Annotated in this window: 46 protein-coding genes (1 of these 46 only partly in view); 29 read left to right on the plus strand and 17 right to left on the minus strand. The window is 70.1% G+C overall.

Annotation, left to right across the window (positions count from 1 at the left end; all coding sequences use genetic code 11):
• Nucleotides 1–296, plus strand: a 296-nt coding sequence (locus tag ALA01S_RS33915) for a hypothetical protein (RefSeq protein WP_169805867.1), incomplete at its 5' end; no start/stop codon positions are given.
• 197 nt (nucleotides 297–493) lie between these two features.
• On the opposite strand, the gene ALA01S_RS07355 is transcribed toward ALA01S_RS33915, so the two are convergent.
• From ALA01S_RS07355 to ALA01S_RS07375, 5 genes are all read right to left on the minus strand, one after another.
• Nucleotides 494–1,789, minus strand: a complete 1,296-nt coding sequence (locus ALA01S_RS07355) for a BaiN/RdsA family NAD(P)/FAD-dependent oxidoreductase (protein WP_066334332.1) — start codon at nucleotides 1,787–1,789, stop codon at nucleotides 494–496.
• A gap of 95 nt (nucleotides 1,790–1,884) precedes the next feature.
• A complete protein-coding gene (locus tag ALA01S_RS07360) occupies nucleotides 1,885–3,534 on the minus strand; it encodes an isovaleryl-CoA dehydrogenase (RefSeq protein ID WP_066334137.1) in 1,650 nt (549 codons plus the stop codon).
• 186 nt (nucleotides 3,535–3,720) lie between these two features.
• Nucleotides 3,721–7,923 (minus strand): beta strand repeat-containing protein, encoded by a 4,203-nt coding sequence (locus tag ALA01S_RS32625; RefSeq protein WP_066334140.1) that lies wholly within the window; start codon nucleotides 7,921–7,923, stop codon nucleotides 3,721–3,723.
• A 105-nt stretch (nucleotides 7,924–8,028) separates the two neighbouring features.
• A complete protein-coding gene (locus ALA01S_RS07370; RefSeq protein WP_084267303.1) occupies nucleotides 8,029–8,547 on the minus strand; it encodes a PaaI family thioesterase in 519 nt (172 codons plus the stop codon).
• Nucleotides 8,548–8,590: 43 nt separating this feature from the next.
• Nucleotides 8,591–10,240 carry a 3-(methylthio)propionyl-CoA ligase gene (locus ALA01S_RS07375; protein WP_084267304.1) on the minus strand — a complete coding sequence of 550 codons (1,650 nt, stop codon included), beginning with the start codon at nucleotides 10,238–10,240 and terminating at the stop codon, nucleotides 8,591–8,593.
• Between the two features lie 319 nt (nucleotides 10,241–10,559).
• On the opposite strand from ALA01S_RS07375, the gene msrB reads away from it, so the two are divergent.
• From msrB to ALA01S_RS07395, 4 genes are all read left to right on the plus strand, one after another.
• The gene (gene msrB, locus ALA01S_RS07380) at nucleotides 10,560–11,003 is read left to right on the plus strand and encodes a peptide-methionine (R)-S-oxide reductase MsrB (protein WP_066334142.1); all 444 of its coding nucleotides are present in this window, start codon (nucleotides 10,560–10,562) and stop codon (nucleotides 11,001–11,003) included.
• Entirely contained in the window at nucleotides 11,000–11,656 is a 657-nt protein-coding gene (locus tag ALA01S_RS07385) for a septation protein A (RefSeq protein WP_066334143.1), read from the plus strand. Before msrB ends, ALA01S_RS07385 begins: the two co-directional genes overlap by 4 nt.
• Before the next feature lies 1 nt (nucleotide 11,657).
• The gene (locus ALA01S_RS07390) at nucleotides 11,658–11,927 is read left to right on the plus strand and encodes a BolA family protein (protein ID WP_084267305.1); all 270 of its coding nucleotides are present in this window, start codon (nucleotides 11,658–11,660) and stop codon (nucleotides 11,925–11,927) included.
• 82 nt (nucleotides 11,928–12,009) lie between these two features.
• Complete coding sequence (locus tag ALA01S_RS07395; protein WP_066334148.1) at nucleotides 12,010–12,819, plus strand: peptidylprolyl isomerase; 810 nt, start codon at nucleotides 12,010–12,012, stop codon at nucleotides 12,817–12,819.
• A gap of 66 nt (nucleotides 12,820–12,885) precedes the next feature.
• Here ALA01S_RS07395 and ALA01S_RS07400 read toward each other — a convergent pair whose 3' ends face one another.
• Nucleotides 12,886–13,557, minus strand: a complete 672-nt coding sequence (locus ALA01S_RS07400; RefSeq protein ID WP_066334152.1) for an ABC transporter ATP-binding protein — start codon at nucleotides 13,555–13,557, stop codon at nucleotides 12,886–12,888.
• Nucleotides 13,558–13,561: 4 nt separating this feature from the next.
• On the opposite strand from ALA01S_RS07400, the gene ALA01S_RS07405 reads away from it, so the two are divergent.
• Nucleotides 13,562–14,248 (plus strand): arylesterase, encoded by a 687-nt coding sequence (locus ALA01S_RS07405; RefSeq protein WP_066334342.1) that lies wholly within the window; start codon nucleotides 13,562–13,564, stop codon nucleotides 14,246–14,248.
• 75 nt (nucleotides 14,249–14,323) lie between these two features.
• Here ALA01S_RS07405 and ALA01S_RS07410 read toward each other — a convergent pair whose 3' ends face one another.
• The 4 genes from ALA01S_RS07410 to ligA form a co-directional block, all read right to left on the minus strand.
• Nucleotides 14,324–16,999 (minus strand): DUF6600 domain-containing protein, encoded by a 2,676-nt coding sequence (locus ALA01S_RS07410; protein ID WP_066334155.1) that lies wholly within the window; start codon nucleotides 16,997–16,999, stop codon nucleotides 14,324–14,326.
• Nucleotides 17,000–17,238: 239 nt separating this feature from the next.
• Complete coding sequence (locus tag ALA01S_RS35435; RefSeq protein ID WP_373862979.1) at nucleotides 17,239–17,361, minus strand: GNAT family N-acetyltransferase; 123 nt, start codon at nucleotides 17,359–17,361, stop codon at nucleotides 17,239–17,241.
• Between the two features lie 33 nt (nucleotides 17,362–17,394).
• A complete protein-coding gene (def, locus tag ALA01S_RS07415; RefSeq protein ID WP_066334158.1) occupies nucleotides 17,395–17,928 on the minus strand; it encodes a peptide deformylase in 534 nt (177 codons plus the stop codon).
• A gap of 5 nt (nucleotides 17,929–17,933) precedes the next feature.
• Entirely contained in the window at nucleotides 17,934–20,231 is a 2,298-nt protein-coding gene (gene ligA, locus ALA01S_RS07420; protein WP_084267306.1) for an NAD-dependent DNA ligase LigA, read from the minus strand.
• A 152-nt stretch (nucleotides 20,232–20,383) separates the two neighbouring features.
• Between ligA and ALA01S_RS35310 the strand changes: the two genes are divergently transcribed.
• Nucleotides 20,384–22,051, plus strand: coding sequence for a M28 family peptidase (locus ALA01S_RS35310; protein WP_084267307.1), 1,668 nt, complete (start codon nucleotides 20,384–20,386; stop codon nucleotides 22,049–22,051).
• Nucleotides 22,052–22,148: 97 nt separating this feature from the next.
• Here the strand turns inward: ALA01S_RS35310 and ALA01S_RS07430 are convergent, their stop codons facing one another.
• Entirely contained in the window at nucleotides 22,149–23,363 is a 1,215-nt protein-coding gene (locus ALA01S_RS07430; RefSeq protein ID WP_066334164.1) for a cell division protein ZipA C-terminal FtsZ-binding domain-containing protein, read from the minus strand.
• 45 nt (nucleotides 23,364–23,408) lie between these two features.
• Entirely contained in the window at nucleotides 23,409–26,924 is a 3,516-nt protein-coding gene (gene smc, locus ALA01S_RS07435; RefSeq protein WP_066334168.1) for a chromosome segregation protein SMC, read from the minus strand.
• Nucleotides 26,925–27,232: 308 nt separating this feature from the next.
• On the opposite strand from smc, the gene queF reads away from it, so the two are divergent.
• The 11 genes from queF (at nucleotide 27,233) to bcsZ (ending at nucleotide 38,229) form a co-directional block, all read left to right on the plus strand.
• A complete protein-coding gene (queF, locus tag ALA01S_RS07440) occupies nucleotides 27,233–27,661 on the plus strand; it encodes a preQ(1) synthase (protein WP_066334346.1) in 429 nt (142 codons plus the stop codon).
• The gene (locus tag ALA01S_RS07445) at nucleotides 27,661–28,137 is read left to right on the plus strand and encodes an SET domain-containing protein (RefSeq protein WP_066334171.1); all 477 of its coding nucleotides are present in this window, start codon (nucleotides 27,661–27,663) and stop codon (nucleotides 28,135–28,137) included. Before queF ends, ALA01S_RS07445 begins: the two co-directional genes overlap by 1 nt.
• Before the next feature lie 186 nt (nucleotides 28,138–28,323).
• The gene (dapC, locus tag ALA01S_RS07450; RefSeq protein WP_066334347.1) at nucleotides 28,324–29,547 is read left to right on the plus strand and encodes a succinyldiaminopimelate transaminase; all 1,224 of its coding nucleotides are present in this window, start codon (nucleotides 28,324–28,326) and stop codon (nucleotides 29,545–29,547) included.
• Between the two features lie 18 nt (nucleotides 29,548–29,565).
• A complete protein-coding gene (gene dapD / locus ALA01S_RS07455) occupies nucleotides 29,566–30,390 on the plus strand; it encodes a 2,3,4,5-tetrahydropyridine-2,6-dicarboxylate N-succinyltransferase (protein WP_066334176.1) in 825 nt (274 codons plus the stop codon).
• Between the two features lie 312 nt (nucleotides 30,391–30,702).
• On the plus strand, nucleotides 30,703–31,872 hold the full coding sequence (gene dapE, locus ALA01S_RS07460; RefSeq protein ID WP_066334179.1) for a succinyl-diaminopimelate desuccinylase: 1,170 nt from the start codon (nucleotides 30,703–30,705) through the stop codon (nucleotides 31,870–31,872).
• Nucleotides 31,873–32,151: 279 nt separating this feature from the next.
• Complete coding sequence (gene prmB, locus ALA01S_RS07465) at nucleotides 32,152–33,063, plus strand: 50S ribosomal protein L3 N(5)-glutamine methyltransferase (RefSeq protein ID WP_066334181.1); 912 nt, start codon at nucleotides 32,152–32,154, stop codon at nucleotides 33,061–33,063.
• Nucleotides 33,060–35,015, plus strand: coding sequence for an ABC-F family ATP-binding cassette domain-containing protein (locus ALA01S_RS07470; protein WP_066334183.1), 1,956 nt, complete (start codon nucleotides 33,060–33,062; stop codon nucleotides 35,013–35,015). The genes prmB and ALA01S_RS07470 overlap by 4 nt, the downstream gene beginning before the upstream one ends.
• A gap of 213 nt (nucleotides 35,016–35,228) precedes the next feature.
• Nucleotides 35,229–35,435, plus strand: coding sequence for a YgaP-like transmembrane domain (locus ALA01S_RS07475; RefSeq protein ID WP_066334185.1), 207 nt, complete (start codon nucleotides 35,229–35,231; stop codon nucleotides 35,433–35,435).
• A 2-nt stretch (nucleotides 35,436–35,437) separates the two neighbouring features.
• On the plus strand, nucleotides 35,438–35,953 hold the full coding sequence (locus tag ALA01S_RS07480) for an RNA polymerase sigma factor (RefSeq protein ID WP_066334192.1): 516 nt from the start codon (nucleotides 35,438–35,440) through the stop codon (nucleotides 35,951–35,953).
• A gap of 275 nt (nucleotides 35,954–36,228) precedes the next feature.
• The gene (gene aqpZ, locus ALA01S_RS07485) at nucleotides 36,229–36,963 is read left to right on the plus strand and encodes an aquaporin Z (RefSeq protein ID WP_066334195.1); all 735 of its coding nucleotides are present in this window, start codon (nucleotides 36,229–36,231) and stop codon (nucleotides 36,961–36,963) included.
• A gap of 84 nt (nucleotides 36,964–37,047) precedes the next feature.
• Nucleotides 37,048–38,229, plus strand: coding sequence for a cellulose synthase complex periplasmic endoglucanase BcsZ (gene bcsZ, locus ALA01S_RS07490; RefSeq protein ID WP_169805869.1), 1,182 nt, complete (start codon nucleotides 37,048–37,050; stop codon nucleotides 38,227–38,229).
• Nucleotides 38,230–38,275: 46 nt separating this feature from the next.
• Here bcsZ and bcsS read toward each other — a convergent pair whose 3' ends face one another.
• From bcsS to ALA01S_RS07510, 4 genes are all read right to left on the minus strand, one after another.
• Nucleotides 38,276–39,022 (minus strand): cellulose biosynthesis protein BcsS, encoded by a 747-nt coding sequence (bcsS, locus tag ALA01S_RS07495; RefSeq protein ID WP_084267308.1) that lies wholly within the window; start codon nucleotides 39,020–39,022, stop codon nucleotides 38,276–38,278.
• Nucleotides 39,023–39,049: 27 nt separating this feature from the next.
• The gene (locus ALA01S_RS07500; RefSeq protein WP_169805870.1) at nucleotides 39,050–41,380 is read right to left on the minus strand and encodes a cellulose biosynthesis cyclic di-GMP-binding regulatory protein BcsB; all 2,331 of its coding nucleotides are present in this window, start codon (nucleotides 41,378–41,380) and stop codon (nucleotides 39,050–39,052) included.
• Entirely contained in the window at nucleotides 41,370–43,664 is a 2,295-nt protein-coding gene (gene bcsA / locus ALA01S_RS07505; RefSeq protein ID WP_084267310.1) for a UDP-forming cellulose synthase catalytic subunit, read from the minus strand. Before bcsA ends, ALA01S_RS07500 begins: the two co-directional genes overlap by 11 nt.
• 95 nt (nucleotides 43,665–43,759) lie before the next feature.
• Nucleotides 43,760–45,598, minus strand: coding sequence for a RecQ family ATP-dependent DNA helicase (locus tag ALA01S_RS07510; protein WP_066334223.1), 1,839 nt, complete (start codon nucleotides 45,596–45,598; stop codon nucleotides 43,760–43,762).
• 144 nt (nucleotides 45,599–45,742) lie between these two features.
• Here ALA01S_RS07510 and ALA01S_RS07515 point away from each other — a divergent pair, with 144 nt between their 5' ends.
• From ALA01S_RS07515 to ALA01S_RS07530, 5 genes are read left to right on the plus strand one after another with little or no spacing between them, the layout of a single operon-like run.
• The gene (locus tag ALA01S_RS07515) at nucleotides 45,743–46,177 is read left to right on the plus strand and encodes an organic hydroperoxide resistance protein (protein WP_066334349.1); all 435 of its coding nucleotides are present in this window, start codon (nucleotides 45,743–45,745) and stop codon (nucleotides 46,175–46,177) included.
• A gap of 19 nt (nucleotides 46,178–46,196) precedes the next feature.
• Nucleotides 46,197–46,340 (plus strand): hypothetical protein, encoded by a 144-nt coding sequence (locus ALA01S_RS33920; protein WP_169805871.1) that lies wholly within the window; start codon nucleotides 46,197–46,199, stop codon nucleotides 46,338–46,340.
• Nucleotides 46,341–46,353: 13 nt separating this feature from the next.
• Nucleotides 46,354–48,366: a TonB-dependent receptor plug domain-containing protein gene (locus ALA01S_RS07520; protein WP_066334231.1), complete on the plus strand. Its 2,013-nt coding sequence runs from the start codon at nucleotides 46,354–46,356 to the stop codon at nucleotides 48,364–48,366.
• Nucleotides 48,363–49,295: an ABC transporter substrate-binding protein gene (locus ALA01S_RS07525; protein ID WP_066334237.1), complete on the plus strand. Its 933-nt coding sequence runs from the start codon at nucleotides 48,363–48,365 to the stop codon at nucleotides 49,293–49,295. Before ALA01S_RS07520 ends, ALA01S_RS07525 begins: the two co-directional genes overlap by 4 nt.
• Nucleotides 49,288–51,456 (plus strand): putative bifunctional diguanylate cyclase/phosphodiesterase, encoded by a 2,169-nt coding sequence (locus ALA01S_RS07530; protein WP_066334239.1) that lies wholly within the window; start codon nucleotides 49,288–49,290, stop codon nucleotides 51,454–51,456. Before ALA01S_RS07525 ends, ALA01S_RS07530 begins: the two co-directional genes overlap by 8 nt.
• On the opposite strand, the gene ALA01S_RS07535 is transcribed toward ALA01S_RS07530, so the two are convergent.
• Nucleotides 51,453–52,418: an asparaginase gene (locus ALA01S_RS07535; protein ID WP_066334245.1), complete on the minus strand. Its 966-nt coding sequence runs from the start codon at nucleotides 52,416–52,418 to the stop codon at nucleotides 51,453–51,455. The two genes, ALA01S_RS07530 and ALA01S_RS07535, sit on opposite strands and share 4 nt — an antisense overlap.
• 104 nt (nucleotides 52,419–52,522) lie before the next feature.
• Between ALA01S_RS07535 and lexA the strand changes: the two genes are divergently transcribed.
• The 6 genes from lexA to ALA01S_RS07565 form a co-directional block, all read left to right on the plus strand.
• Nucleotides 52,523–53,200 carry a transcriptional repressor LexA gene (gene lexA / locus ALA01S_RS07540; protein WP_066334246.1) on the plus strand — a complete coding sequence of 226 codons (678 nt, stop codon included), beginning with the start codon at nucleotides 52,523–52,525 and terminating at the stop codon, nucleotides 53,198–53,200.
• Nucleotides 53,201–53,588: 388 nt separating this feature from the next.
• A complete protein-coding gene (locus ALA01S_RS07545) occupies nucleotides 53,589–53,978 on the plus strand; it encodes a hypothetical protein (RefSeq protein ID WP_066334247.1) in 390 nt (129 codons plus the stop codon).
• An 85-nt stretch (nucleotides 53,979–54,063) separates the two neighbouring features.
• Nucleotides 54,064–55,071, plus strand: coding sequence for a D-2-hydroxyacid dehydrogenase family protein (locus ALA01S_RS07550; RefSeq protein WP_066334250.1), 1,008 nt, complete (start codon nucleotides 54,064–54,066; stop codon nucleotides 55,069–55,071).
• Nucleotides 55,068–55,664: a chromate transporter gene (locus ALA01S_RS07555; protein WP_066334254.1), complete on the plus strand. Its 597-nt coding sequence runs from the start codon at nucleotides 55,068–55,070 to the stop codon at nucleotides 55,662–55,664. Before ALA01S_RS07550 ends, ALA01S_RS07555 begins: the two co-directional genes overlap by 4 nt.
• 24 nt (nucleotides 55,665–55,688) lie before the next feature.
• Nucleotides 55,689–56,243, plus strand: a complete 555-nt coding sequence (locus ALA01S_RS07560; protein ID WP_218011438.1) for a chromate transporter — start codon at nucleotides 55,689–55,691, stop codon at nucleotides 56,241–56,243.
• A 72-nt stretch (nucleotides 56,244–56,315) separates the two neighbouring features.
• Nucleotides 56,316–56,685, plus strand: partial view of a polyhydroxyalkanoate granule-associated phasin gene (locus ALA01S_RS07565; protein WP_066334259.1) — the 5' portion only. 119 nt of this gene lie beyond the right edge of the window; 370 of the gene's 489 nt are visible here — the first part of the coding sequence; the start codon lies at nucleotides 56,316–56,318; its stop codon lies beyond the right edge, outside the window.

Below are 56,685 nucleotides of genomic sequence, written 5' to 3' on the forward strand. Positions count from 1 at the left end.
GGCTCGCCTGGCTGCGCGGCCCGGCCGCGTCGCTGCTGAGCGCCCCGGCGCTGCGCCCGCAGCGGGCGCTGGCGCAGGGCCTGGCGGCCGTGGCGCTGGCCATTCCGGTGGTGCCGGCCGTGCTGACGCCGGAGCGCACCAAGGTCTCGGTGCACTACCTGATGGCCGAGCCCGCGCCCTACGAGGGCCGTACCGCCGCCTCCACCCTGGCCCTGCGCGAGAAGGCGACGACCATCGCGCCCGTGAAGCGCCGCTACTCCACGCAGCAGCCGCGGCACGTGTCGGCGACGCTGTAAGCAGCGAGCGGGAGCCGGCGGCCGACTGGGGGGACGCCGGGCTCCCGCCTTCTTCCCCGGACAGCCGCCCCTTCATCGTTCGCTCCCGTGCCCGTCAGCCCGCCAAGACATGAGGACCATCGTTCAGATTTCTGAACCATGCGGCCTGCAAAAGTCGCGTGCCGCAACCTCGGCGCGAGGCGCGGGCGGCTGGGCCTTCAGCCGGCGCGCAGCGCCTTCAGCACTCCATCCGCCGCCGCCACACCGCTGGCGAAGCAGGCGGTGAGCAGGTAGCCGCCGGTGGGGGCTTCCCAGTCCAGCATTTCGCCTGCGCACCACACGCCGGGCAGTGCGCGCAGGCCGAAAGTGGCGTCGTCCAGCGCTTCGAAGCGCACGCCCCCAGCGCTGCTGATGGCTTCCGCGATGGGCCGGGGGCGGACGAGCCTCAGCGGCAGCGCCTTGATGGCCGCGGCCAGCGCCGCGGTGCCGGCCCCCGTGTCGAACGCCGACTTGGGCAGCAGCTCGTGCAGCAGCGCCGCCTTGGCGCCGTCCAGGTGCAGCCTCGTCTTCAAATGCGTGGACAGCGAGCGCGCCCCGCGCGGGCGCGCCAGTTCCGTCGCCACGAAGTCGGCGCTGCGGTCCGGCAGCAGATCCAGCGTGGGCACGGCCTGGCCGTGCTCGTTGATCGCCTCGCGCAGCAGCGAGGAGGCGGCATAAACCAGGCTGCCCTCCACGCCCGCCTCCGTCAGGACGAACTCGCCGCGCTGCTCGAAGCGCCGGCCGCCGTGCTCGAAACGCAGCGCCACCGTCTTGAGCGGCGCACCGGCAAAGCGGCCGCGCAGGAAATCGCTCCAGCCTTCCTGCGTGGCGCCGTCCTCGGTGGCGCGTGCGACGTCGAAGCCGCAGTTGGCCGGCTGCAGCGGCGCGACGTCCACGCCGCGCCCGGCGAGCAGCGGCACCCAGGCGCCGGTGGAGCCCAGCCGCGGCCAGCTCGCGCCGCCCAGGGCCAGCACCACGGCGCGGGCACGCACGGTGGTGCCGCCTTGCGGCGTTTCGAAGCGCAGCGCGGGCGGCGGCGCGTCCGGGGCGGCGGCGTCAAAACCCACCCAGCGGTGGCGCATGTGAAACGCGACGCCCAGGCCGCGCAGCCGGTGCAGCCAGGCGCGCAGCAGCGGCGCGGCCTTCATGTCGGTCGGGAAGACACGGCCGGAGCTGCCGACGAAGGTGTCTATGCCCAGCTCCGCGGCCCAGCGGCGCAGCGCGTCGGCGTCGAAGCGGCGCAGCAGCGGCTCGACGTGCGGCCGGCGCTGGCCGTAGCGGCTGCTGAAGCGGTCGAACGGTTCGGAATGCGTGAGGTTCATGCCGCCCTTGCCGGCAAGCAGGAACTTGCGGCCCACAGAAGGCATGGCGTCAAAGACCTCGACGGGCAGCCCGGCCTGGGCCAGGCGCTCGGCCGCCATCAGGCCGGCAGGACCGGCGCCGACGACGGCGACCGGGAAAGCGGGGGTACTCATGAGGCGGCGCAGTGTGCCATGGGGGTTCACGGCGGCGCCGCGGGCGCGGGTGACGCAGCGGCGGGTTGCGGGAGGAATGCCGGTGGGCCGGCCCTTCACGGCATTGCCCGCTCCAGCAGCAGCCCCACGTCGCACCCAGGCGGCAACTGCCCAAACACGTCCGAGGCGGCATCGATGCGTGCCGCGCAGAAGGCGGCGAACACGCCCTCAGGCGCCAGGCGCCGCAGCAGCGCGGCCTGCAGCAGCAGCGCGACGTCTCGCGCCAGGCGGCGGGCCTGGGATTCGTCGCAGCGTTGCAGGCGGTCCGGCAGCGTGGCCGCCAGCGCCTCAGCGCCGCTGTGCGCGCCGCGCAGCGCGTACAGCTCGCGCGCCAGCGCCTCGGCCACGCCGACCGAGCGCAGCGCGCGCAGCAGGTCCAGCGCCATGACGTTGCCCGCACCCTCCCAAATGGAGTTCAGCGGCATCTCGCGGTAGAGGCGCGCCATGGGGCCGTGGCCGTCGTCCTCCACATAGCCGTTGCCCCCCAGGCACTCCATGGCCTCCTGGCCGAAGTAGCTGCCGCGCTTGCACACCCAGAACTTGGCAATCGGCGTGAGCAGCCGGCGCAGTTGCGCCTCGTGCTCGCCGCCGCGGCCGTGGCTGCTGGCGTCCACGGCGGCGGCCAGGCGCATCACGAGGGCGGTGGCGCCCTCCACCTCCAGCGCCAGGTCGGCCAGCACGTTGCGCATGAGGGGCTGGTCGATCAAGCGCTTGCCGAAAACGCTGCGCTGCGCGCAGTGGTGCAGCGCTAGGGCCAGGGCATGGCGCATCAGCCCGGCCGTGCCCAGGGCGCAGTCCAGCCGGGTGAGCGTGCCCATCTCCAGGATTTGGGCGATGCCGCGCCCTTCGTCTCCCACCAGCCAGCCGCAAGCGCCGTCGAACTCCACCTCGGCGCTGGCGTTGGCGTGGTTGCCCAGCTTGTCTTTCAACCGCTGTATCTGCAGGGCGTTGCGGCTGCCGTCCGGCAGCAACCGGGGGACGAAAAAGCAGGTGGGCCCGGCGGTGGTCTGCGCCAGCATCAGGTGCGCGTCGCTCATGGGCGCCGAGAAGAACCATTTGTGGCCAGTGAGGCGGTAGCACCGGCCCCAGGGCGTTTCCTGGTCAAAAGCGGCGCGGCTGGTGTTGGCGCGCAGGTCGGAGCCGCCCTGCTTTTCCGTCATGCCCATGCCCATGGTCAGCCCGGCCTTTTGCGGGCCGGGCAGCGGGCGCGGGTCGTAGGCCGGGGCCGAAAGTCCCGGGCTCCAGTCGGCATAGACAGCGGCGTTGGCGCGCAGCGCGGGCGTGGCGGCGTAGCTCATGGAGGTGGGGCACATCACGCCGGCCTCCACCCCGTTGAAGAGCAGGAAGCCGGCGGCACGCGCCACGTGGGCGCCGGGCGGGCGCGCCCAGGGCGCGGCCTGCAGGCCGTGCGCGGCGGCGCGGGCCATGAGGGCGTGGTAGGCCGCGTGAAACTCCACCTCGTCCACGCGGCGGCCGTTGCGGTCGAAGGGCCGGTGGCGCGGCGGGTGGCGATTGGCCAGGCGGGCCTGCTGCTGGACTTCCGCGTTGCCCAACTCGCAGCCCAAGACGTGCAGCGGGGCGGTGTCCTGCTCCGGCGCTAAGGCGATCAAGCAGTCACGCAGCGGGCGGTGGCCGGCAAAGAGGTCCATGCCGGCGAACTCGGTGCTCTGGTTGAAAACCTCGTGGGTGGCTGTCGGGTACGGCATGGCGGCTCCCTGAGCCGGCCGGCCGTGGGGCCGGCCGAGGGGGCCATGCTAGCCAGCCGCCCGTCGCCACACGGGCATGCCGCCCTGCCCGGCGCCCCGGCCACGCGTCACGCCGCAGACCGGTCGGTGCAGGGCACCAGCGTCAGCACCGGCGTGCTTCTCCTGTATGGCCTCCCGCCCGCCAATTCAAAACACGAAGGTGGACTGGGTAAGCGTGTGCGTTCCGAGCAATTTGATGGCAATGTCCGCGACGCCGTCGCCATTCACGTCCCCATAAACAAAAGTATTTCCGTCGCTGTTGGCGTAGCGTAATTCGCCGGCTTTTTTAGCGAATGCCTTGGTGCCTATGAAATTAAAGGAACTGTTGACCAGATCATCCAACGAATTGGCATCCACGCCAAGAAAATTTATTTTGTCGCCACCATAGGCATCCGTGGAATTGAAGTTCCGTATGGTATCCATGGCCGACAGTGCGGAATCCGAAACATTGAAATATGCAAAAAAATCTGAAAGATTATCGACACCTCCATCCAAAGTATCGGCTCCACCGCCACCGACCAAATAGTCACTTTGTTTGGCGCTGCCAGTGAGCTGATCGGCGAAATTGGAGCCGAGCACGCCTTCGATGTCGATCAGCTTGTCCTTGCCCGCGCCACCGGAAGCGGTTCCCAAAGCAAGGTTCACCACCACGGCCGCACTCGCGGTTTTGTAGTCCGCCACGTCAGCGGAATAATAATAGTAGTTGTCCGCACCGCCGCCGTTGAGCACATCGTCGCCGGCACCGCCCACCAGGGTATCGGAATGAGCGCCGCCAGTCAGCGTATCGTTGCCTGCACCGCCCTCCAACTTGAAAGTGTCATAAAAATATCCATCACTTGCGCTGGCGGTCCAGGTGATGGTGTCGTTGCCGGAGCCGCCGATGATATTTTCAACACCATTGAGGGTATCTGTGCCCTCCGTGGCTGTGACCACCACGCCAGTGCCGAGATTGACCTTGATGGCCGTCGTCAAATGAGCATAACTGACGGTATCAACACCCCCGCCGCCGCTGAGCGAGTCGTTGCCGGCGCCGCCTATGAGGGTATCGTCGCCATCATCCCCCATGAGGGTATCGTTGCCACCGTCACCATTGAGTATGTTGGCTCGGTAGTCTCCGGACACATTGTCAGCAAAAGCGGAACCAAGGAAATTTTCAATATTGCTGATGGATTCGCCATCGATATTTTGCGAACCGTAGCCGCCAAGTGTTCCCACGACACCGGTAATATGACCAGAATAGCTGACCCAGTCGATTCCAGCGCCGCCATTGAGCGTGTCATTCTCGTAGCCCGACCCGCCATTGAGGGTATCATTGCCACCGCTGCCGACAAGGTTGTTGCGTCCAGCGCCGCCGACCACGTTGAATGCGGCGTTGCCTGACAGGAAAATGTTCTCCACTTCAGGAAGATTGATGGAAACGGTGCCACTAGACACTGTCAGGTAAATCGTGTCGTTACCCCCGCCTTGTTTTTCGATAACGATGTCGCCTACCGAGTCCAGGCAGTAAACATCGTCTCCAAGCCCGCCAACCAGGCTGTCGCCGCCGCTGCCGCCGTTGAGGGTATCGTTACCGGCATCGCCGATAAGGGTATCGTTGCCCGCCCCGCCATCCAGGGAATCATTGACGGCGCTGCCCGTGACCGAGTCGGCATACTGGCTTAGCACCAGGATTTCGACACCACTGATGGTGTCGGCATTCAAGCCCGAAGTACTAATGGACAGGCGCCCAAGTATCAGGGAGCCTGAAACGGCGGCCGTGGCGGAAGAATAATCGGCGGTATCGGTTTCAGAGCCTCCACCCAGGACATTTTTGCCTGCACCGCCAATCAGCGTATCGTTGCCGCTGCCGCCATAGAGGGTATCGTCGCCCGCGCCGCCTATGAAATTGTTGGCGATGCCATAAGCGTCGGAGATATAGTCATTGTAGGCGGAACCTACCACGCCACCAAAACTGCCGCCATTGAAATGGTCTGTACCCTGACTGCCATTGGCACAAACGGCCGTTGCGTAGTTTCCATATATATAGCCGTTATTAGTTGATAAATTGACGGTCATGCCGGCCGTCGCGGCGGAATAATCAAGCGTGTCGAATCCGCCGCCGCCTTCCAGGGTGTCGTCGCCGCCATTGCCGCGGAACGTCTCGCCGGCGGAACTGCCTACGAGGTAGTCGGCGAAAGCACTGCCCCATACGACCTCGAAGCCGGAGATCAAGTCCACCTTGGTCAGGTTTTTGGCTGTGCCTTGGACCAAGTCGACCGTGACGCCGCTGGTGGCGTTGGCATAGCTGACAGTGTCCACACCCCGGCCGCCGACCAGCGTGTCATTGCCGCCCAGGCCCTGGATCACGTTATTGCCCTCATTACCTGTAATCAGGTTGGAAGCGGCATTGCCGACGCCGTTGATACTGCCGTAACCCAGCAGTGTCAGGTTTTCCACCTGCGCCAGCGCGGCGCTGTTGAGCGAATAACTCAGCGTGGTTTCAATGGTATCCACGCCCTCACCAGCCACTTCCTTTACAACCGTGCCGGCATTTTCCACATGATATAAATCATTGCCTGCGCCGCCGGCCAGCGTGTCCGTGCCGGCGCCACCGTCCAGCGTATCGTTGCCGCCGCCGCCCACGAGACTGTCGTTCGAAGCCAGCACACCCACGCTGATCTGCTGGCTGGTCGACAAATACGGGCTTGAACCCTTGAATATCAGCCGAGTTTCAATTTGATCGACAGCCGTCGTACTCAGACCTGTGAGCGCCACCGAGTATTGAAGGCCAAATGGCGTATCCTTCAACTGCGAAGGCAAAATGGTACTGGCCAAGATGCCATTTTTATACACTTCGAGCCGACTGATGTCGCCGGTATTAACCCGAGACGCCAACAGTGCCGCAGTCAGTTCCGCGGCTGATGTCACCTTCAGGTCTGAATGGTCAACCAAACCATTGTCGAGCAAGTCGAGAACATTGTTGTAAGAATATACGTCCAAATTCAAAACACGTATGTTCGCATTGATGCCAGCAGCATTGCGCAAACTTGCCACTTGCGTGTCGTAAGTGCTGGTGTAATAAGAGCTTCCGTCCGACAGGAAGAACACGAAATTATCGCCACGCGGCGAGCCGGAGAAAAACTCTATGGCCTTATCCAGGCCCGCCGCATAACTGGGGAAGTCCGCAGGTTTGAGTGCCGATGCGGCCTCCACGATGTCCGGGGTGCCATTGGCATTGACGTCATTGTTGGGCGTGCCAATGGCTGCAATGTCCGATACCGAGGAGGAAGGAATGAGGCCTATACGCACTTGGTTTCCTAATCCTGCGGCTTTCAACGCATTGACCATGGCGTTGAACGAGGCGATGGCCGCATCAAGCTTTCCGGTGCCGTTGCCCATTGAGCCTTGCATGCTGCTGGACACGTCAAGAACAAATGCGAGATTGAATTTTCCGGAAATCTGGGTCTTGTTGTTGATGAAGCCGGTAACGGTGGTGGAATTGGCCACCGATGTTTCGGGCATCGTCATGGAAAGCGTCAGAGGCACATTGGGCTGGCTGGGCGACGTGCCGCTGACGCTGGTGGTATTGGCGGCATAGCCAGTATCTCCAATCAAAATATCGTTGCCGTTGCCGCCATTCAAGGTGTCATTGCCGTTGGCGCCACGCAATGTGTCATTGCCGTCCAGGCCGCTGAGGCTGTCATTGCCGCGGCCACCGATCAGAATATTGTTCAGCTCATTGCCGTTGCCCGCGGCATTGATCACCCCGGTGAATTGAAGGTTTTCAATATTTGCCCCCAGGGTATAGGCAGCCAGGCCGGTACGCACCGTATCCGTGCCCCCGCCGGCGGATTCGATCACCTTATCTTGAAGGCTGTCCACGATATAAACATCGTTGCCGTAGCCGCCCTGCATCGAATCATTGCCGGCGCCGCCGTCCAGCGTATCGTTGCCGGCCCCGCCAAACAAGGAATCATTCCCGGTCATGCCTTCCAGCCGGTCATTGCCGGCGTCGCCGTAGAGTTTATCGCCACCCGTGCTGCCGCTGACCCAATCCGCACCGTTGCCGGCCACGGTATTGAAATCGCCGTCGGCCATGGCGTCCTGGAAACTGGCCCAGGACATGGATATATTGGTGACAGCAAATTCGGTGACCGCAGTGGCGGCGACGGTGGAATACGTCAGACTGGTAATGGTGCCCAGGGTAGGTTGCGAGCCCGCCAGCGTAAAACTGCCGCCGAGCACGATGCGCGCGCCGTTCAGATTCAGCGTCACGGCGGTGGCCGTGGCGGAAATGCTTGCGGCCGTCCAGTCGCCAAAATAAAACTGACGCGAGATGTCGAACGCCCGCGAATAACTGATCTTTGCCATTTCTGCCACTCCCTGAATTATTTTCCGCGCTCATCCGCAACGCGGAAAGGCGCCAACACGCGCTAGCGGTGTATGGTAACTTTTTGTTAGAGCGGCACTTTGATTTCAATCCGGTTCTGGTCCACGCAGCTTCTTGAGCTCGCGCCCGGCAGGCAACTGGCGCAGGTATTTGAAGGTGGCGGTGGCATGGGCGCAGCGGCGGCCCTGGGCGTCGAAGACGCTGCCTTCGCAAAAGGCCATGGTCGCCGTGCGGTGCAGCACCTGGGCGGCGGCGCGCAGCCGGCCCTGGCCGGCCCGCATGAAGCTGGTCTTCATTTCAATCGTCACCACGCCGGGAACTCCCTGGGCTTCGCGCGGGTCGGTGCCCGGCGCCACGCCGTGGCTGCGCGCGGCATGGGCCATGGCCACGTCCAGCATGGTCATGACCACGCCGCCATGGGCCACGGCAAAGGAGTTCAGGTGCGCGTGCGCCAGGTCGAGCTGGATTTCGGCCTGGCCGGCGCCGAAGGCGTGCAGCTCCAGGCCCAGCTCCTCCACGAAGGGGATGTGGATGGGGAACGGGAGCGGCGCGGTTGGCGGCGGCGCGAAAGGGTCGGTGTGGGTGTCGGTTTGGGGGTCGTCCATGGGCCGGCATTGGACATCAGCCCGCCGCCGGCCCGCGCAGGCATCAGGCCTTGCGGATCAGCCAGTCCTTGTACTTGCCGCGCAGCGTGAGCTTGCTGAGCTTGCCGGTGGCGGTATGGGGCAGCTCGCCCACGAACACCACGTCGTCCGGCGTCTGCCAGTGGGCGACGCGGCCCTTGTAGAAGCTCAGCAGCTCCTCGCGGCTGACGCCGGCGCCGGCCTTGAGCACCACCAGCAGCAGCGGGCGCTCGTCCCACACGGGGTGGGTGGCGGCAATGACGGCCGCCTCCTTCACCGCCGGGTGGGCCATGGCGATGCCCTCCAGCTCTATGGAGCTGATCCACTCGCCGCCGCTCTTGACCACGTCCTTGCTGCGGTCGGTGATCTGCATGAAGCCGTCGGCGTCCATGGTGGCGACGTCGCCCGTGGGAAACCACGCGCCCTCGCCCATCACGTCGATCAGCGGCGAGGCCTCCTCGTTCCAGTAGTGCTCGATCACCCAGGGTCCGCGCGCCACCAGGTGGCCGGCGTGCTCGCCGTCCCAGGGCAGCACCTCGTGGGCGTCGTTGACCACCTCGATGTCCACGCCGTAGATGGGCTTGCCCTGCTTTTCCAGCAGGCGGTGGCGCTCGGCCGGCGAGAGCGCGGCGTGCTTGGGCTGCAGCCGGGCCAGCGTGCCCAGCGGCGACATCTCCGTCATGCCCCAGGCGTGTATGACGTGCACGCCGTACTCCTCCAGCATGCGCATGAGCGCCGGCGCGCAGGCCGAGCCGCCGATGACGGTGCGGCGGAAGGTGGAGAACTCCAGCCCCTGGCCGCGCACGTGCTCCATCAGGCCCAGCCACAGCGTGGGCACGCCGGCGCTGAAGGTGACCTTCTCGCTTTCGAACAGCTCGTAGAGCGAGGCGCCGTCCAGCCCGCAGCCGGGCAACACGAGCTTGCAGCCCACCAGCGCCGCCAGGTAGGGCAGCCCCCAGGCGTTGACGTGGAACATCGGCACCGCCGGCAGCGCCACGTCGCTCGCGCTGCAGGCCATGGCGTCGGGCAACGCCGCCGCGTAGGCGTGCAGCACGGTGGAGCGGTGGCTGTAGAGCGCGCCCTTGGGGTTGCCGGTGGTGCCGGAGCTGTAGCAAAGGCTGGAGGCGCACTGCTCGTCGAACACGGGCCACTCGTAGCGGCCGTCCTCGGCGGCGAGCAGCTCCTCGTAGCACAGCAGGCCCGGCACGCCGGACTGCGCCGGCATGTGGGCGCGGTCGCTCATCAATATGAAGTGGCGCACGCCGGGCAGTTGCGGCGCGAGCTGCTCGACCAGGGGCAGCAGGTTGAGGTCGAAGCACAGCACGGTGTCGCCCGCGTCGTTGGCGATCCAGGCGATCTGCTGCGGGAACAGGCGCGGGTTGATGGTGTGGCACACCAGCTGCGAGCCGGAGGTGGCGTAGTAGATCTCCAGGTGCCGGTCGGTGTTCCAGGCCAGCGTCGCGACGCGGTCGCCCGCCGCGCAGCCCAGGCGCTGCAGCGCCTGCGCCAAGCGGCGCGAGCGGCGCGCGACCTCGGCCCAGGAGCTGCGGTGCATGTAGCCCTCGACGCGGCGGCTGACGATCTCGGTATCGCCCGCGTGGCGCGCGGCGTGCGTGAGCAGCGACGAGATCAGCAGCGGCATTTGCATCATGCGGCCGTACAGGGGGGTGGCCATGGCTTGTCTCCTCTTTGTGGCGCTTGGCGGCGCTGGGTGGAACCGGCTGTGAGCGCGGGTTTTGGAGCATCTTCCCGGCCCGTATCCCACCGCGTCAGGCGGTTAACCCCTGATGCCGGGTCTTGCGATGCCCCCTCACTACACTGGGGAGAAACGCCTTGATCTGGCGCAAAAATGCGCCCCGCCCTGGGGCCGTGCGGCCGCCTGGGAGACCTCCCCGCCGCGACCGCGCGCCGGGGGTGCGGGCAAATGAAAGTATCCTGCGCGCCGAGGCGGCTGCCTTCCGCTCCGGGGGCAGTTACCGAGGAGACATTTCCGTATGAAGCACAACCCGCACCCGCACGACGATCCGCGCTACCCCGTGCAGCACAGCGACGCCGAATGGCGCGACAAGCTGGACCCGATGCAATACCAGGTGGCCCGCCACGCCGCCACCGAGCGCGCCTTCACCGGCAAGTACTGGGACCACTTCGAGGACGGCATCTACCGCTGCGTGGGCTGCGGCGCGCCGCTGTTTGACGCCCGCACCAAGTTCGACGCCGGCTGCGGCTGGCCCAGCTACTTCGAGCCGCTGGAAGGCGAGATCGTCGAGCGCGTGGAGGACCGCAGCCACGGCATGGTGCGCGTGGAGGTGCGCTGCCGGCGCTGCGGCACGCACCTGGGCCACGTCTTCCCCGACGGCCCGGCGCCCACGGGCGAGCGCTTTTGCATCAACTCCGCGGCCATCGATTTCGAGCCGCGCAAGGACGGTGTCCAAGAATGAAGCTGCTGCTGGACTTCCTGCCCATCCTGCTGTTCTTCGGCACCTTCAAATACGCCGGCTCGCACTCGCAGCAGGCGGCGGACTTCGCCACCGAGCACTTCGGCTTCCTGGTCTCCGGCGGCGTGGTCGGCCCCACGGAGGCGCCGGTGCTGCTGGCCACGGTGGTGGTGATCCTGGCCACGCTGGCGCAGGTGGCGTGGATCGTGGCGCGCGGGCGCAAGGTGGACATGATGCTGTGGGTGAGCCTGGCGCTGGTGGTGGTGCTGGGCGGCGCCACCATCTGGTTCCACAGCGAGACCTTCATCAAGTGGAAGCCCAGCGTGCTGTACTGGGTGATGGGCATGAGCCTGTGGCTGTCGCAACTGCTGTTCCGCAAGAACCTGTTGCGGCTGTTGCTTGGCGAACAACTGCAGTTGCCAGATGCCGTGTGGCAGCGGCTGAACGGCGCGTGGGTGGGCTTCTTCGGAGTGATGGGGCTGCTCAACCTGTGGGTGGCCTACAGTTTCTCGACCGACGCCTGGGTCAACTTCAAGCTCTTCGGCGGCATTGGGCTGATGCTGCTGTTCACGCTGGCCCAGGGCCTTTACCTCAGCCGCTACCTGCCGGACGAGTCCACGCCCAAGGACAAGAATCCGCGCCCCGGAGCCCAGTGACATGCCCGTGACCGCCCAGGACATCCAAGCCGCGCTGCAGCAATCGCTGTCCCCGCAACGGTTGGACGTGATAGACGACAGCCACCTGCACGCCGGCCATGCCGGCGCGGGCGAAGGCAGCCATTACACGGTGCGCATCACCAGCGAACGCTTCACCGGGCTGCGCCCCGTGGCGCGACATCGCCTTGTGTATGATGCCCTCGCCTCGCTCATCCCCGCGGGCATCCATGCGCTGGCCATACAGGCGCGCAGCCCCGGCGAAGCGGACTGACTCCGACAGACCGACACCAGAAAACTCTCCCTTGCGGCAGGCCTGAGACAAGGTCGCCCGCCTCCTGAAAGGTATTCCCCCCATGAAGCTCAAGTCTTCCGCGCTGCGCGCGGCGCTGCTGTCGGCGTCGCTGGTCCTGCTCAGCCCGCTGGCCGCGCAGGCTCAGAACGTGGCCATCGTCAACGGCAAGGCAGTGCCCAAGGCCCGTGTGGAAACGCTGATGCAGCAGGCCCAGCGCAGCGGCCAGCAGGTGACGCCGGACCTGGAGCAGAAGGTCAAGGAAGAGGTTGTCCTGCGCGAAATCTTCATGCAGGAAGCCGAAAAGCGCGGCATCAACGCCACGCCGGCGTACAAGAACCAGATGGAGCTGGCCCGCCAGACGGTGCTGATCCGCGAGCTGTTCGCCGACTTCCAGAAGAAGAACCCCGTCACCGACGCCGAAGCCAAGGCCGAGTACGACAAGTTCAAGGCCCAGTCCAGCGGCACCGAGTACCACGCTCGCCACATCCTGGTCGAGAAGGAAGAGGACGCCAAGGCGGCTATCGCCCAGCTCAAGGCCGGCGCCAAGTTCGAGGACCTGGCCAAGAAGCTGTCCAAGGACCCGGGCTCGGCCGAGAACGGCGGCGACCTGGACTTCGCCAAGCCTGATGCGTACGTGCCCGAGTTCGGCCAGGCCATGGCCGCGCTGAAGAAGGGCGAGATCACCGAAACGCCGGTGAAGACACAGTTCGGCTATCACGTCATCAAGCTGGAAGACACCCGCGAAGCCGCCTTCCCCGCCTTCGACGAAGTCAAGCCGCAGATCCAGCAGCGCATCGCCCAGATGAAGCTGCAAAGCTACCAGGAAGAGCTGCGCAACAAGGCCAAGACGGACTTCAAGTTCTCGCAGTAAAGCTGCGCGGGCAACGAAGTGAGAAAAGCGCCCTGCGGGGCGCTTTTTTGTTGGGTGGCGCGGGCGTCAGCTCACGAGGCGCCCCGCCTGGATCTCCAACTGCCGCTGGCAGCGCGAGGCCACTTGCGCGTCGTGCGTGACCAGCAGCAACGTGGTGCCCACTTCCTGGTTGAGATCGAACATGAGCTTCATCACCGTCTCGCCGGTGGCGTGGTCCAGGCTGCCGGTGGGCTCGTCGGCCAGCAGCACGGCCGGGCGCAGGACGAAGGCCCGCGCCAGCGCCACGCGCTGCTGCTCGCCGCCGGAGAGCACGCGCGGGTAGTGGCCCAGGCGCTGGGCCAGGCCCACGCGCCCCAGCATGGCCTTGGCCTGCTCGCGCGCGTCGTCGCGGCCCAGCAGCTCCAGCGGCAGCATCACGTTCTCCAGCGCCGTCAGGTTGGACAGCAGCTGGAAGTTCTGGAAGACGAAGCCCAGTTGGCGCGCGCGCACGGCGGCGCGGGCGTCCTCGTCGAGGACGAACAAGTCCTCGCCCGCGAGCTTGACCGTGCCCTGCGTGGGCGTATCCAGGCCCGCGATGATGGACAGCAGCGTGCTCTTGCCCGACCCCGAGGCGCCGACGATGGCGGCCGACTCCCGTGGGGCGAGGCGGAAATCGATGTCATGGAGAATCGTCAGCTCGCCCGTGGCGTCGCTCACGCGCTTGCTCAGGTGCTGAACTTCGATGATCGGTGGGTTCATGAAGATGGATGTGGAAGACAAGCGCACAGGCGGCCGGCGCCGCTGGTTGAAGCACTGTAGCGCCTGGGCCCTGGCGCCCTGGCTCATCGCGCCGCCCTTGCCCGCGGCCGCGGCGCAGGCGGTTGCGAAGGCACCGTCCGTGATCCTGGTCGTGGGCGACAGCCTTTCGGCCGAGTATGGGCTCAAGCGCGGCAGTGGCTGGGTGGCCTTGCTGCAGGAGCGGCTGGAGCGGGAGAAAGTTCCCGCGCGGGTGGTGAACGCCAGCGTGAGCGGCGACACCACCGCGGGCGGACGCACGCGGCTGCCGGCGCTGCTCAAGCAGCATGCGCCCACGCACGTGATCCTGGAGCTGGGTGGCAACGACGCGCTGCGCGGGCAGCCGCTGTCGGCCACGCAGGCCAACCTGGGGGCCATGGCGCGAGCGGCGCGCGAGGCGGGTGCCCGCGTGGTGATCGCCGGCATGCAGTTGCCGCCCAACTACGGGCGGCGCTACGGCGAGGAGTTTTCGCGCATGTACGCCGACGTGGCCAAGGAGAGCGACGCGGCGCTGGTGCCCTTTTTCCTGCGCAACGTCGCCGACGCGGCCGACCCCACGGCCCTCTTCCAGGCCGACCGCATACACCCGCGCGAGGATGCGCAGCCGCTGATGCTGGACAACGTGTGGCCGGTGCTGAGGCCGTTGCTGAAGTAACGGGGAATGACGGCGGCGTTGGCGCAGCGCTGTCCGTCGCGGGAACGACGACGGGGTGAGCCGGCAAGCCCACCCTCACCTGTCCCTGGGCCCTCCAGCTTCCGGCCCGCCGCGCCGCTCGCCGCGTTCGCCGTGGTTGCCCGGCCCGCCGATTGGGCGGCCACCGCCGCCTTGCCCCATTGGCGCCGGAGCGCCCTGCATGGCGGGCGGCGCCACCTGCACGGGCGCAGCACGCGGCTGCACGGCCTGCGGCATGGGGGCTTCCTGGCGGGCTTGGGGCATCTGGTGCGCTTGCGGCGCTTGAGGAGCCTGCGGCATCTGCGGCGCTTGCGGCATATGCGGACGCTCCGGTGCCGGCGCCGGACGGGGCATCACCGGCTGCGCAGGCGCTTGCGGGCTGGGTGGCTGCATGGGCGCCGCAGGTTGCGGGGCGCGTGGTGCCTCGACCGGGCTGCGGGCGCCAAAGCCGTGCCGGTTGTCATCGAAGCCGGATTGGCCGCGCGGCGGCCCTTCCGGCGGTACGCGGTTGCCGGGGATGGTGGGCATGGCCGGGCGCGGGTTGTCGAAGCGCGGCACGTCGCCCTGGCCGCGCTGCTGGGGCGGGATCTGGTCGCGGCCCACGCGTGGAGGCGCGCCGGGCGCGGAGTCGCCACCGCCCTGGTAGCCGTCGGAGCGGCGCAGCGGCGGGGTGCGGTCGCCGTCGTCGTCGCGGCCACCCGGGCCGGCGCCCTGGCCGGGCCCACGCGGCGGCGGCGGGATGACGCCGGGGTGCTGCCCGCCCAATCCGCCCTGCAGGCCAGGCGAACGTCCACCCTGGCCCGGGAAATTCACCTGCCCCGGCGGCTGCGCGGCGCCCGGCGGCACGGGCGGCTGCGGCGCGCCCGGACGGGTGGACACCGTGCCCGGCGCCTGCGGCGGCGTGGCGCCCGGCTGCGTGGTCACGGTGACGGGCGGCGGCGGCACGGGGCGCTGGCCGTCCGGCCGTCCGGCCGCTTGGCCCGACTGGCCCGACTGGCCCGGCTGGCCTGGTTGGCCCAACTGGCCTTGCCCCGGCTGCCCCGGTTGGCCCTGGCCGGGCTGTCTTGGCCGGTCCGGGCGGCCGGGCTGGTCCGGCTCCTGCGGCCCGTGGGCGCCCGGCTGGCCCAACAAACCTTGGGGCGGACGGCTCTGCCCCGCCCCGTTGCCCTGCTGCGGGCCGCCGGGCTGGCCGGCGACGTCGCGCGGCGGCTGCTGCGGCTGGCCGCCCGGCGGGACGCGTCCCGCGCCCGGCTGCTGCCCACCGGGGCGCGCCACGTTGGGCGGCGGCGGAACGAAACCGGCCGCTGGCGGCACGCCGGGACGGTCGTCGCGCTGGTGGCCCGGGCGGTCGGGGCGCTCGTCGCGCTGGCCGCGATCGCCCCTGTCGCCGCGGTCACCCCTGTCACCACGGTCGTCGCCGCGGCCGGCGTGGTCATTGCGCCCCGGGGGGGGCGGCAGCACCGGTTGCTGCACGGGCAGCGCGGTGTTCCAGCGCGGCTCGACGCGGGGCACCACGCGGTCGGCGACGCGGCTGCGGTCGCGCAGCGAATCGGTGGCCACCACCGTCACGGCGCCGGGGGCGTTGCGGTTGAACCAGGGTTGGGCGCTGCCCTGGGGCGGCTGCCAGGGCGCGTGGCCGCGGTTGAGGTTCTGGATGTAGCGGGGGCTGGCGTTGAAGCGCGGCATGTAGGGGTCGCGCGGGGCCAGCGGCACCCAGCCGATGAGCGGCGGGGGTGGACGCCGGCCGGCCGTGATGCCCACGCTGATGTTGTTGCCGCCTATCCAGCCCACCAGCGCGGGCGCATAGACCGGGCGCGCCACGTAGCGGCCCGGCACCCAGCACCAGCGGTTGCCCCAGTAGGCCCAGCGGCCGTAATGGAAGGGGGCGAAGCCCCAAGGCGCGTCGTCCACCCAGCTCCAGCCCCAGGGGGCGACCCAGGCCCAGTGGCCGTAGCGGTAGGGTGCCCAGGCGGCGGACACGCCCACGGGGTACCAGACGGCGCCGTAGTCGGGGTGGGTGTCCCAGCGGCCGTAGCGGTCCAGGTCCGCCGCGCCGGTCATCTCGGTGGAGACGTAGCGGGGCGTGGCCGCAGCGGCCTCGCGCTGGTCCTGCGCGAGCACCCAGGCGCCGAAGGCGTCCTCGCCGGAGGCGGTGCTCATGTCGTAGTGGGTGCGGTCGTCCTGGCGCCAGAAGCCGTAGCGGGTGCCGGGCTGCAGTTGCAGCGCGCTGTCCTGGGACTGGAAGCGCATCTCGCCGCTCCAGGCTTGGGCGGTGGCGACGTTGTCGCGCACGTCCAGCCGGTACTGGCCGGTGCGCGTGGGCTGGAAGCGGGCGTCGTTGGCCAGCAATTCAAACTCGTTGACGCTCTCGGGCGAGCGCAGGCGCAGCGCGGCGCTGCCGCGCTCCAGGCGCAGGCTCACGCGCTGGTCGTCGAGTTGGTCGACGGCGAGCTCGGTGCCGCCGTCCAGGCGCAGCGAGGCCGAGCCGATCTGGATGTCGGCGCGGGCGTTGTTGTCGGTGGCGACGCGGTCGCCCGTGGTGATGGGCCGGTTGACGGCCACGGCCGTCCACTCTCCCTGCTCTTGGTCGTAGAGCCAGACCGTGCCCGTGGCCTGCGCCAGCCGGCCGATGCGGCCGGGCGGATCAGCCCAGGCGGTGCCCAGGGCCCCCAAGGCCAGCAGCGCCGCGGCGAGCAACAGCCGCAGGGCGTGGCGCAGTTCTCTTGTCGTCATGCCGTCTCCACTCGGCGGCCGCGCGTGGGGCGGCCTCTGCGGGTGTAACGGGGCAAGCGGGGTGCGGGCTGACGTGAGAGGGTGGTTACAAGGTAAAGAATTCCGATGTGACGGTGAATCCTGACCAACAGCCTGACCATGGGAGAAAGCAAAAATCAGCTTTCAAACAGCTACAGCAAATACAAGGAAAATTGATTTGATTAAAACCGTGTTATCAAGCATCGAAATCAGAAAATCCATCAAGCACGTTTTACGGCTCCAGAAAAAATCTGGGTCAAGCCATTTTGAAGGGATTTGGCGATGCAAGCCTCCAGCAATTGCTTGCCCAAGCTTTGGCCGCGATAGGCCGACAAAAGTCCCATGCCGGAACAGCCGCGATGGACATTTATTGGAAATCAATCTTCCTCAACCGGCACTCCAGGAAACAAAACCTCGGTAAACCCGAATTTCGCCATATCCCGAATCCGCGTCGGATAAAGCCGCCCAATCAAATGGTCGCACTCATGCTGCACCACCCGCGCATGAAACCCTTGCACTTCCCGCTCGATGACATTCCCGTCGAGATCGAAGCCGCAATAGCGGATACGCATAAACCGGGGCACCAGTCCGCGCAATCCGGGCACGGACAAGCAGCCTTCCCAGCCGTCCTCCTCCTCGTCGGACAAGGGTTCTATGACGGGATTGAGCAATACCGTCATCGGCACGGCCGGCGCGTCGGGATAGCGCTCGCTGCGCTCGAAGCCGAATATCACCATTTGCAGGTCCACGCCGATTTGCGGCGCGGCCAGCCCCACGCCGCCGGCGGACTCCATGGTGTCCAGCATGTCCTGCAGTAGGGCACGCAACTCGGCCGTGCCGAACTCGCGCACCGGCTGCGCCACGCGCAGCAGGCGCTCGTCGCCCATTTTCAAAAGTTCGCGCACGGCCATTTCAATCACTCCTCGTTGTCGGATTCGGATGCGCCCTCGCCCGCCACCAGCGCTCGCAAGCCGTCCTCGTCCAGAACCGGAATGCCCAATTCCTGCGCCTTGGCGAGCTTGGAGCCCGCCTCCTCGCCGGCCACGACGTAGGCCGTTTTCTTGGACACGGATTTGCCCGCCTTGCCGCCCGCGCCTTCGATCAGCGCCTCGGCTTGCTCGCGCGTGAGCGTGGGCAGCGTGCCGGTGACCACCACCGTCTTGCCCACCAGCGGCCCCGGCGGCGCCTCCTGGCGGCCTTCGTGCTCCTCCCAGTGCACGCCGGCGGCGCGCAACTGCTCCACCACCTCCACGTTGTGCGCCTGGTTGAAGAAGGTGCGGATGCTCTGCGCCACCACCGGCCCAACGTCGTGCACCTGCAGCAGCGCTTCCTCGCTGGCGGCAATCACCCGGTCCATGGAACCGAAGTGCGCGGCCAGGTCGCGCGCGGTGCGCTCGCCCACGTGGCGAATGCCCAGGCCGAAGATGAAGCGGCCCAGCGTCGTGCGCTTGCTCTTCTCCAGCGCGCCCAGCAGGTTCTGCGCGCTCTTGTCGGCCATGCGCTCCAGTTCCACCAGCGCGGTGAAGCCGAGCTTGTAGAGGTCGGCCAGGGTGCGCACCAGCGGCGGCTGGTCGCCTTCGCCCACGAGCTGCTCCACCAGCCGGTCGCCCAGGCCCTCGATGTCCATGGCCCGCCGCCCCGCGAAGTGCAGCACCGCCTGCTTGCGCTGCGCCGGGCAGAACAGGCCGCCGGAGCAGCGCCAGTTCACCTCGCCCTCCTCGCGCGTGATGTCGCTGCCGCAGGCCGGGCAGTGGCCGCCCAGCTTCTTGTAGAGATCGAAGGGCTCCGCGCGGCCGGGGTAGTCGTTGGGGTTGACGGCGGGCGCCCCTTCCCCGGACTCCACCGCCGTGCCTTCGGCTTGCGCGGCCGGGTCCGGCTGGCGCTCCAGCACGTCCAGCGCGGCTTCGGTCACCTCCTCGGCACTGGCGTGCGCCAGTTGCTGCGACGACAGCGAGGCCGACGGCACCACGCCCACGATCTCCGGGATCACGTCGCCCGCGCGGCGCACGATCACGCGGTCGCCCACGCGCACGTCCTTGCGGCGAATCTCGTCCTCGTTGTGCAGCGTGGCGTTGGTCACCGTGGTGCCGCCGACGAACACGGGCTCCAGCCGCGCCACGGGCGTGAGCTTTCCGGTGCGGCCCACCTGCACGTCTATGTCGCGCAGCGTCGTCACCTGCTCCTGCGCCGGGTATTTGTGGGCCACGGCCCAGCGCGGCTCGCGCGTCACGAAGCCCAGGCGCTGCTGCAGCGCCAGGTCGTTCACCTTGTAGACCACGCCGTCGATGTCGAAGGGCAGTACATCGCGCGCCGCCGCGATGCGGGCGTGGAAGGCGATCAGGCCGTCCGCGCCCTGCGCCACCTCGCGCTCGGCGTTCACCGGCAGGCCGAACTGCTCCAGCGCATCCAGCACTTCGGCCTGCGTGGCCGGCATGTCGGCCCAGCCCTCGATCTGGCCCCAGCCGTAGGCAAAGAAGCTCAAGGGGCGGCGGGCCGCGATCGCCGGGTCCAGTTGCCGCACCGCGCCGGCGGCGGCGTTGCGCGGGTTGACGAAGGTCTTTTCGCCCGCCTCGCGCTGGCGCTCGTTCAGGCGCTCGAAGGCGTCGCGCCGCATGTAGACCTCGCCGCGCACTTCCAGCACGGGGGGCGGCGTGGCGGTGGACAGGCGCAGCGGGATCTGGCCGATGGTGCGGATGTTCTGCGTGACGTCCTCGCCCGTCTCGCCGTCGCCCCGGGTGGCCGCCTGCACCAGCACGCCGTGCTCGTAGCGCAGGCTCATGGCCAGCCCATCGAATTTCAATTCGGCGACGTAGGCGACGGGCGCATCGGCCTCGGTCAGCGCCAGCTCGCGGCGCACGCGGGCGTCAAAAGCGCGCGCGCCCTCTTCCGTGGTGTCCGTCTCGGTACGGATGCTGAGCATGGGCACCTGGTGCCGCACGGGCGTGAAGCCCGGCAGCACCTGGCCCAGCACGCGCTGCGTGGGCGAGTCCGGCGTGCGCAGCTCGGGGTGCGCCTCCTCCAGCGCCTGCAGCTCCTTGAACAGCTTGTCGTACTCAGCGTCGGGAATCGTGGGCGCATCCAGCACGTAGTACTGGTGGGCGTGGTGGTGCAGCAGCTTTTGCAGCTCGGCGGCGCGGGCGGCGGGCCCAGCCGGCACGGCCAGGGCGGCGTCGGACGCTTGGGAGGCTTGGGAATTCGGGTCGAACAAAGGCATGGCCGGGAGTGTAGGCAAGCCGCCCGCGCGTTTGCGGGGTCCCCCGCGGCAAGAGGATTGCCGCCACCTCCCGGCCGCCTCCCGCCCACGAAGCACGGGGCGGCGCCGTGCCGGCACTGGCGCCGGTCCGCAGCAAACCCGAGGAGTAGTGGATGAGTTCCAGGAATTACAAGGAAGCCGCAACCCTGTCCCGGTTCCCCGCCTGGTGGAGCGTGGCCCTGGCCGCCGGCCTGTTGACGGCCTGCGGCGGCGGCAGCGACGTCACCCCCACCGACACGGCCGCCGCCGCCACCGAGCAGGCCGCCGCGGTCGCCTCCACGGCCGCCACTGCGGCCGACGATGCGGTCTTCGACGCCAGCCCCGAGGCGGCCTTGCCGTCCAAGTGCACCAGCGCCAGCCGCGTCAACGACACGATCCCCAAGCTCATGGAGTGCGTCACCTACAGCGAGGTGCGCAAGCACCAGAAGGCGCTGCAGGACATTGCCGATGCCAACGGCGGCACGCGCGCCTCCGGCACCGAGGGCTTCAACGCCTCGGCCCGCTACGCCGTGAAGGTGTTCCGCGAGGCGGGCTACGACGTGCGGCGCCAGTACTTCCAGTTCCGCACCTTCGAGGAGCTCTCGCCCACGCTGCTGAAAGTCACCGCACCCACCATGCGTGACGTGACCAACTCCGTGCTCGCCTACTCCGCCAGCGGCGACGTGACGGCGGCCGTGACGGCGCTGCCCTTCCAGCCCGCCGACGACACCCCGGGCTGCGAGGCCGCGGACTTCGCCGGCTTCCCCGCCGGCCACATCGCGCTGGTGGGCCGCGGCAACTGCACCTTCGCCGAGAAGGCCGCCAACGCGCAGGCCGCGGGCGCCGTGGGCGTGGTGATCGCCAACAACGTCGACGACGGCGAACCGCTCAACGGCACCTTGGGCGCGGACTTCCGCGGCACCATCCCCGTGACCTCCGTGACGCAGGCCGAGGGCAACCTGCTGGCCGCCGTCAGCGGGCTGCAGATGCGGCTGAAGACGGACACGCGCATGGAAGACGTCGCCACCAGCAACGTCATCGCCGAATCCAAGAAGGGCGACCCCGCCCAGGTGGTGATGGTGGGCGCGCACCTGGACTCGGTGGCCGAGGGCCCGGGCATCAACGACAACGGCTCCGGCGCGGCCGCCATCCTGGAAACGGCCAAGCAGATGGCCAAGGTGCACACGCGCAACCGCGTGCGCTTCGCGCTGTGGGGCGCCGAGGAGGCGGGCCTCGTGGGCTCGACCTACTACGTCGGCACCCTGCAGCCCTGGCAGCAGCGGCGCATCGCGCTGTACCTGAACTTCGACATGATCGCCTCGCCCAACCCGGGCTTCTTCATCTACGACGGCGACAACTCCGACAACGCCGGCGCCGGCGCCGGCCCGGCCGGGTCGGACGAGATCGAGAAGGCGTTCGAGGGCTTCTACGCGCGCCGCGGCATCGCGTTCAAGGGCACGGACTTCGACGGCCGCAGCGACTACGGCCCCTTCATCGAGGCGGGCATCCCCTCCGGCGGCCTGTTCACGGGCGCCGAGGGCATCAAGACGCCGGACGAGGCGGCGCTGTGGGGCGGCCAGGCGGGCGTGGCCTACGACCCGTGCTACCACCAGGCCTGCGACACCTTCACCAACAACAACGCCTTCGCCTTCAACGTGAACCTGCACTCCGTGGCCGCCGTGACGCTGCGCTTCGCCAAGGACGCCACGCCGCCGGGCGCGGGCCGCACCGAGGCCAACGCCCTGGGCGCCCGCGCCTCCAGCGCCGTGCTGATGCGCAAGGGCGACAAGTTCATCCGCTGATGGCGGGTTGAAAGCAAAACGCGGCCGCAAGGGGCCGCGTTTCGTGGACTGCGAAGCGGCTTTCCCGGGGACGGGGAAGCCGCTTTTCTTGATGCCCTCAGCTGAACAGCCTCCGCGCCGCCGCGGAGCCGGCCGCGAGGTCGCGGGCTTCCAGGGTGCGGTAGAGGTTTTCCAGGTCCTGCTTGATGGGCTCGAAGGCCTCGGGGCGCACGGGGCGGCCGGCTTCGTCCACCAGCGCGGCGTCCAGCTCCACGGCCAGCGTGGACATGGCCTTGAGCCAGGTGTCGAAGGGGTTGTCGGCCTCGGCCGTCTGCGGAATGTCCAGGCTCAGCGTGGCCACCTGCAGCATGGCGCCGTTGGGGTCCTCGGCCAGCGCGGCCTGCGGGTCGAACGACAGCACCAGCACCGGCGGCGCGCCCTCCTCGGCGCCCGGCATCACCAGCCGGCCCGGCACCGAGCCCGGGACGAAGCCGTGCTTCAGGCAAGCCTGCTGCAGATAGGCCACCGACCACGCCGCGGTGCGCGCGGCCACCTGCACGGCCAGTTGCGCGTCGTGCTGCATGGCGAAGTGGTCCAGCTCCTTGGCGCGGGCCACCACGTCCAGCATGTCCGGGAACTCGGCCGCCGCGCCCACGCTGTCGGCAAAGGGCTGCAGCTTCTGGACGAACTCGGAGTACTCGATCTCGTTGAGCGCCCCATGCCGGTTGGCCAGTTGCAGCCCGGCCTGCAGCTCGCGGTACTGCTGCCCCGGCGCGGGCGGCTCCCACTCGGCGGTGGCGGCGTTCAGGCCCTCGATCAGGAAGGGTTTGGTCCCCGCGCGGCGCGTGGTCGGCAAGTGGGCCTGGATGAACTCGCCGCTCAACCGCGCGTCCAGCGCCAGCGTGGCGATCACGTCGATGAGCGCGTCTATGCGCGGGCCGCGGCGCACCACCGGCGCGGGCGCGGACACGGCAGGCGCCGGTGCCGGCGCCGCCTGCGCAAGGGCCGCACCGCCGGCCGCGGGCTCCACGCCCGGGGCCACGGCTTCAGGCGCCAGGCCCACGGCGGCCGAGGCCGCCGCCACCGCCGCGTCGCCGCCCCGGCGCGCATCCACCAGCTCGGCCGACGCCACAGGCGCGGCCGTGGGCATGGGCGTGGGCACGGCCGCCATGTCGCCGCCCAGGGGCGGCTCCATGCGCGGAGCCTGCGGCGTGGCCGCGCTGGGCGGCTCGGCGCGGCGCGGCGTGTTCTTGCGTGCGTTCCACAGGCTTTGCACCACCAGCAACAGCAATATCACGCCGGCCAGGATGGACAGGGCGAGGGTCAGGCTCATCGAAGGCATCAGTGGGGTCCCTAGCGAGTTCTTGTGTCAGGCGGATCAAGCGGATTCGGCCATGCCGAGCGCCGCTTCCATGTCTACGGCAACGATGCGCGACACGCCTTGCTCCTGCATGGTCACGCCCACGAGCTGCTGCGCCATCTCCATGGCGATCTTGTTGTGGCTGATGAACAGGAACTGCGTGGCCTGGCTCATCTGCGTCACCAGCCGCGCGTAGCGCTCGGTGTTGGCATCGTCCAGCGGCGCGTCCACCTCGTCGAGCAGGCAAAACGGCGCCGGGTTGAGCAGGAAGATGGCAAACACCAGCGCAATCGCGGTGAGCGCCTTCTCCCCGCCGGAAAGCAGGTGGATGGTGCTGTTCTTCTTGCCCGGCGGCTGCGCCATGACCTGCACGCCGGCATCCAGTATCTCGGAACCCGTCATCACCAGCCGCGCCTGCCCACCGCCGAACAGGCTGGGGAACATGCGCCCAAAGCCCTCGTTGACCCGGTCGAAAGTGGTGGACAGCAGCTCGCGCGTCTCCAGGTCGATCTTGCGGATGGCGTCTTCCAGCGTGTTGATGGCGTCCAGCAGGTCGGCGTTCTGCTTGTCGAGGAAGCCCTTGCGCTCCCGCGCCTCGCCCAGCTCTTCCAGCGCGGCCAGATTCACCGCGCCCAGGCTGGTGATCTCGCGCTGTATGCGGTCGATCTCCCCTTGCAGGCCCCAGAGCTTGACCTGCCCGGCCTCTATGGAGCGTTGGATGGCGTCCAGATCCGCGTGCGCGTTGGTGAGCTGCTCCAGGTATTGCGCGCCGCCCAAGGTGGCCGCCTGCAGCTCCAGTTGCAGCCGCGTGATCTGGTCGCGCAGCGGCTGCAGGCCGCGCTCGACCAGGAGGCGGCGCTCGTCGGTCTGGCGCAGGCGCAAACTTAACTCGTCGTAGCCGCGGCGCTGCGCGGCCAGGGCCGCCTCGCGCTCGCGCCGCAGCGCCAGCGCCTGCGTCAGGCCTTCCTGCGCGGCGGCGTCGTCCAGCGCGGCCAGGTCGGCGGCCACCTGCGCGGCGGTTTGGGCGTTGTCCTGCAATTGGCGCGCGGCCGTCTCCAGCGCGCGCTGCAGCTCGCCGCGGCGGGCGGCCAGGCTGCGGGTTTCGAACTGCGCCTCCTGCGCGCGGCGCTCCAGCGCGCGCAACTGCTCGCGGGCCTGGGCGACGCGGTTTTCGGCGGCGATGGCGGCTTCCTGCGCGGCGGCTTCGTCTTCCTGGAGCTGGGCCAGTTGAAGGTCCAGCTCCTCGAACTTGGCTTCGTCCTCGGCCTGGCGGGCGGCCAGGGCTTCGAGCTGGGCATCCAGCTCCTGCACCTCATCCTGCAGTTGCGCCTTGCGGCCGGCGGCGGCCTGGGCCTGCTGGTGCAGCTTGAACCACTCCACGTGCAGCTTGTGGGCCTGCGTCTGCGCCTCCGCCGCGGCGCGGCGCAAGGTGCCGAGCTGGGCCGCGGCTTCGCCATAGGCACTCTCGGCGCGGCGCTGGACCTGCTGGGCGTCCTCCACGGCGCGCGCGGTCTCGGCCTGCGTCGCCTGCAGTTGCTCGATCTCCTGCGCGCGCTGCAGCAGCCCGGCCTGCTCGCTGTCCGGCGCATAAAAGCTCACCGCGAACTGCGAGACGGCGTGGCCCTCGCGGGTGACGATCCACTCGCCGTGCGTGAGGGACTCGCGGTTCCTGAGCGCCTCTTCCAGGTTGCCGGCGGTGTAGATGCCTTCCAGCCAGTCGCCCAAGAGCGCCTGCAGCCCCTTGTCGGTGAGGCGCAGCAGGTCCGCCAAGCGCGGCAGCGTGCGGTGCGTGCTGGGCGTCTCGCCGTCAGGCGCGTGATAGAAGGCCAGCTTGGCCGGCGGGGCGTCGCGCTCGAAGGCACGCACCGTGTCCAGCCGGCCCACGGGCAGCGCCGACAGGCGCTCGCGCAGGGCGGATTCCAGCGCCGTTTCCCAGCCGGGCTCGATGTGGAGCTGCTTCCACAGGCCCTGCAGCCCTTCCAGGCCGTGCTTGGCCAGCCAAGGCTTGAGCTTTCCTTCCGTCTGCACCTTTTCCTGCAGCGCGCGCAGCGCCTGCAGCCGGGCCGCCACCTGCGCCTGGCGGGCGTTGGCGGCGTTGACGGCTTCCTGCGCCTCGCGGCGGGCGGTGTCGAGCTGCGGCACCTCCTCGCTCAGCACGTGCAGTTGCTCCTCGGCCTGGGCCTGGGCGGCGGCGGCGTCCTCGCTTTGCTGCTGCAGCCCGGCCAGCAGGTCGGCGTCCGGCACTTCCAGCGCCTTGTGCTCGCCGTGCAGGCGGTCGCGGCGGCTGTTGAGCTGGCGTTGCTGGTCCTGCACGTGGCGACCGTCGGCGGCCAGCACCTGCAGCTGCTGCTGCACCTGCACCACGCGCTGGCGCTGCGCGGCCACCTTGGCGGCGGCTTGCCGCTGCGCGTCCTCGACGTCGGGCAGGCGCTCGGCCTGTTCCTCGGACTGCGCGGCCAGCACCTCGGCCTGCTCCTCGGCGGCGGCCATCTTCTCGGCGATGGTCTCCAGCTCCTCGGCGGCCTGCTCGCGGCGCGCGGCCCATTGGGCGTCCTGCGCGCGCAGCTCGTTGAGGCGCGCTTGGGCGCGGTCGCGGCCCTCGGCCACGTAGCGGATGCGCTCCTCCAGCCGGCTCACTTCCAGCGCGGCGTCCGACAGCTTGCCCTGCTCCACGTGCAGCGCGTCGCTGGCGGCGAAGTGCGCGCCCTTGACCTCTTCCAGCTCGGCTTCGACCTGCGCCAGCTCTTCCATGCGCTGTGCCAGCACACCTTGCGCCTCGGCGATGGCGGCCTTGACGCGCTCCTCCTCGACGCTGGCGTCGCGGTGCTTCAGGAACCAGAGCTGGTGCAGCTTGAGCGTGCCCTGCTCCTGCAGCGTCTTGTAGCGGGAGGCGACCTCGGCCTGCTTCTCCAGCTTGCTCAGGTTGGCGGCCAGCTCGCGCAGGATGTCTTCGACGCGCAGCAGGTTCTCGCGCGTGTCGCGCAGCCGCAGCTCGGTCTCGCGGCGGCGCTCCTTGTACTTGGAGACGCCGGCGGCCTCTTCGAGGAAGAGGCGCAATTCCTCCGGCTTGCTCTCGATGATGCGGCTGATGGTGCCCTGGCCGATGATGGCGTAGGCGCGCGGCCCCAGGCCGGTGCCCAGGAACACGTCCTGCACGTCGCGCCGGCGCACGGGCTGGTTGTTGATGTAGTAGCTGCTGGTGCCGTCGCGGGTGAGCACGCGCTTGACGGCAATCTCGCCGTAGCGGCTCCAGGGGCCGCCGGCCCGCCCGGTGGCGTTGTCGAACACCAGCTCGACGCTGGCACGGCTGGCAGGCTTGCGGTTGCCGGAGCCGTTGAAGATGACGTCCTGCATGGACTCGCCACGCAGCTCGCTGGCCTTGGACTCGCCCAGCACCCAGCGCACCGCGTCCATGATGTTGGACTTGCCGCAGCCGTTGGGGCCCACCACGCCGACGAGCTGGCCCGGCAACTGGAAAGTGGTCGGTTCGGCGAAGGATTTGAAACCGGAGAGCTTGATCTGGTTGAGCCGCATGCAGCACCGCGGCCCGCGCTGGCTGGCGATTCACGCCAGCCGCAGGCCAAGTAGTTGATTCCTAAGGGAAATTAGCGCCGGCGCGCCAGGCGAAAGCGGGCCGGATGATACCATCGCGCCCCTCGCCGCCCGGGCGGCTACGAATCCTTTCGAATTACCCCTCCCCCATGCCCAGCAAGACCGCGGCGCCCGCCGCCAAGAAGGCCGCCCCCGCGCGCAAGAGCGCAGCCGGCGCCGCCAAGACCGCCGCCACCTCCCGCAAGAAGACGTCCGTGGCCGAGTCGCTGCCGGCCAGCCGCCAGCGCCAGATGCCGCCCAACCCGCCCAGCGCGCCGAGCAAGGAGCTGCACGTCTTCCCGAATCCGGCACCGCAGCGCGACTACGTGATCCAGTTCCAGGTGCCGGAGTTCACCTGCCACTGCCCGCTCACCGGCCAGCCGGACTTCGCGCACTTCACCATCGACATGATCGCGGACGAGCTGTGCGTGGAGCTCAAGAGCCTGAAGATGTACTTCTGGAGCTACCGCGACGAAGGCGCCTTCCACGAGAAGGTGACCAACACCATCCTCGAAGACATCGTCAAGGCCTCGCAGCCGCGCTTCATCCGCATCACGGCCAAGTGGTACGTGCGCGGCGGCATCTACACCAACGTGGTCGTGGAGCACCGCAAGCGCGGCTGGAAGCCCCAGCCCCGCGTGGACCTGCCCAGCCACGCCGAAGAACGCGGCCTGCTGTGATGGCCCGGCCGCACGACAACGCCGCCGCCGCGCCGGCCGCCGAGGCCGCGCCGCCCGTGGTCGTGCGGCCGCCCTGGCAGAAGTTCGACGTGCTGGTGCAGCGCAGCCGCATCGACGGCCACGGCGTCTTCGCCAAGGAGCCCATCCCGCCGCGCGTGAAGATCGGCGAGATACGGGGCGAGTCCATCAGCGTCGAGGCCGCGCGCATACGCGCCACCCGCTACGAGCGCGTGATGATCGTGGAGGTGTCGGAGAAGAAGGCCATCGACTTCCACCGCTCCACCGACCCCATGCGCTTCACCAATCACTCCTGCTCGCCCAACGCGCGGCTGTGCATACGCCAGGGGCGCGTGGAGTTCTACGCCGTGCGCGCGATCGCGCCGGGCGAAGAGATCACCGTCTCCTACGGCGAGACCCACCACGAGGGCAAGCTGCGCTGCCAGTGCGGCGCGGCCAATTGCGTGGGCAAGCTCTGATGCCCATACGCCGTAGCGACTGAAATTGCCTCGTCATCCCGGCGAAGGCCGGGATCCACGAACACCGGGCAGCATCCCGGCCAACGTGGATGCCGGCCTTCGCCGGCATGACGGGGGAAAATTTCAGCTTCGATCAGAAGGTCGAATGCCACTTTGCGCCGCGCAGGCGCCACCACCCGCACCACCATGAACCCGCTGCTCCAACGCCTCAATCCCTATCCCTTCGAACGGCTACGCGCGCTCACCAAGGACATCGTCCCGAACAAGGATTTGAGGCCCATCAGCCTGGGCATTGGCGAGCCCAAGCACGCGACGCCGGCGCTGGTGGAAAAGGCGCTCATGGGCAACCTGCACGAACTGTCGGGCTACCCGCCCACCGCCGGCAGCCCCGCGCTGCGCGAGGCCTGCGCCGCCTGGATGCAGCGCCGCTACGGCGTGGCGCTGAACGCCGCCACGCAGGTACTGCCGGTCAACGGCTCGCGCGAGGCGCTGTTCGCGCTGGCGCAGACCGTCATCGACCCCAACAAGCCCGGCGCCACGGTGGTCTGCCCCAACCCCTTCTATCAAATCTACGAAGGCGCCGCGCTGCTGGCCGGAGCCGACGTGGTGTTCGCCAACAGCGACCCGGCGCGCAACTTCGCGCCGGACTGGTCCGCCATCGACGAGGCCACCTGGTCGCGCACGCAACTGCTCTACGTCTGCTCGCCCGGCAACCCCACCGGTGCCGTCGCGCCGCTGGAAGAGTGGAAGATGCTCTTCGAGCTCAGCGACCGCCACGGCTTCGTCATCGCCAGCGACGAGTGCTACTCGGAGATCTACTTCCGCGACGAGCCGCCGCTGGGCGCGCTGCAGGCCGCCAAGCTCCTGGGCCGCGACGACTTCAGGCGCCTCATCGTCTTGACCAGCCTGTCCAAGCGCTCCAACGTGCCCGGCATGCGCTCGGGCTTCGTGGCGGGTGACGCAGGCATATTGAAAGACTTCCTGCTCTACCGCACCTACCACGGCAGCGCCATGAGCGGCGTGGTGCAGGCCGCCAGCATCGCGGCCTGGGGCGACGAGGAGCACGTCATCGAGAACCGCGCGCTCTACCGCAAGAAATTCGAGCTGGTCACGCCGCTGCTGGCCGAGGTGCTGGACGTGAAGCTGCCGGACGCGAGCTTCTACCTGTGGGCCGCCGTGCCGGGCGGGGACGACATCGCCTTCAGCCTGGCGCTGCTCGCTCAATACAATGTCGCCGTGCTGCCGGGCAGCCTGCTCGCCCGCGATGCGCACGGCATCAACCCGGGGCGCGGACGCATACGCATGGCCCTGGTGGCGGGTGTCGAGGAATGCCTCGAAGCCGCCCAGCGCATCGTCGCGTTCACGCGCGACTACAGCCGCACTCTCACCAGCGCCGCTTCAATCAACTAAATCCCTCCAAGGACTGCCATGAGCCAGCAACTGCAATCCGTCATCGACGCCGCGTGGGAAGACCGCGCCACCCTGTCGCCCGCCAACGCCCCCGCCGAGGTGCGCGAGGCCGTGGAGACGGTGATCGCCGACCTCAACGCCGGCCGCCTGCGCGTGGCCACCCGCGAGGGCGTGGGCCAGTGGACGGTGCACCAGTGGATCAAGAAGGCGGTGCTGCTGAGCTTCCGCCTCAAGGACAACCAGATCATTCGCGCCGGCGACCTGGGCTTCTACGACAAGGTGGACACCAAGTTCGCCACCGCCCCCGAAGAGGAAATGCGCGCCAGCGGCGTGCGCGTGGTGCCCCCGGCCGTCGCCCGCCGCGGCAGCTTCATCGGCCGCGGCGCCGTGCTGATGCCCTCCTACGTGAACATCGGCGCCTACGTGGACGAAGGCACCATGGTCGACACCTGGGCCACCGTCGGCTCCTGCGCGCAGATCGGCAAGAACGTGCATCTGTCGGGCGGCGTCGGCATCGGCGGCGTGCTGGAGCCGCTGCAGGCCAACCCCACCATCATCGAAGACAACTGCTTCATCGGCGCGCGCTCCGAGGTGGTGGAAGGCGTGATCGTGGAAGAGAACTCCGTGATCAGCATGGGCGTCTACATCGGCCAGAGCACCAAGATCTACGACCGCGCCACCGGCGAAGTGACGTATGGCCGCATCCCCGCGGGCTCCGTGGTGGTCAGCGGCAACCTGCCCAGCGCCGACGGCAAGTACAGCCTGTACTGCGCCGTGATCGTGAAGAAGGTGGACGCGCAAACCCGCGCCAAGACCAGCATCAACGAGCTGCTGCGCGCCTGATGAGGGCGCGGACCGCGGCGCCTGCGCTGCCGCGGTCCTTGGCTTGCTTCTCGAAAAAACAACTCGTCATGCCCGCGAAAGCGGGCATCCACGCGCACCGACCCGGTGGCCTGGAAACGGCGACCTTGCGCAATGCGGTTCGAAGGCAACACCCCGGCGATCGTGGATGCCCGCTTTCGCGGGCATGACGAAGCAAAGGACGAAGCGCCCGCACTGACGGGAGGCCCGCTTCGTTCCCCGGCTACGCCCTGACGACACACGGCGCCGAGGACGGGCATGACTGCATCACTCTTTCCCTTTCCCGGTGTCGCCATGACCACCACCCTTGAACTCGCCGAGGCGCTCGTCGCGCGCCGCTCCGTCACGCCGGAGGACGCCGGCTGTCAGGCCCTGATCGCCCAACGGCTGCAGGCCCTGGGCTTCGAATGCGAGCTGCTGCAGCACGGCCCGGACGATTTCCGCGTCGCCAACCTGTGGGCCATTCGCCGCGGCACGCAGCCGGGCTGCGCCTTCGCCTTCGCCGGCCACACCGACGTGGTGCCGCCGGGCCCGCTGGCGCAGTGGACCTCCGACCCCTTCGTCCCCTCGCACCGGGCAGGGAAGCTCTACGGCCGCGGCACGGCGGACATGAAGACCTCCATCGCCGCCATGGTGGTCGCGGTGGAGGAGTTCGTCGCCGCGCAGCCGGAGCACGCCGGCTCCATCGCCTTCATGATCACCAGCGACGAGGAGGGCCCGGGCACCGACGGGACGATCCGCCTCGTAGAGCTGCTGCAGCAGCGCGGCGAGCGGCTGGATGCCTGCATCGTGGGCGAGCCTACCTCGGTCAACAAGCTGGGCGACATGATCAAGAACGGCCGCCGCGGCTCGCTCTCGGGCAGGTTGCGCGTGCTGGGCGTGCAGGGCCACATCGCCTACCCGCAGCTCGCGCGCAACCCGCTGCACGAGCTGGCGCCTGCGATGGCCGAGCTGGTCGCCATGCAGTGGGACCCAGGCAACGAGCACTTCCCGCCCACGAGCTTCCAGATCTCCAACCTGCACGCCGGCACGGGCGCGGGCAACGTGATCCCGGGCGAGGCCGTCGTGGACTTCAACTTCCGTTTCAGCACCGAGAGCACGGCCGAGGGCCTCAAGCGCCGCGTGGTGCAGGTGCTGGAGCGCCACGGCCTGCAGTACGAGCTGAGCTGGGCCCTGAGCGGCAACCCCTTCCTCACGCGCGAAGGCTCGCTGTGCACGGCGCTGGCCGGCGCCATCGCGGACGAAACGGGCTTGAAGACCGAGCTGTCCACGACCGGCGGCACCTCGGACGGCCGCTTCATCTCCAAGATCTGCCCGCAGGTGGTGGAGTTCGGCCCGCTGAACGCCACCATCCACAAGATCGACGAGCACGTCGAGACGGCGAGCATCGAGGTGCTCAAGAACGTTTATCGGCGGACGCTGGAGCGGCTGCTGGCGACGGCGACGGCGCCGGACGCGGCTTGAGGCCATGACGCCGACGTCCCCTCGCCAGCAAGGGCGTCACGCACCCCACTTCGTCATTCCCGCGCAGGCGGGAATCCAGGCGGCCCCACGCCAGAGCGCAGAGAAGCGGCAGGACCGCCACCATGTCGGCCTCGTCGTGCCGGCCCATGCGCCTTCGGCCCGCTTGGGGACCGCCTGGATTCCCGCCTTCGCGGGAATGACGGATCAGGGGGGTGCTGCGTGCCAGTCTCCGGCTGGCACCTGCCGAGCCTTCTCGGACCGATATCACTGATTGACCCCATGAAACTCATCACCCTCCTGGAGCACAACGCCCAGCGCATGGAAGACGCCGGCCTGAGCTTCGGCCACGGCACCACCAACGCCTTCGACGAGGCCGTGTGGCTGACGCTGTGGAAGCTGGGCCTGCCCCTGGACGACCTGGACGGCGTGGCCGAGCGCGAGCTCAGCGGCGACGAGACCGCCGCCGTCAACGCCCTGGTGGACGAGCGCATAGCCACCCGCAAGCCCGCCGCCTACCTGACCCGGGAAGCCTGGCTGCAGGGCGTGCCCTTCTACGTGGACGAGCGCGTGATCGTGCCGCGCTCGCTCATCGCCGAGCCCCTGGCCGACGGCACGCTGGACGCCTGGCTGAGCGCCGACACCCGCCGCGTGCTGGACCTGTGCACCGGCAACGGCAGCCTGGCCGTGCTCAGCGCCCTCGCCTGGCCGGAAGTCGAGGTGGACGCCGCCGACCTGAGCCCCGAGGCGCTGGAAGTCGCCCGCATCAACGTGCAGCGGCATGAGCTGGCCGAACGCATCCGGCTGCGCCTGGGCGACGGCCTGCAGGCGGCCGACGGCGCCTACGACCTGATTCTCTGCAATCCGCCTTACGTAAACTCCGAGAGCATGGCGGCCCTGCCGCCGGAATACCGCGCCGAGCCGGCGCTGGCCCTGGCCGGCGGCACGGACGGCATGGATTTCGTGCGCCGCCTGCTGCGCGACGTGCCCGCCCACCTCACGCCGCACGGCGTGCTGGTGCTGGAGATCGGCAACGAGCGCCAATACTTCGAGGACGCCTTCCCGCACCTGGGCCCGGCCTGGCTGCCCACCAGCGCCGGCGACGACCAAGTGCTGCTGCTCACGCGCGAAATGCTCACCGAGCTGGTACAGCCGCCCAAGGAAGCCCAGGAACCCAAGGAGGCCGGCCAGTGATCACGCTGCGCAACGTCACCCTGCGCCGCGGGGCCAAGGTGGTGCTGGAAGGCGCCAACGTCGTCCTCAACCCCGGCGAGAAGGCCGGCCTGGTGGGCCGCAACGGCGCGGGCAAATCCAGCCTGTTTTCGCTCATGGCCGGCCGGCTGCACGCCGACGCGGGCGATTTCGAGATGCCGCCGACCTGGCGCCTGGGCGAAGTCGCGCAGGCCATGCCGGAGACGGAGCAGCCCGCCACCGATTTCGTGCTGGACGGCGACATCCCGCTGGTGGAGGCGCGCGACGCCCTGGCCGCCGCCGAGTCCGGCAACGACGGCCACGCCATCGCCGAGGCGCACGTCAAGCTGGAGGAGGCCGGCGCCTTCGACGCGCGCGCCCGCGCGCAGGCGCTGCTGCTGGGCCTGGGCTTCAAGCTCCAGCAGCTCGACGCCCCGGTGAACAGCTTCTCCGGCGGCTGGCGCATGCGCCTGCAGCTCGCCCGCGCACTGATGTGCCCGGCCGACCTGCTGCTGCTGGACGAACCCACGAACCACCTGGACCTGGACGCCCTGGTCTGGCTGGAAGGCTGGCTGCAGCGCTTCAAGGGCACGCTGCTGGTGATCTCGCACGACCGCGAATTCCTGGACGCCATCACCGGCGTGACGCTGCACCTGGAGGACGCCAAGCTCGACCGCTACGGCGGCAACTACTCGGCGTTTGAGGGCATGCGCGCCGAGCGCTTGAGCCAGCAGGCCTCGGCCTACGAGCGCCAGCAGGACAAGATCGCCCAGCTCCAGCGTTTTATTGATCGCTTCAAAGCCAAGGCCACCAAGGCGAAACAGGCCCAGAGCCGTGTGAAGGCCTTGGACCGCATGGAAAAGCTGGCGCCCGTGCTCACGGCCAGCGATTTCTCCTTCCAGTTCCGCGAGCCGGTGAGCCTGCCCAACCCCATGCTCAGCCTGCGCGCCATGGAGTGCGGCTATCCGCAGGAGGACGGCGGCTCGGTGACCATCGTGCGCAACGTCAACCGCACGGTGCTGGCGGGGCAGCGCATCGGCATCCTGGGCGCCAACGGACAAGGCAAGTCCACTCTGGTGAAGACGGTGGCGCGCGAACTCTCGCCCATCGCCGGCACCATGACCGAGGGCAAGGGCCTGTCCATCGGCTACTTCGCGCAGCAGGAAATGGATTTATTGCACGGCGAGGACACGCCGCTGTCCCACATGATCCGCCTGGCCAAGGTCGTGAGCCCGCAGGCACGCGAGCAGGAGCTGCGCGATTTTCTCGGCCAGTTCCGCTTCGGCGGCGAGATGGCGGCGCAGCCCATAGGCACGCTCTCTGGCGGCGAAAAGGCGCGCCTGGTGCTGGCCAGCCTGGTCTGGCAGAAGCCCAACCTGCTGCTGCTGGACGAACCGACGAACCACCTGGACCTGACGACGCGCGAAGCGCTGTCCATGGCGCTCAACGAGTTCGAGGGCACGGTGATGCTGGTCAGCCACGACCGCGCCCTGCTGCGCGAGGTGTGCGATGAGTTCTGGCTGGTGAGCCGCGGCGGCGTCGAACCCTTCGACGGCGACCTGGACGACTACCAGCGCTGGCTGCTGGACCAGGCCAAGGAAGCCGCCCGCGCGCTGAAGGACGCCGCGTCGGCCGAAGCGGCGGCCATTGCGGCGGCTTCGCCGGACGGCGCCCCGGTCAACCGCAAGGAAGAGCGCAAGGCGGCGGCCGCGCAGCGGCAGAAGCTCAACGAGATGGCCAAGCCGCTCAAGAACGAGCTGAAGAAGGTCGAAACCCGCCTGTCCACCGCCACCACCGAACGCGACAACGCCCTCGCTGCCCTGGGCGCCGCCGATTTGTCCCCTCAGCAGCGCGCCGACGCGGGGCGGCAATTGAAGGCGCTGGAAGACGAGATCGAGGAATTGGAAATGCGGTGGCTGGAATTGGGGGAGCAGTTGGAGCAGTTGGCGGGGTGAGGGTTATCCGGATTTCATACCCCATTTGGAAAATCCACGGGTTTCCACAAATCAGCAGGTAGAGCTTGAGTTGGGGTTGCCGTTCGCTGCAGGAACGGCACAAGGAAGTCGTAGAGGCAGCAAGAAAAATCTTTGCCTTGTGCGAATCCTTTTCCGCCCCGGCCTCCTCTTGTCCCCCGAAGCCACTCCCGGCTTCGCCACAAGAGGCCCTCCATGCTCTACCTGAAAAACATGTCCACTCCCCACCGCCTGGCCCGCGTGCTGCTGGCCCTTGCCGGCGTCGTGCTGCTGCTGGCCGGCGTGCTGGGCAAAACGCTGCTGCTGCCCGTGGGCGCCGTGCTGCTCGTCCTGGCCCTCACCGGCCTGCTCGGCTGGTGCCCCATGTGCGCCCTCGTGGATTTCAGTCGCGGCCGGCGCTGAGCATGTCGGCCTTCAGCGACACCCTGGTCAGCCAGGCCATGCAGGGCGACGCGCTCGCCCTCGAAGGGCTGCTGCGCAGGACACAGCCCGACCTGCGCCGCTACGCCCGCCGCTTCTGCCTCGCCGCCGACGTGGACGACGCGGTGCAGGAGTCGCTGATCCGCATCACCCAGCGCCTGCCCCAACTGCGCGCCGCCGCCGCGCTCTCGGGCTGGCTCATGACCATGGTGCGGCGCGAGTGCCTGCGCCTGGCCCGCAGGGTTTGGCGGGAGGAGCCGTCCGACGAGCAACTGCTCGCCCAACTCGCCACCCGCGCCGAGGACGGCCTGCGCCTGGACCTTGCCCGCGCGCTGGAATCCCTGCCCGCCCACCACCTCGAAATCGTGCTGCTGCGCGACTTCGAGGAGCTCTCGCTGCAGGACATCGCCCAGCGCACCGGCGAGTCCATCGCCTGCATCAAGAGCCGGCTGCACAGGGCGCGGACCCTGGTGCGCGAATACCTCGCCACCGCGGCCTGAGCCGGCTTGAAACCTGTCGTCCAGCCTCAGCAACCAGCGCTGGCCGGACGGCCAGGCCCATAAGTGCCCACCGACTTTTAAATTTCCGAATAGTTTTTGAGTCCGGACATCAACAAACCGCACTCGCATATTCGACATATATTTATCAAACCGAAAACTCGGCAATAACGAGTAATATTTACCTGACAACAGGCCATTCAATAATTAATTTCTCTGTCGGCTGCCTGCGCAGCCCCACGCCCACGCGTGGCCCTCCCCTGCACCGGAGAAACCGGATGAACAAGTACCTCGCGGAGTTCGTTGGGACGTTCTGGCTGGTCTTGGGCGGCTGCGGCAGCGCGGTGATCGCGGCGGCCTTTCCGCACTTGGGCATTGGCCTCGTGGGCGTCTCGCTCGCCTTCGGCCTCACCGTGCTCACCATGGCCTACGCCATAGGCCACATCTCGGGCTGCCACCTCAACCCGGCCGTGTCCGTGGGCCTGTGGGCCGGCGGTCGCTTCCCGGCCAGGGAGGTGCCGCCCTACGTCGTCGCCCAGGTGCTGGGCGCGATATTCGCCGGCGCGGTGCTGTACTTCATCGCCAGCGGCAAGGAGGGGTTCAGCCTCTCCGGCGGGCTGGCCTCCAACGGCTATGCGGCGCATTCGCCCGGCGGCTACTCGCTCATGACGGCCGCCGTCACCGAGGTGGTGCTCACCATGATGTTCCTCATCGTCATCATGGGCGCCACCGACAAGCGCGCACCGGCCGGCTTCGCGCCCATCGCCATCGGCTTCTGCCTGACGCTGATCCACCTCATCAGCATCCCGGTCACCAACACTTCGGTGAACCCGGCGCGCAGCACGGGCGTGAGCCTCTTCGTCGGCGGTTGGGCGCTGGAGCAGCTCTGGCTGTTCTGGATAGGCCCGCTGGCCGGCGGCGTGCTCGGCGCCCTGCTCTACCGCTTCATGGGCACCGACCCGGCCGAGCGTGAAACCGCCGGCGTGCAACCCAAGGCCGCCGCGCACGCCTGAACCCGGCACAGCGATCCGCCTGCACGGCGGCAGCAAGGGTGCCCCGGCATGATGGCGAGCCCCCCACGCCGCCGCGCGCCCACCGTGCCTGCATCACCTCCCCGCTTCCGCCGGCGCCGCCTCGTCCTCGCGGCGGCGCTGGCCCCCGCCTGCACCCCACTGGCCGCCCGCGAGGCCTGCCCCGGCTGGCCGCTGTGGTCGGCCTACGTGCAGAAGTTCGTCCAGGACGACGGCCGCGTCATCGACGACCAGCACCAGACCCGCTACACCACCTCCGAGGGCCAGGCCTACAGCCTCTTCTTCGCCCTGGTCGCCAACGACCGCGAGCGCTTCGACACCCTGCTGCAATGGACGGACCGCCACCTCGCCCAGGGCGCGCTGGGCGACCGGCTGCCCGGCTGGCGCTGGGGCCGCCACGACGACGGCCAGTGGACGCTGCTGGACGCCAACGCCGCCGCCGACGCCGACCTCTGGCTCGCCCACACGCTGTTCGAGGCCGCGCGGCTGTGGCGCGAGCCGCGCCATCGCACGCTGGCCACGCGGCTGCTGGCGCGCATACGCGCGCAGGAAGTGGTGGAAGTGCCGGGCCTGGGGCCGACCGTCCTGCCCGGCCCGCTGGGCTTCAGGCTGGACGGCGGCGTGCTGCGCCTGAATCCGAGCTACCTCGCCGTGCACCAGTTGCGCGGCCTGGCGCGGGAAGACGCCTCCGGCCCCTGGGACGCCATCGCCGCCGGCACCCCTAAGCTGCTGGCCGCCATCGCGCCGCGCGGCTTCGTCCCGGACTGGACGCTCTACGCCGACAAGCTGGGCTGGCACGTGGACGCGTCCTCGCCACCCCTGGGGAGCTGGGACGCCATCCGCAGCTGCCTTTGGGCCGGCCTGCTGCACGCGGACGACCCGTTGAAAGCCCGCCTCATGCACCTCACCCGCGGCATGGCCGCGCTGCTGCAGTCCGGCAAGGAGCTGCCGCAGCAGGTGCGCACCGACACCGGCGCCCCGCAAGGCGCGGCCCCGGCCGGCTTTTCGGCGGCGCTGCTGCCCTGGCTGCAGTCCGGCCAGCGGCCCTGGCTGCTGACGGGGCAGTTGGAGCGGCTGCGCTCCCTGAGCGCCGACGGCCTGCGCTGGCCCGCCGGCTGCACCGCCGGCCTCGTCGGCCAGCCGCCCACCTACTACGACCAGGCGCTGGCGCTGTTCGGCACGGGGTTCGTCGAGGGGCGGTTTGCGTTCGACCGCGCCGGGCGCTTGACGGTGGCCTGGGCACGTTAGGCGACCGAACGGGCCACGCTTGGCGTACTTGTAGGCGGCCCGCCCCTCACATCGACTTCGCCACCCCCAGCGCGATGTACGGCTCCTCGTTCCCGTCCCGCGCGCGCAGCCGCCCCGCGCTCAGCTCCAGCGACAGCCCCGACGCCAGCGAGCGCGCCCCGAACAGCCCAACGCCCACCTGGCGGTAGCTTTCGCCGGAGGACAGCGTGGATTCCACGCCCACACGCCAGCCCAGCGCCGCCGGCCGCGCACCCAGCCGCGCACGCACGTAGCGGCTGTTGGGCCCGGCGCTGTAGGACGCCAGCACGTCGGCATCCACCGACTGCGTGAACGCCTGCCGCGCGATGAGCTGCGGCGTGAACGCCCAATGCGTGCCGCGCACGCTGCTGTCCGGGTCCACCGGGCTCAGCCGCGTGTAGCGCAGCCCAATGCCCGCCGACAGCTCCAGCGACGAGCGCTCGCCGCTCCACGCCCGGCCAATCGCGTATTCCAGCCCCGGCGCGCGCGCGTGCACGCTGCGCGTGCTGCCCTGCAGCGTCGTGTCGTAGCGGTAGGTCAGCATGCTGGCCACCGAGCGCTGGAACCAGCCCTCGCCCAAGCGCGCACCCGCAAACGGCTTGATCAGGCCCGCATACGCATAGCCGCCCAAGGACGAGGCCTGCACCCCGCCAATGAACAGCGGCGCCGCCTCCTGTGCCTGCGCCCGCGCGCCCCCATGCAAGGCCGCCAGCAGGCCCATCACGGCCAGGCCGCGGCCCAGGCGGTTGAGGTTGGAATTCACTCGTTCGCTCATCGTCTCGTCTTGGTGTTTGGGGGAGGGTCAAGCCTTGTCGTCATGCCGACGCGCGGGCTGCGCGGGCAGGTGGCGGCGGCGGTAGCGTGCCAGCGACGTGCGCAGCAGCCACACCACCGAGCCCAGCAGCACCAGCAGGAAGGACAGCGCCCACCACGGGTACTGCGAAATCCACAGGCCCAGGCCGCCGCGCAGCGAGTAGGCGGTGAAGGGCGCGTCGTCCGGCGTCACGGTCTGCAGCGGCTCCTCGCCCGCGCGCCACAGCGCCACGCTGCCCTTGAGCTGGCTCCACGCGCCATGGCCCACGAGCTGGCGCATGCCGGCCTCCAGCGCCGCGGCGTCCAGCGCGGTGAACACCGTCACCGGCTCGCCCTTGTCGAGCGTGGTCACCGCCGCACTGCGCCCCTGCAGCGCCGGCGCCACCGCCGCTTGGGCCGAGAGCGTGCCCGGCGCGGCGCCGAAGGCGTCCACCTGGTCGCGCAGCGCCAGCAGCACCTGGCCCTCGCGCACGGGCACGTCGCTGGTCTGGATCAGCGGCACGGGCACGTCCAGCCCGCCCTGCGCGTCCAGCCCCGCAGCGCGCCGCACGGCGTCGGGCAAGCCGCCCACGGGGCCCACCCACACGTGGTTGGTCACGCCCTGGGCCGCGCCCACCGTGAGCTGCGTGCGCAGCAGCGGGCCGCGGAACACCTGCGCCAGCTTGGACAGCAGCGTCAGCCCCGCGCCCACCGTGGCGTCCTGCGCGTCGGTGAGCTGCACCGCCATGCCCACGCCCACGGGCACGTCCGGCATGGGCCGGCCGCTGTAGGCCAGCAGCCCCAGGTCCGGCCGCTGCAGCGGGCTGCCGCCAAAGGTCTGCAGCGTCGTGTCCTCGTACACCGTCACCGCCAGGTTGCCGGGGAAGAAGGCCTGGCACTCGCCGCCGTTGTTGCGCGGCACCAGGTTGGGCTGCAGCGTCAGCGTGTTCCAGCCCGGGCGCAGGGCACCCGCGGGCACGGTCACGGCGTAGTTGTCGTAGACGCCGCCGGCCGGGTTGTCCAGCGGGATGGAGCCGTGCATCGTCCCATTGGCCACCACGTTGAGCGCCGACTGCGGCGCCATGCCCGCCGCGTAGGCCGCATGCACGCGCACCTGCACCCGCCCCTGCCACGCCGGGTTCCAGAAGCGCACCGACGCGCCGCCGCTGCCGCCCATGCCCGCCAGCGTGACGGTCCTGAAGCCCTGGGCGCTCAGCGGAAAGGCCTGCGTGGCCGGCCGCAGCGAAGCCGCCGCCCCCGTCACCGAGCCCAGCGGCGGCATGCGCAACTGGCTCACCGTGGCCCACGGCTTGTCCGGCCAGGGCATGCGCGGCATGGCAAAGGCGCGGGCGATCTGCTCCAGCCCCGCCGCGTCCTGCGCGGCCAAAACGAGCAGGAAGCGCCCCTCGTCCCCCGGCAGCCGCCGCAGCACCGCCACCGGCGCGCCGCCGGCGGGCAAGGGCACGCCGGCCAGCATGGGCGCCATCTGCGCCAGCGTGCCCACCGCCACGCCGCCGCGCGCCCCCGGCGGCAGGGCCTCGGCCACGGCCTCCAGCCGCGCCGGCAGCCGCGCGCTGCCCACGCGCACGGGCAGGTAGTCGTAGCGCTGGCCTATGCCCTGCGCCACCAAGCTCAGCGCGGACAGCACCCCGGCGTCCGGCGCCGCGGCGGTGAACACGGGCACCAGCGGCGCCTCGTCCCAACTGCGCTTGTCGAACAGCTCGTCGAGCCGGTCCAGCCGCAGCGGCACCGCGCGCGGCGCGGCGCGCACCACGAAGCGCGAGGCCACCGGGTCGATCTGCGTCCACAGCTCCGGCGCCATGGGGTACTCGCAGCGCTCGTGGTAGTGCTGCGCAAAGGCCAGCCGCACCTCGTTGTAGCCCTCGTGCAGCAGGCTCACCGGCAGCGCGACGGACAGGCGCAGCGCGCTCTGGCCGGCCAGGCGCTGCTGCGCCACCACGCGGCCGTTGAGCTCCACCGCCACTTGCGAGCTGTTGATGAGCGCCTGCGACGCCGTGCCCACCAGTTCCAGCACCACCTCGCTGGGCGACAGCAGCGCCGGCATGGGCAGCGACAGCCGCAGCTCCCCCTGCACGCCCTGCACGCGCAGCGGCGCCGTGTCGCCCGTGAAGCGCGACAGCGGCAGCGACCACGTGGTGGCCACGGCACCGGCGGCCACGGGGCTGGGCGAAGGCACGGGCGCCGCCACCGGCGCTTCGCCCGGCGCCACCGGCTGCGCCACGGCGGGCAGCGCACACAGGCCCGCCGCCAGGCCCACGGCCGCACCCGCCGCCCGCGCGGCCCGCCACCAGCGCCGCAATTCGTTCATCTCAAGCCTCATGGCTGTGCTCATCCATCGTTCTCCGCTTGTCCCGCCGCTGCGCCGCCCGGGCCCGCTGGCGCTGCACCCACAGCTCGCGCAGGTGCAGCAGGTGGTCCAGCCCGTCGGTGAGCGCGTGCCTGAACAGCGCCGCCAGGCTGCGCAACACGCTGCGCCCGGCATGGCGGCGGCGGTTGTTGGCCACCAGCACCTCGCTGGAGCCGAAGGCCAGGTCCACCGCCAGCCGCTCCTGCAGCACGCTGTCGAAGGCGTAGCGCAGGCCCACGCCCACGCTGCCGTCGCGCCGCGGCCTCACGCCCAGCACGGTCGCGTGCAGCCGGCGCTGGCGCCCCGGCAGCTCCACGTCCACGCGCAGCCCCGGCGCCAGGCCGCCAAAGCCCTCAGGCCGCGGCGACAACTGCACGCCCAAGCCGGTGGACGAAGCGTCCACCGTCGCGCCCGTCCAGGTGCGCCGCCCGCTGTGCAGCACCACGCCCTCCTCGTGCGGCGCGCGCGGCTCGTTGCGCAACTGCCGGCGCTCGAAGGTGATGCCCAGCACGCCCAGCAGCAGCAGCAAGTCCAGCGCCCCCCAGAACAGGACGAAGGCGATGGCGCCCTGGTTCCACGGCTCGTGCTGCCAGCGGTACAGGCCCGCGAGCACGGCCGCCGCGGTCAGCGCCAGCAGCACGTAGAAAGGTCGCGCCAGCGAGGAGACGAAATCCGCGTCCAGCGTCTCGCCCTTGGGCGTGACCTTGAACGACGGCGCCGTGGGCCTGCGCATGACTTCCCACAGCCCCCGCACCACGTGCACCGACTGCACGATCTCGTAGAGCTGCGACACGAAGGGCCAGCGCACCCGCCCGTAGATGAACTGCGTGCTGGCGAGGGAGCCCAGCAGCGCCGGCCCCGCATAGGCCAGCAACTGGTCCGCCGTGGTGTCGCACAGGTTGATGCCCAGCAGCAGGTAGGCCGGCGGCGCCAGCAGCATGATCAATCGCGCGCCGGCAAAGCCCCAGTAGAAGGCGAAGTTGGTGTACAGGATGCGCTGCACCAGCCGCAGCTTGGGCTGCTTCCACGGGTTCTTGAGCATGAAGATCTGCCACATGCCCTGCCCCCAGCGCACGCGCTGGACGATGAAGCCCGCGAAAGTCTCGGGCTGCAGCCCCGACACCATGGGCCGGTTGTAGTAGGCGGCCTTGTAGCCCAGCGAGAGCGCGTCCAGCGTGGTCTCGGCGTCCTCGGTGATGGTGCGGCCGGAGATGCCGCCCAACTCGTCGATCACGCAACGGCGCAGCACCGCGGCCGAGCCGCAGAAGAAGGACGTGCCCCAGAAGTCCAGCCCCGGCTGCATCACGTCGTAGAACAGCTCGTTCTCCGCCGGCGACTCGTGGTGCGTGTCCAGGTTGCGCTCCAGCGGGTCGGGGCTCACGAAGTTGTGCGGCGTCTGCAGCACGAACAGCTTGGGATCGGCCAGGAAGAAGCCCACCGTGCGCCGCAGGAAGTCGGCCGTGGGGATGTGGTCGCAGTCCAGGATGAGCAGCAGCTCGCCCCGCGCGTGCGCCAGCGCCGCGTTGAGGTTGCCGGCCTTGGCGTGCAGGTTGCGCTCGCGCGTGAGGTAGGTGGCGCCGTAGCGCTCGGCCAGCGCCTTGAGCGATTCGGCGCGGCGCCGCGCGGCGTCGGCGCGCAGCGCATCGGGGTCGGCGAGCTTTTGCGCCGTGCCGCCGTCGTCCAGCACGTACACGCGCAGCTTGTGCGCGGGGTAGTTCAACTGCGTGGCGGCGATGACGGTGGGCCGCAGCACGGCCGCGTCCTCGTTGTAGGTGGGAATGAACACGTCCACCGTGGGCAGCGCGCGCTCGTCGGCCGGCAGCGGCACGCTGCGGCGGTGGAACGGGGCGCTGTTGATCATGAAGCCCAGCACCATGTTCACGAAGCCGTAGGCCTCGGCCAGGAACAGCAGCAGCCCGCCCACCATGGCGGCCATGCCGAACTGCAGCGGCATGGACTCCGTGGCCCGCCAGTGCATGTAGCGCAGCGACAGCAGCGTGCACACGGCAATCACCGTCAGCCGCCACAGCGACTGCGCGCGCAGCGTGTGCGCATGGCGGCCGAAGTAATGGCAGGGCACCAGCGCCGCCAGCAGCGCGCCTGACAACAACAGTTGCGCCTGCAACGTCGTGGGCACCAGCGCCAGCAGGAACAGGACGGACGCCGGCAACAGCCAGGCCAGGTCCTGCACGTGCAGGCCAGGCGTGGCGCGAAGAGGCAGCGTCGGCAAATCGTTCAGCGGATCTTCTCGTTTCATGCAACCCACCCGGGCAGCGCACGGCGCATGCCGCCGCGCGGCGCTGGGGTGAGGCACCCCGGCTGTCCGGGGGATTTTGTCCTGCCTTGCCGAGATCAACCCGCTGCCGCGCTGGGTGCCGCGTCCCGCTGCACGTATTGCGTCACGAAACTGCGCGTGCGCCCGTCCGGGAACTTGATGGCCACCTCGCCGGCGCTGGACGAGGCCACCCGCCCGCTGCCGTAGCGCGGCACGCGCACCGCCTCGCCCACCTGGAAGGCCGCGGGCGCCGACAGCGAGGGCGGGCGGCCCGGCTTGCGCAGCCCCCCCATGGGCACCGAGGCAGGCTGCGGCTCACCCACCACCACCTCCGGCCCGGGCTGCACCGCCTGCGGCCGCGGCTGCTCCTGCAGCGCCGAGGCGGCAATGGTCTCGTTGGCCGCCGCCGGGGCAACGGCCCTGGCGCTGGCCGCCGCGGCGTCCTGCTGCCGCGCCGCCTCCTGGGCGCTGGCGAAATTCAGGCAGTTGTCGCAGTGGCCGCAGTGCTCGCCCTCGAAGGGCGGCTCCTGCTCGAAGTACTCCAGCAGCGCACGCCAGCGGCAGCGGCCCGTCTGCGCGTAGAACACCATGCGCTCCAGCGCCTCGTGCTCGTGCTCGGCGCGGGCCGCGTAATCGGCCACCAGCGGCGTGATGTCCAGGTGCTCCACCCCGCGCAGCAGCGACCACGCCCGCGTGCGGTTGGCGCGCACCATGCCCGCGTCGCGCAGCAGCGTGAGCGCGTGCATGAGCCGGTGGCGCGTGAAGCCCGGCAGGCGTTTGAGCAGCGCCGCCACCGGCAGCGGCGCCTCGCCCAGCGCCTGCACCACCGAGCGCAGCTCGTCCGCGTCGGGGCGGCTGCGCGCCAGGAAAAACTGCTGCACCTGCCGGTCGGGCCGGTGGTAGAGCAGCGCGCAGTCGGCCGCCTCGCCGTCGCGCCCGGCGCGGCCGGCCTCCTGGTAGTAGGCCAGCAGGCTGCCCGGGAGCTGGTAGTGCAGGACGAAGCGCAGGTCCGCCTTGTCTATGCCCATGCCGAAGGCGTTGGTGGCGATCATCACCCGCGCCTGCCCGCCCATGAAGCGCTCCTGGTTCGCCTGCCGCTCGGCCGCGCGCAGCTTGCCGTGGTAGCGCGTGACGCTCTCGCCCGCGGCCCCCAGGCGCTGATAAAGCTCCTCGCAGGTCTTCACGGTGGCGGTGTAGACGATGCCGGGGCCGTCGGTCTTGCCCAAGGCGCGCTGCAGCGTCTCGAACTTGTGCTTCTCGCTGTCGCACACGGCCACCTGCAGCCGCAGGTTGGGGCGGTACACGCCCGTGTCCACGATCTCCAGCTTGGGCCGCCCAAGGTGGCGGCGCATGTCGGCAATCACCTGCTCGGTGGCCGTGGCCGTGAGCGCCAGCACGGGCGGGTCGCCCAGGGTGCGCAGCGCCGCGCCTATGCCCAGGAAGGCCGGGCGGAAGTCGTGCCCCCACTGCGAGATGCAGTGCGCCTCGTCCACCACCAGCAGCGCCACGCCGGCCTGGCGCAGCGTCTCCAGGAAGGCCGTGTCGGCCAGCCGCTCCGGCGTGGTGAACACGATGTCGCTGCGCGCCTGCGCGATGCGCGCCATGGAGTCCTTCTGCTCGGCCGCGGGCCGCGCGCTGTTGAGCTGCGCGGCCTCCACGCCGGCCTCCTCAAGCTTGCTGGCCTGGTCGTGCATCAGCGCGATCAGCGGCGAGACGACCACGGTGCGCCCGTCCAGGTGCAGCGCCGGCAACTGGTAGCACAGCGACTTGCCCGCGCCCGTGGGCATCACGGCCAGCGTGTCCTGGCCGGCAAGCACGCGCTCGATCACGGCCTGCTGGCCTTCACGCAGCTCGCGCAGTCCGAAAGTGCGGCGCAGGGAGCGGCGCAAGGCCGCTGGAAGGTTGTTGGCGGTCATGGATGTGCCGGGAAAAGGAAGGTGGCAATGAGCGCTCGGACGGCAAGCCGCATTCCCTTGGTCGCGGCAGGGAATTTGCCCGGGAGACCCGGGCGCCGCGCTTCCTACACTCGCTGCCCCCTTCAACGACAAACGAGGATGACCATGGCAATCGAGAAAGCCCTCTACACCGCAACGGCCACTGCCACGGGTGGCCGCACCGGCAGCGCGAAGTCCGACGACGGCCGCCTGACCGTGAACCTCTCCACCCCCAAGGAGCTCGGCGGCGACGGCGGCCAGGGCACCAACCCCGAGCAGCTCTTTGCGGCCGGCTACTCCGCCTGCTTCATCGGCGCCATGAAGGCCGTGGCCGGACGGCAGAAGCTGCAACTGCCCGCCGAGGTGTCCATCACCTCGCAAGTGGCCATCGGCCCGCACGCCAACAAGCCCGGCGCCTTCGGCATCCAGGTGGACATGCAGATCTCCGTCCCCGGCATGGACCGCGCCGCGGCCGAGAAGCTCGTGGCCGAGGCCCACGAGGTCTGCCCCTACTCCAACGCCACGCGCAACAACGTGGACGTGAAGCTCACGGTGGTCTGACGCCGCGGCGCTTGCCTTCGTGACGGACAACGCCGGCCATCGCGCCGGCGTTTTTCATGGAAAGCCCGGCCTGCCGTCGCGCAAAAGCATCGAAAAAGCCTCAAAAACGCCGTCCTGCTTCAAGTTGCACGCCGCCCGGCCGAAAAAGGCCTGGATGCGGTGATGCAATAACGACAATGAGCAGTGACTTTTCCCGCGGCGGCCCGGGCCGCCGCGCGCCTTTCCACGCCGCGCCCCGGGCGTGGGCCGCCGCAAGCGGCGCGCTGGCCTGCACGCTGTCACTGCTGCCCCGGGCCGCCGCCGCCCAAGAGCTGCTGCTGCGCGAGGTTCCCTCGGTCTTCGCGGCGTCGGGCTTCGAGCAGTCGGCCAGCGACGCGCCTTCTTCCGTCTCCGTCATCACCGCCACGGACATCGAGCGCTTCGGCTGGCGCACGCTGGCCGAGGCGCTGGGCAGCCTGCCCGGCTTTCACACCAGCAACGACCTCGTCTACGACTACGTGGGCGTGCGCGGCCTGCTGCGCCCGGGCGACTGGAACGGCCGCATCCTGCTGCTGGTGGACGGGCAGCGCGTCAACGAGAACGTCTACGGCCAGGCCGCCCTGGGCCAGGACGCGCTGGTGGACCTGGGCAGCGTGGAGCGCATAGAGGTCGTGCGCGGCCCGGGCTCGTCGCTGTACGGCGCCTCGGCCGTGTTCGCCGTGGTGGACGTGACCACCAAGCAGGGCCGCGACTACCGCGGCTGGCAGGCCGAGGCCCGCGCCGGCTCGCAAGGCACGCGCGGGCTGCGCCTGGGCGGCGGCCAGCGCGAGGGCGGCCTGGAGTACGCGCTGTCGCTGGCCGCCACGCACAGCGACGGCACCAGCCTCTACTTCCCGCAACTGGCCGCCCAAACGCCCACGGCCGGCCGCTCCAGCGGCGCCGATGCGCTGCGCACCCTGCAACTCCAGGGCAGCCTGCGCGTCAACGGCTGGAGCCTGCAGGCCGGCGCCCAGGACTGGCACAAGCAGGTGCCCACCGGCGCCTACGCCACCACGCTGTCCGACCCGCGCAACGCGTACCAGCAGATGCAGCGCTACCTGCGCCTGGGCCGCGAGGCCGAGGTCTGGGACGGCGCGCTGCTGCGCCTGAGCGGCTCCATCAACAGCTACCACTACTGGGGCGACTACATCACCCGCGCCGACGGCGGCGCCAGTTTCGACTTCACAGAGGGCCACTGGGGCCGCCTCGAAACGGTGCTGGACCAGCGCGTGGACGAGCGCACGCGGCTCAAGCTGGGGGCGGACTTCCAGCGCGACTCGCGCATGCGCCAGCTCTACTACAGCGCCGCGGCCACCATCCTGGACGACTTGCACAGCGGCTCCTCGCGCGGCTTCTTCGTCCAGCTGGAGCGCTCGCTCGCGCCGCACCTGCGCGTCAACGCCGGCTTGCGCACCGACCGCTACAGCACCTTCGGCAGCACCACCAGCCCGCGGCTGGGCCTGATCTGGCAGCCCGCGGAGCGCCACGCCTTGAAGCTGCTGCAGGGCACGGCCTACCGCGCGCCCAACGCCTTCGAGCTCTGGTACACCGACGGCGGCGCCACGCAACGGCCCAACCCCGCCTTGCAGCCTGAACGCATACGCACCACGGAAGCCGTGTGGGAGGCGGGCTGGAGCGAGCGCTGGCAGACCAGCCTGTCCCTCTATCACAACGTGCTGAACCGGCTCATAGACGTCCAGGAGGTCGCGCCCAACCTGCTGCAGTACGCCAACGGCGGCAGCGTGCGCACCACGGGTGTCGAGGGCCAGATCGACTGGCGCCTGGGCTCGGGGCTGGAAACGCGGTGGTCGCTGTCGTGGCAGGACAGCAAGGCCCACGAGGCCGGCTCGGCCCTCTCCAACTCGCCGCGGCTGCTGGCCAAGGGCGCGCTGATGCTGCAGTTGGGCGGCAGCGGCAGCACGCTGGCGCTGGAGGCGCGCAGCACCTCCAGCGTGCGCACGCTGCAGGGCGAGCGGCTGCCGGGCTGCATGCTGCTTAACGCCACGCTCAACCTGCCGGCCACGGCGCTGCCGGGCTGGCGCGGCGCGCTGTCGGTCTACAACGCGCTGGACCGCCACGCCATGCAGCCCGCCGGCCAGGAGCACCTTCCGCTGACCTGGCTGCCCCAGCCCGGCCGCACGCTGCTGCTGCGGCTTGAGAAGAGCCTGTGAGCCGCAGCCGCTTGCTCCAGGCCGGCAAGACCCCGAGCCCGACGGCGCGCGCGCTGGCCTGCGGCTGGGCCCTGGCGCTGGGCTGCGGCCTGGTGCTGGCCCAAGGCGCCACGCGCACGGTGCTGCTGGTCATGCCGCCGCAGCCCGGCAAGCTCGAAGTGATGGCGCAAAGCGCCGCCAGGGCGCTCGCCAGCGCCGCGCAGGTGCGGCTGATGCCGGCCGACGCGCAGCCCGGTGCGGGGCTGGAGGCGGCCGTGCGCGGCGGCGGCGTGGACCTGCTCGTGGGCGTGGGCGCCGCGGGCGAGCAGGCGGCCCGCGCGCAGGCCGGCAGCGTGCGGCTCATGTCCTGCGGCGCACCCACCACGACGCTGCCCGGCGTGATGCTGGAACACGACCCCGCCACGCAGTTCGCGCAGCTGCGCCGCATGCTGCCCGCGGCGCGCCGCGTGGGCCTGGTCCTGCACGCGGCCGAAGGCAGCCCGCGGCTGGAGGCGGCCTTGCAGGCCGCGCGCCGCGCGGGGCTGGAGCTGCAGCCGCTGCCGGTGGAGTCCGCCGCCGACGTGCAGCCCACCGTGGAGCGCGCAGCCTCCGCGCTGGACGCGCTCATGGTGCTGGCCGACGCGCAGGTGCTCTCGCCCCAGGCCGCGCGCGCGCTGCTGACGGTGTCCATGCGCCAGCGCGTGCCGCTGGTGGGCCCGGCCGGCAGTTGGGCCCGCGCGGGCGCGCTGTACGCGCTGGAGTGGGATTACGAAGACCTGGGCCTGCAGTGCGCCGACGTCGCGCTGCGCCTGCTGGCCCCGCGCGGCCTGGGCGCGGCCCCGCTGGCGCCGCGGCGCGCGGCGCTGGTCATCAACCGCCGCGCCGCGCAGGTGCTCAAAGTACCCTTGGCGGAAGACGTGCTGCGCTCCGCGGAAAGCATCCATGACTAAACCCTGGCACGGCCTGGCCAGCAAGCTGGGCCTCTATGCGGCACTGCTCATCCTGCTGACCACCGTGGCGCTGGTGGCGAGCCTGGTGGTGCGCCACCAGCAGCGCCAGAGCGCCACCTTCCGCGAGCTGGGCCTGAGCCTGGCCAAGACCGTGGCCGAGCAGGCGCAGATGGGCGTGTTCTCCGGCGACGCGGCCGAGCTGGAGCACGTGGCCCACGGCGCCTCCTCCTTCCCCGACGTGGCCGGCGTCACGGTGTTCGACCTCTCCGGCCGCGTCTTGTCGCGCCACGGCACGGCCGGGCCGGCCGAGCTGCCGACGACGCAGCGCCATCCCGAGCCCACCATGCTGGGCGAGCTCCAGGGGCTGCTGCTGCCCGCCAACGTGCCGGTGAACTTCGTCGCCCCCGTGCTGCTGGCCGCCGGGCCGGCCATGCCCGGCAGCCAGGCCGCGAGCGCGCCGCAGGAACCCCAGGGCTACGTGGTGGTGTCGCTCAGCACGGCCTCGTTCCGCCAGCAACTGCTGATGTTCCTGGAAACCTCCATGGGTGCGGCCGCGCTCATGGGCCTGCTGGGCATGGCCGGCATGGCGGTGCTGGCGCGCGTGGTGCTCAAGCCGCTGCGCGAGGTGACCATCGCCGCCGGCCACGTGGCCGCGGGCGACCTGGACCACCAGGTGCGCGTGCACAGCCGCGACGAGGTGGGCCTGCTGGCCCAGGCCTTCAACCGGATGACGGCGCAACTGCGCGAGGCGCGCGACACGCTGGAGGGCCGCGTGGCCGAGCGCACCCGCATGCTGGAGGAAGCCTCGGCCGAGGCCTACCGGCTGGCCAAGCACGACGCCCTCACCGGGCTGCCCAACCGCGTGCTGCTGCGCGAGCGGCTGGACCTCGCCATCGCCACCGCGCGCGAGCACGGCCACAGCGTGGCCCTCTTCTTCGTGGACGTGGACCACTTCAAGGCCGTCAACGACTCGCTGGGCCACGAAAGCGGCGACCTGGTGCTCAAGGCCATCGCGCAGCGCCTCACCGCCCTGGTGGCTCACCACGGCTTTGCCGCGCGGCTGGCCGGCGACGAGTTCGTCCTGGTGCGCGAGGCGCTGCCCGCCGACGAGGGCCGCACCCTGGCGCATGCGCTGGCGCAGCGCGTGCTCGAAGTCGTGAGCGAGCCCATCGCCGTCCCCGGCCAGGAGGTGCGCATGGGCTCCAGCGTGGGCGTGGCCCTCTACCCCGGCGACGCGCAGGACCCCACCACGCTGCTGCGCGCGGCCGACATGGCCATGTACGCGGCCAAGGGCGGCGGCCGCATGGGCGTGCAGCTCTTCAGCGCCGACATGGAAGCCCCCGTGCTGGAGCGGCTGCACCTGGAAACCGACCTGCGCCGCGCGCTGGCCGAGGGCGAGCTCATGCTGTGGTACCAGCCGCAATGGAGCATGGACGGCCGCCGCCTGGTGGGCGCCGAGGCGCTGCTGCGCTGGAACCATCCGCACCGCGGGCTGGTGCCGCCGGGGCAGTTCATCCCCGTGGCCGAGGCCAGCGGCCTCATCCGCGAGATAGGCGCCTGGGTGCTGGACCAGGCCGCGCGTGACGCCCAGGCGTGGAACGCCGCCAACGCCGCGCAGGGCGCCGCGCCGCTGCGCGTGGCCGTCAACGTCTCGGCCAGCCAGCTCAACCGCTCGGACATCGTGGAAACGGTGGCCGCCGCGCTGGCCGCGCACCGCCTGCCGCCGCACCTGCTGGAGCTGGAGCTCACCGAGTCCGGCATCGTCGAGAACCCCGAGCACGGCCTGCAGGTGCTGCTGCGGCTGCAGGCGCTGGGCGTGCGCCTGGCCATAGACGACTTCGGCACGGGCTTCTCCAGCCTGTCCTACCTCACCCGGCTGCCGGTGCACAGCCTCAAGATCGACCGCTCCTTCGTCGCCGGGCTGCCCGCCGCGCAAAGCGACTTGGCCGTGGTGCAGGCCATCTGCGCCATGGCGCGCAAGCTGGGCCTGCAGGTGGTGGCCGAGGGCGTGGAAACCCAGGCGCAGCTGCAGACGCTCAAGCACACGGGCTGCGACATGGTCCAGGGCTTCCTGTTCGCCAAGCCCATGCCGGCCCACGAGTTCCGCCAGCGCTGCGTGGCACAGCCGGCCACGGCGCACCCGCTGCTCAGCGGGTCTTAAGCGGCCCCATCCGGCCCTGCCGCCGCCGCGCGCCGCGCCAGCAGTTGCAGCAGCAACTCGATGCGCGCGGCCACCGGCGTGAGCGTGCCGGCCGTCTCGAAGCGCTGCCCCGGCTGCGCGATGACGCCGCCGTGCGCGCAGCGGCTGGCCACCAGCACCGGCACGCCCCGGGCCGCCGCTTCCTCCAGCGCGGCCAGCAGCGCCGCGTGCAGCGTGCCGTTGCCGGTGGCGGCCACGGCCAGGCCGTCCGTGCCCGCGGCCAGCAGCGCGCGCACGACGCGCCCGTCCGCGCCGCCGTGCGACATCACCACGTCCACGCGCGGCCAGTGCGCCACGGGCGCGCTCACGGCGGCCAGCCCAAGCGCCTCGCCCGCGGGCCAGTCGCGCAGGCGGCGCAGCCGGCCGGCCTCCACGAAGCCCAGCGCGCCGGCGTCGCCGCAGGACAGCGTGTCCAGCCGGTAGCTGTGCTGCTTGCGCACCTCGGCCGCGCCATGCACGCCGCCGCCCATGGTCACCAGCACGCCGCGCGCGCCCGGCGTGGCGGCCAGGGTCAAGGCGTCCACCAGGTTTTGCGGGCCGTCGGCCATGAGCGCCGTGGCCGGGCGCATGGCGCCGGTGAACACCACCGGCTTGTCGCGCGGCGCCAGCACGCGGTGCAGGAAGTAGGCGGCCTCCTCCATCGTGTCCGTGCCGTGCGTGACGATGACGCCGGCCACCTCGGGGCGCGCCAGGTGGTGGCTCGCGCGCTGCGCCAGCGCCTGCCACAGCGCGTGCGTGGCGTCCTTGCTGTCGAGCTGCGCGAGCTGTTCGGCCTCCACCGGCCAGTCCTTCAAGGCCGGCACCCCGGCCAGCAGGGTCTGGATGCCCAGTTGGGCGGCCTGGTAGCCCAGGTGGTCGTCGGCGGCCGCGGCGGTACCCGCGATGGTGCCGCCGGTGCCGAGAACGACGAATCGGCTTTGCATGCGCTCACTCCATGGATGAAAATACAGGTATGGATTCCGACAGCCGCCCCCGTGCACGGCCGCGCGCCGCGCCCCGCAGTACACCCACCAGCCCAGCAAGCGCCATGAACACAGCCCTCACGCCACGCCAGCAGCAGGTGTTCGACCTGGTCCAGGAGGCCATCGAGCGCACCGGCGCGCCGCCCACCCGTGCCGAGATCGCGGCGCAGCTGGGTTTCCGTTCGGCCAACGCGGCCGAGGAGCACCTTCAGGCGCTGGCGCGCAAGGGCGCCATCGAGCTCGTGGGCGGCACCTCGCGCGGCATCCGGCTGAAGTCTGACACGCTGCGCGCCCTGCGCGCCGCGCGCGCGGACGACGCCATGGCCCCGGCCGCCCTCCTGGCCGCCGCCGCGCTGTCGCTGCCGCTGGTGGGCCGCGTCGCAGCCGGCAGCCCCATCCTGGCGCAGGAGCACATCGACCAGCACTACCAGGTCAGCCCGGCCCTCTTTCCCACCAAGCCGGACTACCTGCTGCGCGTGCGCGGCATGAGCATGCGCGACGCGGGCATCCTGGACGGCGACCTGCTGGCCGTGCAGCGCAGCGACGACGCGCGCAACGGCCAGATCGTCGTGGCCCGCCTGGGCGACGAGGTCACCGTCAAGCGCTTCCAGCGCACCCGCGCCGGCATAGAGCTGTTGCCCGAGAACCCGGAGTTCCAGCCCATCCACGTGGCGCCGGGCAGCGCGGACTTCGCGCTCGAAGGCGTGGCCGTGGGCCTGATCCGCAACTCGCCCCTGCTGTGACGGCGGCCGGCACGGCGCCTCGCTCCCTGCCGCTCATGCCCGCGAAAGCGGGCATCCACGAACACCGAGGTCTCGCCTTCGAACTGCATCGTCCAAAGCCGGCGTCGGCGCACCAACATCCCGGCCGGCGTGGATGCCCGCCTTCGCGGGCATGACGGATGAAGGTGCGCGGCGCCCTGGCCACAGGGGCTAAGGGGGCGATACCGTTCGCCCCAAGCAGCACCCTGCTTTCACTTGCCACCATTGCCCGCAGCGCTTACCGCTCGGCCACATTCCCGAGCATTGGCAAACAGCCCGTTACGTTTGAATAGCGACTGTCAAGCGGCTTATTTCACGGCTTAGGCCGGCGGCCACGTCCGGACAATGCGGAGCTTGAGACCCCGCTGCCATGAAGCTCTTCCGCCGATCCAGCCGCCGCCGCACCGAATGCTGCCCTCCCGGGCCGGCGAGCTTCGGCACCTTTGACAGCCGCTGGCACTACCGCTGGCACTACTTCACCCGCTGGCTGCGTCCAAGCGTGGACACCGTGCCGGAAGAGGCCCGCCAGGCCTTCGAGTTGGCCCTGCACGGCCTGCCCGGCGACGAGGCCGAGAAGCTGCGCGTGCGCGTGCGCAGCGCCCCGGGGCTGCGCGAGCTGTGGCACCTGCGCTCGGCGGTGTTCGGCCTGGTGGCGCGCCACGGCAGCCAGTCCGAGGCACAGCGCCGCATGGCCGCGCTGGACCGGCTTTTCACGACCCGGCTGCGCGCCGGCGGGCAAGCCCGGGCCAAGCGCGTCTGAAGCAACTGAAACGCTTGCGCCAACAGGTTCACGCCCGCCCAACGGGACGCTGCCTGATCCAGGGCAGGCAGAATCCGGCCTGCCCATGAACATCATCATCCTCGACGACTACCAGGACGCGGTGCGCAAGCTGCGCTGCGCCAGCAAGCTCGAACACCTCAATGCCAAGGTGTTCACCAACACCGTCAAGGGCATAGGCCAGCTGTCGGTACGGCTGCGCGACGCCGAGGTGCTGGTGCTCATACGCGAGCGCACGCAGTTTTCGCGCGCGCTGCTGGAGAAGCTGCCCAAGCTCAAGCTCATTGCGCAGACCGGCCGCGTGGGCTCGCACATCGACGTGGAGACCTGCACGCGGCTGGGCATCGCCGTGGCCGAGGGCGTGGGCTCGCCCGTGGCGCCGGCCGAGCTGACGTGGGCGCTCATCATGGCCGCCATGCGGCGGCTGCCGCAGTACATCAGCAACCTGAAGCACGGCGCCTGGCAGCAGTCCGGGCTCAAGGCCGCGTCCATGCCGCCCAACTTCGGCCTGGGCATGGTGCTGCGCGGCAAGACGCTGGGCATCTGGGGCTACGGAAAAATCGGCCAGATCGTGGCCGGCTACGCGCGCGCCTTCGGCATGCAGGTGGTGGTGTGGGGCCGCGAGCCCTCGCTGATCCGCGCCCGCGCCGACGGCCATGCCACCGCGCTGAGCAAGGAAAGCTTCTTCGAGGGCTGCGACGTGCTCAGCGTGCACCTGCGCCTGAACGACGAGACGCGCGGCATCGTGACGCTGGAAGACCTCGCGCGCATGAAGCCCACGTCGCTGTTCGTCAACACCTCGCGCGCCGAGCTGCTGGAGGAGAACGCGCTGGTCTCCGCGCTCAACAAGGGCCACCCCGGCATGGCCGCGGTGGACGTGTTCGAGTCCGAGCCCATCCTGCAGGGCCACCCGCTGCTGCGGCTGGAAAACGCCGTGTGCACGCCGCACATCGGCTACGTGGAGCTCGACAGCTACGAGCTCTACTTCGGCGCCGCCTTCGACAACGTGCTGGCCTACATGCGCGGCGAGCCCACCAACATCGTCAACCCCGACGCGCTCAAGGTGAACCGTTGAGCGCTGCGGGCGACCGCGCCGGCGGCGGCGACGCCGACACGCCGCGCGCGCGCCCGCGCAACCTGCTGGAGCTGCTGCTGGCCTTCAACCGGCTGGCGCTGCAGGGCTTTGGCGGCGTGCTGCCCATCGCGCAGCACGAGCTGGTGGAACGCCGCGGCTGGCTCACCAAGGCGCAATTCCTGGAGCTGCTCGCGCTGGGCCAGGTGCTGCCCGGGCCCAACATCGTCAACGTCTCGCTGATGTTCGGCCACCGGCACTTCGGCTGGCGCGGCGCCGCCGCGGCGCTGCTTGGGCTCACGCTGGTGCCCAGCGCCGTGGTGCTGCTGCTGGTCGTGCTGTACGGCCGCTTCAACACCCTGGCACCCGTGGCCGGCGCGCTGCGCGGCATGGCGGCCGTGGCCGCCGGGCTGGTGCTGGCCATGGGGCTCAAGCTGTTGCCGGCGCTCAAGCAGAGCCCGCTGGGCTGGCCGCCCGCGCTGGGCGTGGTGGCGCTGTCGCTGGGCTTGATCCTGGTGTTGCACTGGCCGCTGCCGGCGGTGCTGGCCACCGTGGGCCTGGGCTCGGTGCTGCTGGCCTGGAAGCGGCTGAAATGAGCCCCACCGCGTGAGGCCGACCGCATGAACCCCACCGCCGCAGCCGCCGCCATGGGCTGGCTGGACTGGGCCCAGCTCGTGGCCCACTTCATGATGCTGTCGCTGCTGTCCATAGGCGGGGCCATCGTCACCGCGCCGGAGATGCACCGCTACCTCGTGCGCGAGCACGGCTACCTCAGCAGCGCGGACTTCAGCCAGTGCATCGCGCTGGCGCAGGCCGCCCCCGGGCCCAACGTGCTGTTCGTGGCGGCGCTGGGCTGGCAGATAGGGGGGGCTTTCGGTGCGGTGGCAACGATGGCGGGCATCCTGCTGCCTTCGAGCGTGCTGACGCTGGCGCTGGAGCGCTGGAGCAGCAGCCGCCGCGACAGCCGCGAGGTGCGCGCCTTCACCGGCGGGCTGGCGCCGCTGACCGTGGCGCTGCTGCTGTCCACCGGCTGGCTGCTGGCCGAGCCCGCGCAGGCGCACTTGGGCGCCATGGCGCTGGTGGCGGGCAGCGCCTTCGTGTCCTGGCGCTTCAGGCTCAGCCCGCTGTGGCTGATCGCGGCCGGGGCTTTGGCCGGCATGCTGGGTTTGGCGTAAGCCCGCGCGGGCAGCCTTGGGCGCGCTGCTTGCCGACACAGGTCCATTCCGGACCGTTCAAGGGAGATCGAAATGCCGAATTCCGTGGCCACCTGGGCATCCTGGTGGCGCAACGCACAAACCCTGTGGGACATCGCGCTGGCGGCGCCACAGGTCATCGCCCACCGCACGCTGCGCATGATGGCGGCCGGGCACCTGCCCTCCGAGCGCGACGTCAAGGAATTCCACCTCATGGGCGCGGAGAAGCTGGAGGCCATGGGCGAATCCGCCGTGGCCATGGTCATGCACCTGTGGCAGGTGCAGCAAAAGGCGCTGCTGGCGCTCATGGGCGCGTGGTGGAAGCCGCAGGCCTGGTTCGACGCCGGCCCCTGGCTGCACGCCCTGCCCGGCGTGACCGCCGCCGGCTTGAAGCCCGTGCACAGCCGCGTGACGGCCAACGCGC

The sequence above is a fragment of the Azohydromonas lata NBRC 102462 genome (assembly GCF_001571085.1).
GTDB classification, from domain to species: Bacteria; Pseudomonadota; Gammaproteobacteria; order Burkholderiales; family Burkholderiaceae_C; genus Azohydromonas; species Azohydromonas lata.

Excerpts from the sequence above, each read along its gene's own strand:
- ALA01S_RS07430 (WP_066334164.1), bottom strand. The coding sequence starts at position 23,363 with ATGAGCCTGACCCTCGCCCTGTCCATCCTGGCCGGCGTGATATTGCTG.
- ALA01S_RS07560 (WP_218011438.1), top strand. The coding sequence starts at position 55,689 with ATGAACCCCACCGCCGCAGCCGCCGCCATGGGCTGGCTGGACTGGGCC.
- queF (WP_066334346.1), top strand. The coding sequence starts at position 27,233 with ATGCCGCCCAACCCGCCCAGCGCGCCGAGCAAGGAGCTGCACGTCTTC.
- def (WP_066334158.1), bottom strand. The coding sequence starts at position 17,928 with ATGGCCGTGCGCGAACTTTTGAAAATGGGCGACGAGCGCCTGCTGCGC.
- ALA01S_RS07475 (WP_066334185.1), top strand. The coding sequence starts at position 35,229 with ATGCTCTACCTGAAAAACATGTCCACTCCCCACCGCCTGGCCCGCGTG.
- ALA01S_RS07445 (WP_066334171.1), top strand. The coding sequence starts at position 27,661 with ATGGCCCGGCCGCACGACAACGCCGCCGCCGCGCCGGCCGCCGAGGCC.
- ALA01S_RS07530 (WP_066334239.1), top strand. The coding sequence starts at position 49,288 with ATGACTAAACCCTGGCACGGCCTGGCCAGCAAGCTGGGCCTCTATGCG.
- ALA01S_RS07545 (WP_066334247.1), top strand. The coding sequence starts at position 53,589 with ATGAAGCTCTTCCGCCGATCCAGCCGCCGCCGCACCGAATGCTGCCCT.
- bcsS (WP_084267308.1), bottom strand. The coding sequence starts at position 39,022 with ATGAGCGAACGAGTGAATTCCAACCTCAACCGCCTGGGCCGCGGCCTG.
- ALA01S_RS07390 (WP_084267305.1), top strand. The coding sequence starts at position 11,658 with ATGCCCGTGACCGCCCAGGACATCCAAGCCGCGCTGCAGCAATCGCTG.
- ALA01S_RS07375 (WP_084267304.1), bottom strand. The coding sequence starts at position 10,240 with ATGGCCACCCCCCTGTACGGCCGCATGATGCAAATGCCGCTGCTGATC.
- ALA01S_RS07550 (WP_066334250.1), top strand. The coding sequence starts at position 54,064 with ATGAACATCATCATCCTCGACGACTACCAGGACGCGGTGCGCAAGCTG.
- ALA01S_RS07535 (WP_066334245.1), bottom strand. The coding sequence starts at position 52,418 with ATGCAAAGCCGATTCGTCGTTCTCGGCACCGGCGGCACCATCGCGGGT.
- ALA01S_RS35310 (WP_084267307.1), top strand. The coding sequence starts at position 20,384 with ATGAGTTCCAGGAATTACAAGGAAGCCGCAACCCTGTCCCGGTTCCCC.
- lexA (WP_066334246.1), top strand. The coding sequence starts at position 52,523 with ATGAACACAGCCCTCACGCCACGCCAGCAGCAGGTGTTCGACCTGGTC.
- ALA01S_RS07405 (WP_066334342.1), top strand. The coding sequence starts at position 13,562 with ATGGATGTGGAAGACAAGCGCACAGGCGGCCGGCGCCGCTGGTTGAAG.
- ALA01S_RS07500 (WP_169805870.1), bottom strand. The coding sequence starts at position 41,380 with ATGAGGCTTGAGATGAACGAATTGCGGCGCTGGTGGCGGGCCGCGCGG.
- ligA (WP_084267306.1), bottom strand. The coding sequence starts at position 20,231 with ATGCCTTTGTTCGACCCGAATTCCCAAGCCTCCCAAGCGTCCGACGCC.
- ALA01S_RS07370 (WP_084267303.1), bottom strand. The coding sequence starts at position 8,547 with ATGGACGACCCCCAAACCGACACCCACACCGACCCTTTCGCGCCGCCG.
- ALA01S_RS07410 (WP_066334155.1), bottom strand. The coding sequence starts at position 16,999 with ATGACGACAAGAGAACTGCGCCACGCCCTGCGGCTGTTGCTCGCCGCG.
- ALA01S_RS32625 (WP_066334140.1), bottom strand. The coding sequence starts at position 7,923 with ATGGCAAAGATCAGTTATTCGCGGGCGTTCGACATCTCGCGTCAGTTT.
- dapC (WP_066334347.1), top strand. The coding sequence starts at position 28,324 with ATGAACCCGCTGCTCCAACGCCTCAATCCCTATCCCTTCGAACGGCTA.
- ALA01S_RS07360 (WP_066334137.1), bottom strand. The coding sequence starts at position 3,534 with ATGCCGTACCCGACAGCCACCCACGAGGTTTTCAACCAGAGCACCGAG.
- dapD (WP_066334176.1), top strand. The coding sequence starts at position 29,566 with ATGAGCCAGCAACTGCAATCCGTCATCGACGCCGCGTGGGAAGACCGC.
- aqpZ (WP_066334195.1), top strand. The coding sequence starts at position 36,229 with ATGAACAAGTACCTCGCGGAGTTCGTTGGGACGTTCTGGCTGGTCTTG.
- ALA01S_RS07510 (WP_066334223.1), bottom strand. The coding sequence starts at position 45,598 with ATGACCGCCAACAACCTTCCAGCGGCCTTGCGCCGCTCCCTGCGCCGC.
- ALA01S_RS35435 (WP_373862979.1), bottom strand. The coding sequence starts at position 17,361 with ATGGGACTTTTGTCGGCCTATCGCGGCCAAAGCTTGGGCAAGCAATTG.
- bcsA (WP_084267310.1), bottom strand. The coding sequence starts at position 43,664 with ATGAAACGAGAAGATCCGCTGAACGATTTGCCGACGCTGCCTCTTCGC.
- ALA01S_RS07355 (WP_066334332.1), bottom strand. The coding sequence starts at position 1,789 with ATGAGTACCCCCGCTTTCCCGGTCGCCGTCGTCGGCGCCGGTCCTGCC.
- ALA01S_RS07385 (WP_066334143.1), top strand. The coding sequence starts at position 11,000 with ATGAAGCTGCTGCTGGACTTCCTGCCCATCCTGCTGTTCTTCGGCACC.
- ALA01S_RS07515 (WP_066334349.1), top strand. The coding sequence starts at position 45,743 with ATGGCAATCGAGAAAGCCCTCTACACCGCAACGGCCACTGCCACGGGT.
- prmB (WP_066334181.1), top strand. The coding sequence starts at position 32,152 with ATGAAACTCATCACCCTCCTGGAGCACAACGCCCAGCGCATGGAAGAC.
- smc (WP_066334168.1), bottom strand. The coding sequence starts at position 26,924 with ATGCGGCTCAACCAGATCAAGCTCTCCGGTTTCAAATCCTTCGCCGAA.
- dapE (WP_066334179.1), top strand. The coding sequence starts at position 30,703 with ATGACCACCACCCTTGAACTCGCCGAGGCGCTCGTCGCGCGCCGCTCC.
- ALA01S_RS07395 (WP_066334148.1), top strand. The coding sequence starts at position 12,010 with ATGAAGCTCAAGTCTTCCGCGCTGCGCGCGGCGCTGCTGTCGGCGTCG.
- ALA01S_RS07480 (WP_066334192.1), top strand. The coding sequence starts at position 35,438 with ATGTCGGCCTTCAGCGACACCCTGGTCAGCCAGGCCATGCAGGGCGAC.
- ALA01S_RS07520 (WP_066334231.1), top strand. The coding sequence starts at position 46,354 with ATGAGCAGTGACTTTTCCCGCGGCGGCCCGGGCCGCCGCGCGCCTTTC.
- msrB (WP_066334142.1), top strand. The coding sequence starts at position 10,560 with ATGAAGCACAACCCGCACCCGCACGACGATCCGCGCTACCCCGTGCAG.
- ALA01S_RS07400 (WP_066334152.1), bottom strand. The coding sequence starts at position 13,557 with ATGAACCCACCGATCATCGAAGTTCAGCACCTGAGCAAGCGCGTGAGC.